Below are 57,522 nucleotides of genomic sequence, written 5' to 3'. Positions count from 1 at the left end.
GAACCGCGGCACCGGCGGGGTTTCGCAAGCTCCACCTCCTGCGCGATAGCGGCAACCTCCCATCCCCGGGAGACGTCCGCATACACATCCGAGCTCGGAGTGCTTGCAGGCTGCTTCCGTAGCAGGGCGCGATTGCCGCCGAGGTGGCCACACTCCATGATCATTACGAGCACTCCCGCTGATGCGAGTCAAGTAGCAGATTCATCCTGTGCTCCACGACCCATCGCCGTGCGCCGGGCCCCGGATGCGGAAGGCCCGGGGCCCTCCCGGCCCCATCCGCGCTCCCGGGGCCCGGTTTGCCCCCTGCCGCACCACCCGCTACTCTGTATTCCATCATGACCCGCATGCCCGACCCCGACGCCGCGATCCGCCTCACCTCCCTCCAGCGCGAGCTGGAGGAGCTCCGGGAGAACGTCCGCCACCTCACCGTCCTCAACGACGTGGCCCTGGCCCTGGGCACCGCCGAGGACTTGAATTCGGTCCTGGCCCGCCTCGTCCAGATGACCATCGCCGAGATGGACGCCGAGCAGGGCGCCATCTGGCTGATGCGCCAGGACGAGGCCGACCCGCTGCAGACCCTGGTGCGCAGGGCCGACGGCTACGGGGCCTTCCCGCTGCCGCTGCGGGTGAGCCTGGCCGGCTGGGTGAGCAAGAACCAGGCGACGCTGCGCGTGGAGAACCTGGGCACCGATCCGCGCTTCCCCGGCCTGGCCGGGCAGAGCCTGGGTATCCGATCGGTGCTGGCGGCTCCGCTGCGCAGCCAGGACCGCCTCATCGGCGTGCTGGCCCTGTTCAACCGCCGCAGCGGGCCCTTCGGGCGCTCCGAGGAGCGGCTGGCCGCGATCCTGGGGGCGCAGGCCGCGCAGATCATCGAGAACGTGCAGCACACCGAGCAGGAGCGGCTGCAGGAGGCGCTCAAGCGCGACCTGCAGCTGGCCAGCGCGGTGCAGCAGGAACTGCTCCCGCGCTCCGCCCCGCACTGGGAGGGCTACGAGGTTGCGGGCAGGAACATCCCTGCGCGCGAGGTGGGCGGGGACAGCTTTGAGTTCCTGGACCTGGGTGGCGGGCGCGTGGCGCTGGCCATCGCAGACGTCTCCGGGAAAGGAGTTTCCGCCGCGCTGCTCATGGCCAGCCTGCACGCCACGCTCCGCTGCCTCTCGGCGGCCTCGGAGAGCGTGGCCGACTGCGTCACGCGCGTGAACCGGATGCTCTCCGAGACCGCCGCCACGGGCCGCTTCGCCACCTTCTTCTACGCGGAGCTGGACCGCGCCACGAGCACGCTGCGCTACTGCAACGCCGGGCACAACTTTCCGGTGCTGTTGCGGGCCGGCGGCGCCATGGAGCGGCTCGAGACCGGCGGCCTGCCGCTGGCGGTGATGGCCGACTGGAAGTACGAGGAAGGCAGCGTGCGCCTGGAGAGCGGCGACGTCCTGCTGCTCTACTCCGACGGCGTGTCCGAGGCCGAGGACGCCAAGGGCCGCATGTTCGGCGAGGAGGCCGTGGAGTCCGCGCTGCGCCGCATGGCCGGCCTGCCCGCCTCCGAGATCGTCTCGCAGCTGCTGCGCTCGGTGCAGCGCTTCGCGGCCGGCGCCCCGCAGGCCGACGACCAGACCGTGGTCGTGCTGCGCGCGCTGTGAGGAGCCTCCCGTGACCCGCGCCCCGCTCACCGTCCTGGGCATCGAGACCTCCTGTGACGACACCGCCGCCGGCGTGACGCGCGGGCGCGCCGTGCTGGCCAACGTCACCTCCGCGCAGCCGGTGCACTGGGAGTACGGCGGCGTGGTGCCGGAGCTGGCCTCGCGCGCGCATCTCGAACTGCTCCTTCCGGCGATCGACGCCGCGCTGGCGCAGGCCGGCACCGGCTGGGACGGGCTCGACGGCATCGCCGTCACGCGCGGCCCGGGCCTGGTGGGCAGCCTGATCGTGGGGGTGAGCACCGTGCGCGCGCTGGCCCTGGCCCGGGGGCTGGAGTGGATCGGGGTCAATCACCTGGAAGGCCACGTGTGGTCGGTGTGGGGCACGGACCCGCAGTGGTCGGCGCCGTGCGTGTGCCTGGTCGCCTCCGGCGGGCACACCGAGCTGCTGCACGTCACCGGCTTCGGCCGCTACCGCCTGATGGGCTCCACGCGCGACGACGCCGCGGGGGAGGCCTTCGACAAGGCCGCCCAACTGCTGGACCTGCCGTATCCCGGCGGGCCCGAAGTGGACCGGCTGGCGCGGCGTGGCGACCCGGCGGCGGTGAGCCTGCCGCGGGCGCTGTTGCGCGAGCCCGGCTTCGAAATGAGCTTCAGCGGCCTGAAGACCGCGCTGCGCGTCTTCCTCGAGAAGAACCCCGGTCTCACGGAGCAGGGGAGAGCCGACCTGGCCGCGAGCTTCGAGGCCGCGGTGGTGGATGCCCTGGCGCACAAGACGCTGGCCGCGGCCGCCGCCGCGGGAACGAAGCGAGTGGCCGTCACCGGAGGCGTGTCGCTCAACACCGGCCTGCGGCAGCGCTTCGCGCGCGAGGCCAGCGTGCGCGGACTGGAGGTGGCGTTTCCCCCGCCCGCCCTGTGCGGGGATAACGGCGCGATGATCGCCCTGGTGGGCGCGGAGCGGCTGGCCTCGGGGGAGCGCTGCGGCGACGACACGCCGGTCACGCCTTCGCTGGACGAGATGGAGTTCTTCGAGACGGTGTAGCGCCGGCCCACGCGAGCCTGTCTGCGCCCCTGGAGACGGCGCGCTGGCCGGCCGCGCGGGGCTACTTGAGCCCCTCGAGGTACGTCACCAGCGCGCGCCGCTGCGTGGCGCTGAGCGGAAAGCGCGGCTCGAAGGTCCCCTTGCGCACCGCCTGCGGGTCGGCCAGCCAGCGGTCCAGCCACGCCGCGTCGCGCCGCCTGCCCACCCGGCCCAGGTCGGGGAACTGCGGCTTGCCACCCTTGCGGTTGAGCGCGTGGCACGCTCCGCACTTGAATCCCGCGAACAGCTTCTGGCCGTCCGCCGAGTCCGCCGCCGGGATCGGGACCCGCGACGACATCAGGTAGGCGATCACCGCTTGCATCTCCGCCGGGGACTTCCAGTCCAGCCTGGGCATGGGCGTGTCCTTCTTGATCTTCGGCGGATCGGTGAGCCACGCCACCAGCCAGGTGCTGTCACGGTGCCAGGTTACCTGGGTGAGCTCGGGCCCCAGACCGGCCGAGGGCGCGCCGACGTTGTGACAGGTGGCGCACGTCTTCTCGGTGAAGAGCTTCCGGCCCACGGCCGCCGCGTCGAGAGCGCGGGCGGTGCCGGCCTGCGTCATCATTGCCGCGGCGAGCGCCACGGACAGCAAGGGCGCCAGGCCCCCGCGCACGCGGGCCGCCGGGCCGCACTCCCGCGGCGCGGCGCCGGGTCGCCATCGCACCCGCATTCCCGGGCCCACGCTAGTTCCTCTTCGCGCCGGCACGGATCCAATCCTCGATGGCCTGGACTTCCTCCGCCGAAAGATAGGGTCCGCCGAGCGGCATGCGACCACCGACGATCCCCGCGTCACCGCGCACCTTGCTCAGCGTGTAGCTCGCGGCGGGGTCGCCCGGCACCACGCGCATCTTCGATGGCACCTCGCGCGAGGGCACGTTGACGGTGGTGGAGTACGACAGCGCGGGGGAGGACAGGTCCTCGTCCAGCACCGGCGCCGGCCCGGCGTGGCAGGACGGGACGGCGCAGCGCGCGGTGAAGATGGGCTGCACGTCGCCGGAGAGCGTGCGCTCGGCAGCCGGGGGCACCGGGTCCGGTGCGCTGGGAAGACTCACCTTGCGGGCGCAGCCGGCCGCCGGCGGGAGCGCCGCCAGCGCCGCGGCGAGGAGGATGCGGGCAATCGGCCTGCGCAATGTCACGGTCCCTCCCAGGGCTGCCGGTCAGAACGAGAAATGGGTGAGCAGCAGGAACTGGTGGATGTTCTCGATGTCCGGGCTCTGGTAGCGCTGGAAACGGTACGCACCCTTGAACTCCACGAAGGGGTAGGGCTGGTAGTCGGCCTCGATCCCGAAGCGCTCGGAGCGGAACTCGTCCTTGCGGTCGTGCAGCTCGCGAACGCGCCGGTCGTACAGCGCGGGGTCGGCCTTCTCGGCGTCCGAGATCGCGTGGTCGAACTTCGTGTTGGGGTCCAGGAAGTCGTACTTCAGCCTCACCAGCACCGCCCGGGAGACGCGCCGGTTGATCTCGCCGCTGTAGGCCAGCACGCCGGTGGTGGTGTCGGCGCGCGGGCCCACGTCGGGGCGATTCTGGCCCACCAGCAGCTCGCTCACGTACACCCATTCGCCCAGCCGGACCCCGCCGAAGAGCGCCCCGCGGATCCGGCGCACGGGATCCCCGTTGGGACTCGTGCCGCCGGGGTTGTACTGGCCCGAGACCCCCAGGTGCACCGGGGACTTGAAGTAGCCCACCTTCGCGGTCCACAGGTCGGCCTTGGCCGAGCCGCCGTTCTGCAGCGCCGCCTGCCAGTAGGTGCGCGAGCCCACGTGCGACACCTCCAGGCCCTGGTCCACCTCCTGGTAGTTGTAGCCCAGCGTCTCGATGCGCTTGGTGTAGTTGGTGTGGTCGTCGAACCGCAGCCCCAGGGGCACGCGGAATTGCCCGACCTTGAGCATCGCGCCGCCCGGGAGCACGCCCCGGAGCAGCCCGTAGGCCTCGCGGCTCTCTCTCAGGTCGCGGTTGTAGACCAGGTCGAGCTGGGGGATGGGCTGCGCGTGCAGGTACAGCGTGCCCTGCATGGGCACGAAGAAGTGGTCCAGGAATTCCTTGCGCTCCGCTCCGTACTCGTTGGCGAACAGCAGCCGGAAATCCGTGCCCCACCAGAAGCCGTCGGTCACTTTGCTGCTGAACGCGAGCTCGGTGTAGGCGGAATCGGGCGGGCTCAGGAGATGGCGGTTCTTGCCGTAGAGAAAACCGAAGTCGTTGCGCACGCCGCCGCCGTTGGGGTCCACGTGGCACTGCATGCACGGGTACCCTTCGCGGGTCGCGTAGACCGGCAGGGCGAACCCGGTGCGCAGCGCGAAGACGGCGAATCCGCCGATGATCGCGAGGAGCAGTGCCATACGTCTCATGGAGGCCTCCCTGTGCGGGGCGCTCCTCCGCGGCCCGGGGGGCGCGGGAGCGGTCGCGGCATGCAGTGAACCGGTCTTGCGGCCCGTGGATTCCAGCTGGATCCGGAAGTGCGAGTACCCTGGGACAGTACTTCACCGGCCACCGCCGGGGAAGGCGGGGTCTGGCCGTCCGGCGCGGCCCGCGGGCAACGGGTGCCCGAAGGGGGTACCTCCTTCGATGCGGACGGGGCCGCGCGGGTGTCCGGGGTGAGCCCGCCGCGGGGCACATTTTCGCGCCCGGCCGCTCAATCCGGGATGTGGCGCCGCAGGACCTTGGCATCCGGCCGCCCCCCGTCCGTCTCCGGGCGGTAAAGGTGGCGCCCCGTTCGCCCGATATTCCCTGTGATACACCCAAGCACGCGCCGTGCGGCTTTCCCGCCGCACCCACGGCCGCCCCGCGTTGTTTTCCCCCGGAGCCGGGTGGAGGGACAGGTTGCCTGAACATCGCAAGAACCGCATTCTGGTCGTCGAGGACGATGACACCCTGCGCAACCTCCTGAGGCTCAACCTTCAGAAGGAAGGCTACGAAGTCGTGGGCGCCCAGGACGGCGCGTCGGGCCTGGAGGAGGCGCGCAAGCACCTGCCGGACCTGGTCCTGCTGGACAAGATGATGCCCGGAATGGACGGACACGAGGTGCTGCGCCAGCTGCGCGCCTCGCGCCGCACGCGCTACATCCCGGTCATCCTGCTCACCGCACTCAACCGCACGCAGGACCGCCTCGACGGCCTGGACGCCGGCGCCAACGACTTCATCAGCAAGCCCTACAGCTCCGCCGAACTGCTCCAGCGCGTGAAGGTGCTGATGAACTGGACGCACGACGTGCGCGACATCAACCCGCTCACCGGGCTGCCGGGCAACGCCTCCATCGAGCGCGAGGTCACGAGCCGGCTGGAGGGCGGCGAGGCGTTCGGGTTCCTGTACATTGACGCCGACCAGTTCAAGGCGCTCAACGACTGCTACGGGTACGTCCGCGGCGACAACGCCATCCGCGAGATGGCCGAGGCCATCGGCGCCGCGCTGGAATCCTGCGGCCGCGGCTCCGACTTCCTGGGCCACGTGGGCGGGGACGACTTCGTGGTGATCACCCCGCCGGAGGACCTGGAGCGCGTGGGCGAGGCCGTGATTCGCGAGTTCGAGGCCCGCGTGCCGGGCCTGTACGACCCCGAGGACCGGGCCCGCGGCTACATCGAGGTGCCCAACCGCCGCGGGGACATCGAGAAGTTCCCCCCGCTCACGGTGACGGTCGCGGGCATTGACACCGCCCAGGCGCCGATCCACCACTTCGCGGAGCTCTCCGACCGCGCCGCCGAGTTGAAGCTGTTCGGGAAGTCCAAGATGCGCAGCGTGCTGGTGACCGAACGCCGGCGCGCCGAGGAACTGGCCGCCCGCCTGGCGGGGTAACCCATGATCGTGCTCGCCGTCCTTGCATTCCTGCTGCTGCTGGCGCTCACCGCCACCCAGCTCAAGCTGCGCGCCCTGGGCGAGGCCCACGGTGCGGAGCAGACCCGCGCCGACGCGCAGCGCGCCCAGTTCGAGCGCGACACCCAGGCGCTCAAGCGCGAGTGCGACTCGGCCAGCGCGGCCTCCGCCGCCGTGGCGGCCCGGTGGCGCGGCCTGTACTCCTCGGCCACCACGCTGGTGGGCGCCGAGACCGACGAGTCGTGGGCGCGGGTGGCGGAGCTGTTCGCCTCCGCCGGGCACTTCCGCGCCGTCTCGGTGAGGGTGCGCGACGGCGACCTGCACAGCTTCGTCCTGCGCCACGCCGTGGGCGTGGGCCCCGAGGCCCTGGCGCGACTGCGCGACAGCCGCGTGCCGGAGCCGGTGCTCAAGGAGTGGATGGACCCGCGCAACGCCTTCGGCTGCGGCTTCGTGCTGCGGGCCCGCCCGGCCAAGGACGCTCCCCTGGCCCAGCCCGGGGCCGCCCTGGGCCCCCAGGACGCCTGGTTCCTGCCCTTCGAGGGCCCCGACGGCCGCGTGAGCGTGTACCTCTCCCTGGGCCAGCCCGACCCCTGCCGGCTTCCGCTGGCCGAGGAACTGCCGATTTACGATGCGGCCGCGGCCATGGTGCGGGCGATTCTCGGCCGGCAGATCGCCGAGACCCAGGAGCTCCACGAGCTGGATGACCAGATGCGCCTGGTCCAGCTCCACGCCGCCGCGATTGACGCGCTGCGCACGGCCCTGGGCAAGGTCGCCGAGCGGCTGCGCACCGGCCTGGGCCACGTCGAGGGCTATGCCCAGAGCATCGCCGACTTCGGGGGCGACATGCCCCGCGAGGAGGAGCGGCGCCTGGCCGCGGTAATCGTTTCCCAGGCGCAGGATATGTGCGAGGAAGCGCTCATGGTACGGGACCTGGCGGAGCTCGCCGGGTTCGACCGGAACATCACCCACCCGCCGGCGGAATTCACGGGATTATATGCGGACTCGCTTCAGTTCCTTTCCCACCGCGCCGAAAATCGGGGTGTAGTGCTCAGTGGGCCGCCGCTGCAGGGTGGCATCTGCCTGAACCACCCGCCCGGCATGCTGAAGAGACTACTGGTCCTTGTTTCCAACGAACTCCTGGCCGGCTGCGAGCGTGGCCACGAAATCGCGGTCACCGCGTGGCTCGACCAGGAGCAGGTACATATCCACTGGCGCGCTTCCGGCGCCGGGCTCCCGGAGCCCGGACCCCGGGAGGACCGCCTCCCCGGCTGGATCGTGGCGCAGGCCATGGCCCAGGCGCTGGGCGGGACGCTCATGGAGAGCACGCCGGACACGGACAGCCGCGCAGTCAGCCTGGCCATACCGGTCGGTCGCCGGGACTCCACAAGCGAGTTGCGTGCGGCGTGAGGACCCCCAGGAGGTGAGCACATGAAGAAGGGTAAGATCCTGGTTGTGGACGATGAGGTGTACATCGTTCATATCCTGGACTTCAGCCTCGGCATGGAGGGCTACGAGGTGGTGACCGCCCTCAACGGCGAGGAGGCTCTCGCCAAGGCAGCGGAGCACAAGCCCGACCTCGTGGTGCTCGACATCATGATGCCGCGCATGGACGGCTACGAGACGTGCAAGCGTCTCAAGTCCGACGACTCCACGCGCAACATCCCGGTGATCCTGCTCTCCGCCAAGGGCCGCAACGTGGACCAGAAGATGGGCTTCGAGGTGGGCGCGGACGACTACATCACCAAGCCGTTCAGCCCGCGCAAGCTGGTGGAGCGCATCAACGCGATCCTGCACCAGCAGGGCGATCTCCCCAAGCAGGAAGCGGTGTAGGCCGGCTCCGCCAGCCGTCGGTCGCACGCCGCCGTCCGCGCCGCCCCGGGGCAACCCGGGGCGGCGTTCTTGTGTACAATGGCCCAATGCCGCTGATCCGCGCCGCCGTGCTCTCGCCCGTCGAGGGGCTCTTCACCTACCGCCTTCCCGACGAATTCGCCGCCTGCGCGCGCCCCGGCTCGCGCCTGCGCCTGCCCTTCGGGCGCGCCGCGCGCGAGGGCTTCCTGGTGGATTTCGAGGGGACCGAGAAGCCCGGCCTCAAGTCGGTGACCGAAGTGCTCCCCGAAGAGTTGTCCCTGCCACCCGACCTCCTGGAACTCACGCGCTGGTCCGCTGAGTACTACCTGGCCCCGTGGGGCGAGGTGCTGATGGCCGCGGTGCCGTCGGGGGTGGCGAAGAAGAGCCGCGCGAGGCGCACCGATGCGGGCGGGCCCGCGGGCGGGCCTCCGGGACTTGCATCGGCGGACGCGGGCGGGCCGGACGAGGCGAGCCCCGGCGCGCCGCGCGTCGTGTCCCCCGGGCCGGTCGCAGCGCCCACTCCCACCCCGGAGCAGGCCGCCGCCATCGTCGCGCTCGAGGCGGCGCTGGCGCGCGGAGGCTTCGCGCCGCACCTGCTGGAGGGCGTCACCGGCAGCGGCAAGACCGAGGTGTACCTGCGCGCCGCCGAGGCCGCGGTGCGCGCGGGCGGGCAGGTGCTGGTGCTGGTGCCGGAGATCGCGCTGTCGCCGCAGCTGCACGCGCGGTTCGAGGCGCGCTTCCCCGGGCGCACCACCGTGTTCCACAGCCGGCTCACCCCGCGCGAGCGACGCGAGGCGTGGCTGGCCGCGCGCCGCGGGGAGACCGCGGTGGTGCTGGGAGTGCGCTCGGCGGTGTTCGCGCCGCTGCCGGGCCTCAGGCTGGTGGTGGTGGACGAGGAGCACGAGCCCTCCTACAAGCAGATGGAAGGGCTGCGCTACCACGCCCGAGACGTGGCGGTGAAGCGCGCGCAGGCGTGCGGCGCCACGGTGCTGCTGGGCTCGGCCACGCCCAGCCTGGAGAGCCGCGCCAACGCGCTGCGCGGCCGCTACGTCCCGCTGGGGCTCACCCGGCGCGTGGACGGGCGGCCCATGCCCGAGGTGCGCGTGGTGGACATGCGCGACCGGGCCCAGCGCCGCCGGTCGCAGGTGCTCTCGGAGGCGCTGCTCGACGCGATGGGGGAGAAGCTCGGGCGCGACGAGCAGATCATTCTGTTCCTGAACCGCCGGGGCTTCGCGTCCACGCTGCAGTGCCGCTCCTGCGGCGAGGTGGCGCGCTGCCCGCGCTGCGACGTGTCCCTCACGCTCCACCGCCAGCCCCCCGGGCTGCGCTGCCACTACTGCGGTCGCCGCGAGCCCGCGCCGGAAGTGTGCCCCAAGTGCTCGGGACCCGACCTCAAGCTTGCGGGCGCCGGCACGCAGCGCGTGGAAACGGAGCTGGAGCGGCTCTTTCCCGGCGTGCCGCTGGTGCGGATGGATCTCGACACCACCCGCGGGCGCACCTCCCATCGCGACCTGCTGCAGGCCTTCGAGGAGCGGCGGGCCTCGATCCTGCTCGGCACACAGATGGTGGCCAAGGGGCACGATTTTCCCGGCGTGACGCTGGTGGGCGTGGTGTCCGCCGACGTGGGGCTGTACCTGCCCGACTTCCGCGCCTCGGAGCGCACCTTCCAGCTGCTCACCCAGGTGGCCGGCCGGGCCGGCCGCGGAGACCAACCCGGCACGGTGGTGGTGCAGACGTACTTTCCGGAGCACCCGGCGGTCACCGCGGCGGCGCGCCATGACTCGGTGGGCTTCGCCTCGGCCGAGCTGGAAGAGCGCCGCGAGTTCCACTACCCGCCCGCGGTGCGCATGGTGAGCCTGCGCCTGGGCGGCCCGGACGAGGCCGCGGTGCGCGCGGCGGCCGGGGATCTGGCGGCCCGGGCCGCGCGGCATCCCCACGCAGGGGCGGTGGAGCGGCTGGGCCCGGCCCCCGCGGCCATCCCGAGAATCCGGAATCGCTATCGCTACCAGTTGCTGCTGCGGTCCGCGGACCTGCGCGCCCTGAGGGCCATGACCCTGGACCTGGCCCCCGGTGTCGCGTCGCGCGGCCGGGCGGTGCGCCTCGAGGTGGACATTGATCCGGTGGAGACACTGTAGGTTAGCCGTGCGGGCAACGCCCCGCGCGGGCCCGGCGTCCCAAGCATTGGAAGCCGGGCACGCCCGGGACGCCCGGTCGGGGAGCCTCAGGCGCACCCCGGCCGGGCAGCCAGTTTGAAGCTCCACCCCGTCGCCAGCGAAGTGTGCCGCGTTGGGCCAGCAGGGCGGAGTCCATCCCAACCCCCGATCCCTGGGAGGGACTGCATATGAAGCGAATCGCCACCGTACTGTCCACGGCGCTGCTGGCCCTCACGGCGCTCTCGGCCGCCTTTGCGGCCGACGCGTCCGCCGCGGAAGCCCGGGCCAGGTCCGTGAAGGGCGACGCCGCCCGCACCGGAGGCCAGGGCTGGCTGGGGATCTACATCGAGGTCCCCGGGCCGCTCACCCGCTCCGCACTGGGGCTGGGCGAGGACGAAGGCCTGATGATCACCGGCACCGTCAAGGGCGGGGCCGCCGAGAAGGCGGGCCTCAAGCGCGGCGACGTGCTGCTCAAGGTGGACGGAGCCGGGGTGTCCAGCGACGCCGAGATCCGCGAGCAACTGCGCGGCAAGGCCGGACAGAACGTGAAGATCGACCTGCTGCGCGCCGGGAAGCCGCTCTCGATCAGCGCCACCCCGGGCGACCGCTCCGAGTACCGCACGCCCGACGCGGGCGAGGAGGGCGACGAGGAGGATCGGGGAGACATCAATATCCGTGTGCCCGACATCCACGTCGAAATCCCCGACGCCCCGGACGAGGGCGACGCGCCGGAGGCGCCCGACGCCCCGGACATGCGCGAGCTCACCGTCCTGGTGGGCGGTGGCGCGTACCTGGGAGTGGAGCCGCAGAACCTGGGACGGGAACTTGCCGATGCCTTCGGTGTGCCTGATGGAAAGGGCGTGCTGCTGGCGCGGGTGCTTCCGAACAGCCCCGCCAGCAAGTCGGGCCTCAAATCGGGCGATGTGCTGGTGAAGTTCGACGGCAAGCCGCTGGAAGCGGCGTCCGATCTGCGCCGCGAGCTGCGCGCCATCCGGGGATCCAGGACCGTCCAGTTGGACGCCGTGCGCAAGGGCGACGCGCTGAAGTTCAAGGTGGAGTTGTCCGGCGGCCACGGTCGCAATGCCTCGCGCATCCGCATCCCGGATCTCGGCCGCATGCGCTGGAACTTCGGCGAGGGCGACCGCGACCGCCTGCAGGCCGAGCTCAGGGACCTGAGGGAGGAACTGAAGGAGCTCCGCACCCAGATCCGCTCCCTCCTGGACAAGGAGCGGAAATAGCCGAAGGCCCCCGGCCCCGGGCCGGAGCCTTCGGAAACCCCCGGCGGGGCGCCCGCCTCGCCGGGGTCACAGGGAAAGCAGGCCGGTCCGGGTTCTGCAGCACCTCCGTCCGGACGGGTACGGGCCTTCCCGAGTGCGCGCAAGGCGGCCCGGTCAACCTCCCCAGGGGTGGGGAGCGGGCCGCCTGTGCGTGTTCACCGCCCGGACCCTCCCCAACGTGGGCCTTGACGCGCTGCCCCCGCCTTTCTAATTTAGGCCCAAGATGTTCCCACGACGGAGGATCGGCCCGCGGCGCCCCGCGCGGGGCCGGGTCCCGTGTCCGCGGGACGCAAGGTGCCGCCGGTACTGGTGGTGGGGATTTCCCGAGGGAGAGGACGTGCTGACCATGAAATCGATCCTGCGTTGGGCGCTGGTGCTGGTGGGCCTGATGGTCGTGTACTCGCTGGCCCTGGCCGGCGTTGGCTATACCAGCCTCAAGCTGTACGTGGGCCAGAAGAACTGGCCGCGGGCCCTGATGAACGGTCCGAAGGCGCTCGAGGAGGACCCGGAGAAGCCGGACGTCTACCGGCAGTACGGGATCGCCCTCGCGGAGAGCGACTCCCTGGCGCGCGCCGGGCAGGTGCTGGCGAAGGGCCTCGAGATCGCCAAGGCCCAGAACGACGCGGACCAGCTCAAGGAGCTGACCACCACGCGCGACTACTACTACATCAAGCGCTTCAATGCGGCGGCCGTCCAGCTCCAGAACGGCCTGGAGGTGGAGGACTCGCTGGGCAAGCAGCCGGACACCAGCAAGGTCGAGGTGCGGGCGGTGCTGGCCCAGACCACCCAGAAGTTCCGCCAGTGCCTGGAGATGGCCGACGAGGCGATCTTGCTCAAGGCGGACGACGAGAAGTGCTGGTCGCTGCGGGGCAACGCGCTGGGCAAGCTGGGACGGCACGCGGAGGCGGTGCAGGCCTACCGCAAGGCGCTGGAGGTCAAGCCCGACTACCAGCTCGCCAAGGACAACCTGTTCGCCAGCCTCACCAACTCGGTGGTCACCTACATGCGCGCCCAGGACTGGGAGTCCGCGGTGGTCACCGCCGAGCAACTGGTGGCCATGGGCGACACCAATTCGCTGGTCACCATCGGCGACTGCTACACCAACAAGGCCATCGGAACACCCAAAGGCGCGCAGCGTGATTCGATGTTCCTGAAGGCCGTGACCTATTACCAGAAGTACCTGGCCAACAACCCCAAGGACACCACGGTCATCGGGTACTGCATCTCCTCGATGACCCAGGGTCACGACTCCACCTCGGCCATCGCGATGGCCAAGGGCCTGGTCGCCGCGGAGCCCTACGAGCCGTTCGGCTACATGCGCCTGGCGGAGGCCGCGAGCGGAAACTCCTCGCTCGCCAACGGGGCTCTCAGCACCTTCGCGGTCCTGGTGAAGGGCCAGCAGGTCCTCAAGCCGGAACTCAAGCCGGCCCCGAAGAGCCAGGCGGCCGGGATCCTGGCCCGGCTGGGCCCGCCGGACCGGGTGTACACGCACAGCATCGACAAGTACAAGATCCTGTGCCTGTTCTACCCGAAGAAGGGCGAGATCCACGGATTCGTGCAGGACCAGGAGTTCTTCAAGATCCTCTTCACGCCGATCTAGGCGCCGATGATCCCGCGCTACGGGGTTTCCGAGGCGCCGCTGGAGCCGTTGCGCGGACTGCGCGTGACGGTGTTCGGCTACGGCAACCAGGGCCGCGCCCAGTCGCTGAACCTCAGGGACTCCGGCGTGGACGTGCGCGTGGCGCTGCGCGACGGCAGCGCGTCCGCGGACGCCGCGCGTGGCGAGGGGCTGACGGTGACCGGGCTGGAGGAGGGCGCGCGCGCCGCCCACCTGGCCGCGCTGCTGGTGCCCGACGAGGCCATGCCGGAGCTGGTCCGGGGCCTCGCGGGCGCGTGGGCGCCCGGGTGTGTGTTCGTGCTGGCCCACGCCTACAACCTGGTCTTCGCCGGGCTGGACCTGCCTCCGGGAGCGAAGACCGCCTGCGTGGCCCCCGCCGGCCCTGGCTCGCTGGTGCGGTCGCGCTTCACCGAGGGGCTGGGCGTCACCGCGTTCCTGGCGCTCTCCGATCCCGCCGACGCGGGGCTGCGCGCGCTGGGACTGGCCTACGCCGCCGCTATCGGCTGCGCCCGCGCGGGAGTGCTCGAGTGCACCGCGCGCCAGGAGGCCGAGGTGGACCTGTTCGGCGAGCAGGCGGTGCTGTGCGGCGGGCTCACGTCGCTGGTGGGCACCGCGTTCGACACCCTGCTGGACGCGGGCTACCCGCCCGAGATGGCCTACCTCGAGTGCGTGCACCAGGTGAATCTCACCGCGCAACTGATCCACGATGGCGGCGTGGAGGGCATGCGTGACCGCATCAGCCCCACGGCGCTCTTCGGCGACCTCACGCGCTCCCCGCGCATCGCCGCCGCGTTGCGCCCGGTGTTCGCCGCGCTCCTGGACGAAATCCGCGACGGCCGCTTCTCGCGCCACCGCGACGCCGTGGCCGCCGACGGGCCCGCGCGCATGAAGACCCTCCGTGCCGCAGCCCGCCACCGGGACATGGCGGCCACCCGGGAGAAGCTGGGGCTGTAGCCCGCGCCGCCGGCGCCTCATCCCCGGTCCGCCGCTTCATTCTGGTTCCGCCGCTTCATTCTGGTTCCGCCGCTTCATCCTGGTTCCGCCGCCTCATCCCAAGTCTGCCGCCGCGGGGTCCCCCGCCCGCACCGTTCACCGACGAAACTCCTCCGTTCGCCGAAATCCGTGAGATTCCGCGTGCCGCGGGCCGTAGTCTCCTCCGTGGAGGTCGTGAGACGGTCCCGCGGCCCCGAAACGGAGAGAGAGGAGGCTCGAAGTGCGCGACACCCGATCCATCGTGTGGGGGCTGGCGCTGGTTCTCCTGGGCGCCACGCTCCTGCTGGCACGGCTCGGCGCCGTGGAGGTGTCCGTGGAGACCCTGTGGCCGGCAATCCCGGTTCTGTTCGGCGTGGCGTACCTGGCGGAGCAGAAGCTGGGTTCGGCCGTGACCTTCCTGCTGCTGGGGGCGGTGTGCTTCGGGTGCAACGAAGGCTGGCGGGGCATGTCGTTCGAGCAGTCCTGGCCGCTGCTCATCGTGGCGGTGGGCGCGGGCATCGTGGTGGGCGCATTCGAGGAGCGCGAGGCGGCGCCGCGGCGCCGGCACGCGCAAGAGAGCGCGCAGGAGGCGGACCGGGCCGCGCACGCCGGGGCAGGACCCGCGACGGCACACCCGCACGCGGCCCCCGTGCCGCCGCCGTCCCACCACCGCGCGCACCGCGCTTCCAATTCCCCCGGGCACGCCGCGTGGTTCGCCCTGGCCGCGGTGCTGGGCACCACCTTCGCCTGGTTCGCGGTTCTGGCCGTGCTTCCCCGGCTGCACCTGCACGCCGCGGCCGCGCACCCGCTGGGCTGCCTCGTGGCGCTGGGGCACGCGGCGATCGCCGTCGTGGTGCACCTGTGGCCGGCCTTGCCGCTGCTGGTGCTGGCTGGCATGATGCTGGCGATCGCTGTGGGCAGGGCCACGAATCCGCGAAACGAGGTTCGGCATGACGGTTGACACCGATCGCGTCACGGGACGGGTGATCCTCGGCGTGCTCGTCATCACGCTCGGCGTGCTCTTCACCCTGGACAACCTGGGGCTGGCCACGGCCGGCAGCGTGTTGCGGTGGTGGCCCGCGCTGCTGCTGATCTACGGGGTGGCGCGGCTCACCGGGGTGCTGTGCCGGCCGTCCGCGTTCGTCGGCGTGGTATGCGCCGCCATCGGTTTCTGGATGCTGCTCCGGGAGGCGGGCGTGGTGCACGGCAGCATCTGGGCGCTCACGCCGCTGCTGCTCATCTGGTGGGGGATCGCGCTGATGCGGGGCCGCTCCGCGCGCTGGGGGTTCTGGGTGCACCGCAACGGCCGCTGGGAGCGCCGCAGCTGGAGCGAGCGAGGTGACGTGCGGGGGGCAGGCCGCGTGATCATCGGGGGCCTGTGGGGCGAGCCCTCGGGCACGCACACTACGGGCGCGACGGGCCCGACTTCCGGGCCGCCGCCGCAGGGCGAAGCCGGTTCGATGCCGGAATCCTCGGGTGGGTCGGGACCGATTCCGGGATCCTCGGGCGGGCCGGGACCGATGCCGGGCTTCGCGGGTGAACAAGGCCCGGTTCCCGGTTCCGCGGGCGAATCCGGCCCGGGGCCAGGTTCCGCATTCGGACAGGATGCGCAGGACTCCGGTCTGGGTCAGGGCGCCCGCGCGCACGGGGACGCCGACTTCACCGTGGACGCCCTGCTCTCGAGTGTCTCCCGCAAGGTGAGCATGCAGGACTTCCGTCGTGGCGTGGTGCTCGCCGGCATGGGCGGAGCGGACATTGACATGCGCTCCGCGCGCATGGCCGACAGCAGGGCCTACCTGGAAACCAACCTGGTCATGGGCGGGGTGAACCTGTTCGTGCCCGATGACTGGGCGGTGGAGTTCCAGGGCACCACCATCATGGGCACCGTGGAGGACCACTCGCGGCGCCCGCCCCCCGGGCCTTCCCGGCGCCTGCTCATCACCGGCGTGGTGCTGATGGGCAGCCTGGTGATCAAGAACTGACCCATGCATCCGCTGCTGGCGAGCCGGGTCCGGCAGGCGCTCTACCTCGCGGCGTGGGCCGGAATCGGCGCGCTGCTCGCGGTGATGCTGGGCACCGTCCGCCCCCGTCCCACCCCGGAGATGGTGGCCTTCCTGGCCCCGCTCACATTGTTCTACGCGTTCGCCTGCCTCTCGGCGTGGTGGGTGTGCCGCGCCAATCCCCTGGCGACGACTCCCCCCGAGCGCTTGCTGGCGGTGGTGGCCGTCGCCTCCGGCCTGGCCAGCGCGGTGTGGGTGGCGCTGGGGGCGGCGTGGGCGGCGGCGCTGGCGCGCATCACGCAGCGGCCGATCGAGAGCGCGTGGCTGGTGCGCGACGCGACCGCGCTGGGCGCAGCCGGCGTGGTGCTGTACGCGCAGTCCATGGCATTTCATTACTTCCTGCTGATCGTGGAGACGGCCCGGATGGCCGAGCGGCGCCTGCTCGAGACGCAGGTGACCGCGCGCGAAGCGGAACTGCGCGCGCTTCGCTCGCAGCTCCACCCGCACTTCCTGTTCAACAGCCTCAACTCGATCAGCGCGCTGGCCGGCGGGCAGCCGGAGGCGGCGCGCCGCATGTGCCAGTTGCTGGGCGAGTTCCTGCGCGTGAGCCTGGGCCTCGGGGCGCGCCCCAGGGTGAGCCTGGCGGAGGAGCTGGCGCTGGCGGAGCTGTACCTGGGCATCGAGCAGGTGCGATTCGGCGAGCGGCTGGCGGTCGGGAAGCAGGTCAGCCCGGAGGCGTGCGCGTGCGCGGTTCCGCCGCTGCTGATCCAGCCGCTGGTGGAGAACGCGGTCAAGCACGGCGTGGCCGACCGGGTGGAGGGCGGCACGGTGCGCATCGAGGCCTGCGTGCGGGGTGCGTCGCTGGAGATCGAGGTGGCCAACCCGCGCGACCCGGAGGCGCCGCCGCGCCGCGGACAGGGCATGGGCCTGGAGAACGTCCGCCGCCGGCTCGAAGCGCTGGATCCCGCGGCCACGCGGGTGGAGGTGTTCCGCGAGCCGGACTCGTTCCGCGTGCGCCTGAGGCTGCCGGCGGTCGCGTACGAAGCAGGAGGCCCCGGTGGCTGCTGAATCGCGTCGCATCCGCGCGCTGATCGTGGACGACGAAGCGCCCGCCCGGGCGCTGCTCCGCGAGTACCTGGCCGCCGAGCCGGACGTGGATCTGGCGGGCGAGTGCGCCAACGGGTTCGAGGCGCTCAAGAGCATCGCCGAGCGCGCCCCGGGCCTGGTGCTGCTGGACGTGCAGATGCCCAAGCTGGACGGCTTCGAGGTGCTGGAGCTCCTGGAGCACCCGCCCGCCGTGGTGTTCGTGACCGCCTACGACGAGTACGCCCTGCGCGCCTTCGAGGTGCACGCGGTGGACTACGTGATGAAGCCCGTGGGGCGCGAGCGGCTGGCGGCAGCCATCGCGCGGGTGCGCGAGCGGCTCGCGGCGGGGGCGCCGGCGTCGCCCGCCCCGCCCGCCGCCGCGCTGGCGGCGGCCGCCCGCCCGCCCGGCCGGCACGCGGAGCGGGTGCTGGTCAAGGACGGCGCGCGGGTCCACGTGATTCCCGCGGACAAGCTGGACTGGATCGAGGCGAAAGACGACTACGTGGAGATCCACAGCGAGGGCCGCGCCTTCCTGAAAGCGCAGCCCATCTCCGAGCTTGCCGCGGGGCTGGATCCGGACCGGTTCGTGCGCATCCACCGCTCCTGGGTGCTGAACGTGGAGCGGCTCGAGCGGCTGGAGCTCTACGCGCGCGACAGCCGGGTGGCGATCCTCAAGGACGGCAAGGAACTGCCCGTGAGCCGCGCGGGCTACGCGAGGCTGCGCGAGCTGCTGTGACGGCCGCACGGGCCGCACGCGGCTGCACGAGCCGGTGTGGCGCGACGGCCGCGCGGCGCTCGACTTCGCACGCCCGGAGTGGGCCCGGCGCTCGCGGCCGGGCCGAAATAGCACGGGCGGCTCCGTGGGGAGCCGCCCGTTCCTGCTTCGCGGCGCCGGGCGCCGCTCACGCGGGTGCTACTGCTTGGTGACCGCGAGCTCCACGCGGCGGTTCTTGGCGCGGTTCTCGGGGCTGTCCTTGCCGTCCACCATGTTCGGGGCGACCGGCTTGGACTCGCCAAAGCTCTTGGTGCTCAGGCGCGAGGCGTCCACGCCGTGCTCGGTGAGGTACTTCTTGACCGCGTCGGCGCGGCGCTGGCCGAGCTTCATGTTGTACGCGGCGCTGCCCTTGCCGTCGGTGTGCCCGTCCAGCTCCAGCTCGGCGTTGGGGCACTCCTTGACCAGCTTGTCGGCGAGGTCATTGAGCGTCGGGTTGAACTCCGGCTTCACGACCGACTTGTCGAAGTCGAAGTACACGCCTTCCAGCGCGCCTTCCTTGATGCACGGGCCCGCCGGAGCAGGCTCTTCCTTCACCGGCTCGGGCGCGGGCGGCGGCGGCGGCGGAGCCGGAGCGGGAGTCGGCTCGGGAGCCGGCGGCGGCGGCGGCGGCGGTGGCGGGGCGGCCTTCTTCGAGTACCAGTTCATGCCCAGCGTGAGCATCCACAGCTTGTTGTTGTTGTCGTGGAGGCCGACGTTGGTCAGTTCGTTGTGGAACGTGCCGTAGGTGAAGCGGGCGTCCAGCGACTTGTGGCGCTCGGCCTCGGTGTCGCCACCCAGGAAGTACTCGAGGCCAAGCCCCAGGTTCCACAGGGGGTCGGTGTTCTCGAGCTTGCGGCCCAACGAGCTGCCCACCACGCCGGTGGCGGTGGTGCGCTGGTCCAGGCTGTCCTTCTGGGTGTTGGTCCAGAACAGCACGCCGCCCCCCGCCACGAGGTAGGGGGTGAGTTGGCTGCCGGGCGAGATCGGGAAGAGCAGGTTGGCGGTCAGCGGGCGGACGGTGGTGCGGAAGTTGTCTTCGCCCTCCAGCTTGCTCTTGTTGAAACCGTAGTGGAAGCGGGCGAATTCCAGCGTGGTGTAGCGCCAGATGCCCCACTTCAGGCTGACGGGCATGACCTGCAGGCCCATCTTCGCGTTGGAGGCTTCCGGCACCCCGTTCTGCACGGAGTCGCGGCCGCCCGTCAACCCGTAGATTCCCCCGCCGAGACCGAGCCCGATTCGCCCGGTCAGGTCGTCCGCGTACGCCGCGGTCGCCCCGATGGCGAGGAGGGCCAGCACGGCCAACATCCAGGTCTTCCTCATTCCTCGACTCCTTTCGTGAGTGCCCAAATTGCGAGTCTCCCTTCTATGTTCAAAACCCATGAGATGCTGAAGACCCCATAATAAGACCCATTACGGCTACCATGCCGGCCGAGGTGGACACCGCGCGGGCAGCGGGATAGTCTGTGGCCGCGACCCGGTTCATGCGGGTCACCGTAAGCCTTTGCCATGCAACGAGCCCGAGGGAGTGAGACCATGCTCCGCAAGTTTACCCATGAACTGGGCCGCCTGGGCCTCTTGGCCCTGCTGGCCTGCTCCGTCCCGGTCCCCGCCGCGCCCGCGGAGACCCCCGGTCCACAGGACACCCCGGCCGGCCCGCCGCCCGCCACCCTGGCTCTCGAGGACACCCTTCCGACGCCCCGCATCACCCTGCGCGAGGTGGAGGTGAAGGCCCGCCGGATGAGTCTCGACGATATCCTGGACCGCATCGCGGCCGGGGAGGCCCGGCGCGACTCCCTGCTGCAGGACCAGGTCTATGACCTCTACGCCCGCGTGGTCGCCCGGCACCCCGGGCGGCAGGATTCGGTGCTCACCATCATGGAGCAGGTCTCGCGCATCTACCAGGAGCGCCCCGACCGGATGCGCGAAGTGGTCCTGCGCCGCAGCGGGAGCAACAACGTCCAGGTACGCGCCGACCGCAGCATGAGCGAGCAGATCATCCAGTTCGCCTTCGACCCCCGGCTGCGACGGATGTACCGGTTCGAGATCCTGGGGCGCGACATCGTGGGCGGGCACGTGATCTATCGCATCTCCTTCGAACCCCGCTCCGCCCTCTACCCGCTGCCCAGCGGCCGGATGTGGGTGAACACCAACGAGTTCGTGATCGTGCGCGAGGAGTTCTGGTACCGCGGCACATCGCCCGCGCCGCTGTTCTTCAAGTCCCTGGACAACTGCGTGGTGGAGCGAGTCCGCGTGGACGGGCAATACTGGGTGATCGGCCGCATCCTGGCGCGGGCGTCGTTCACGCTTCCGATCGCCGGCATACCTCCCCAGGGGGACCTGGTCATGACGCTGAGCAACTACCGGATCAACCGCGGCATCGAGCCGTCGGTGTTCGCCGGGGAGAAGGGGGGAACGCGTTGAACTCCCGGCATTGGGTGCCTACGATCTGCGCGGCGCGCTGCGCACGCACGGGCTCCCCGGCGCACCGGGCCCCCGCGATCTCCGCACCGCGCATGCTTCCCGCCTGGTTCGCGTGCTATGCCCTGCTGGCGACGGCCGGCTTCGCGCCGCCATGCCACGCGGAAGGCCCCGGCACCGCTGCGGCCGTTCCCGCCGCGCCCGCGCGGCCCGACTCCGCCCTGGATGGCTACCTGGCCGGACTGGCCGATTCCACCCATGCGTTCTTCAAGGGCGATACCCTGGCCTTCGACAGCACCGGCGTGGACTCGCTGGACCGCCTGTACCGCGCGCACCCCGAGCTGGCGCCGGAGGTGCCGCGGGGCGAGTACGACGACCGTCGCCACGGCAGCGAGAACTCGCCGCTGCTGCGCGTGAACCGCCTCGACGGGCTGGTCACGGCCGCGCGGGTGCAGCTGGGCGGAACGCAGAAGGGCCCCGGCGCGCTGACCGTCATGGCGGGCCGCAGCTTCGGGCTGCACGAGGGCCGCTACGCCCTGGGCTGGACCCGTGCCTTCGGCGACGACAAGCGGGCGCTGGCGCTGCACCTCTCCACGTATCGCAGCACCGACTACCTGGATGCGCTGCAGGTGGAGCCCGACCCGCTGATGGCCGGCCCGCGGCTGCGCGCTCGCGGCGACGAGCTGCGCTTCCGCCGAGAGGGCTGGCGCGCCCGGGTGCTGCTGCGCACCGGCTGGCTGGCCGCAGAGGCCGGCTACCGCGACGAGCAGGCCCATACGCTGCCCTACCACGACCAGTTCCACGACTACTGTGTCACCGGCGTGCCCGCCGACCGCGCGGCGGACCCGCGCACCGTGCGCGCCCTGGGCGGAGCGCTGGCCGTGGGGGGCGACCCGGTGGTGGGGATGCTCAAGGCGGGCTACGAGCACGCGGGCTTCGGCGGCGCGTTCACCTTCAACCGCGTGCGCGTGGATGCCGCGCGCGTGCTGCGGCTGGGACGGTTCGGGCTGCTGGCGCTGCAGGCCGAATGGTCCGCGGCCGACAGCGGCGCCCCCGCGCAGGAGCGCTCGTACGCGGGCGGCTCCAATGCGCTGCAGGGCTACCCGGCCGCGGCACTCGGCGGGCGCCAGATGTACCTCGGCCGCGCCACGCTGCTGATCGGCCCCGACGTGCTGGCCACCGCGCACATCCCGCACCCCGCGTGGCTGCCGCTTTCGCTGGCGCTGTTTGCCGAGACCGGAGCGGTGCCCGAACTGGCGCCCGGCGACGGGCTCTCTCCCCGCAAGCCGCGCGGCGACGCGTGGGCCAGCGACGTGGGCGTGGGCCTGTGGTGGCGTCCGGGCCTGCCGGACCCCGCCGCGTACCTGAAGTTCTCCGCCGCGCTCCCGGTGGGCCCGCGCGCCGACCACAAGGTGCGCTGGACGCTGTCGTGGAACCGGCTGCTGGATTGGTTCTAGCTCCAGGCCGCCGGCCGCGGGCCGCGGCAGCGCGTGGGGGAAGGGGATGACACGCTTCGAGGGCACGGCAGCGGAAGTGTGGCGCGTGGTGCGCGCCCTCAACGACTCCTGGACCAAGTCCGACGGCTCCGGCCTCACGCGGTACTTCCACCCGCGCATGACCGCGATCGCGCTCGGCGTGCGCGGTCGCTACGTGGGGCAGGAGGACTGCGTGGCGGCATGGAAGGCGTTCGCCGGCTACGTCACGGTGCACAGCTGGGAGGAGATGGACCCGCGGGTCGAGGTGTTCGGGGACACCGCGGTGGTGACGTACGAGTATGAGATGTCCGTGACGCGGCGGGGGCAGCAGGAGACGCTGCGTGGTCGCGACATGATGACGCTGGTGCGCGAGGATGGGCGCTGGTGGGTGGTGGGGGATCATTTTTCGGGGTTGCCGGGAGGGTAGGGTGGGCGCGAGGGCGCGAATCGCCCTGCAGCACCGGCAGGCGGAATCCTCCCGGCCCGCTCTCCGGGATCTCCGGCTAGCTCCGCACCACCTGCCCGAACCTCTTCCCCCTCACATCCTCCGCCCCCGCCAGGTACCGCGCCAGACTGTCCGCGTAGAAGTTCCAGCCCTCGAGGTGGTTCCCGCGCAGTTCGTCCCAGCCCTCGGGCCAGCGGTCGTGCACCAGCAGGAAGTGGGTGCGGCTTCCGGGGAGTTCGTCCAGGGTGATGCTGACGCGCGTGGCGGGAATACACTCCAGCTGCGGGCCCTGCCATTCAAAGGCCAGCCGGTGCGGCGGTTCGAAATCGAGATACGCGCCGTATCGGGAGTGATTTCGCGCGGCGTCCCCGGCGCTATGCCACTCGATGCGATAGCGCCCGCCCGGCCCGGGCCACACTTCGTGCACGGTGAAGAACCAGCGGTCCAGCCGCGCGGGCTCGGTGAGCGCGGCGAACACCGCTCCCGGCGGAGCTTCCAGGTCCCGCTCCACCACGACCGGCGGCGGTGGGATCATTTCGTGTCCACCGGAATCACCGCGCCACCTCCTTGATCGCACCACCACGGCGTGAAATCACTTCGCCGCCTCCCGCCGTTTCCCCAGCAGCCACGTCCACAGGTCTTCCTCACCGAACGCCCGGTCCCAGCAGTCGTGGCCCGCGGCGGCATACTCCGTGTACTTCACGTCCGCGGCCCGGGCCTGGAGTGCCGCCACGATGCGGCGCGACTCGCCCACGGGGATGATCGGGTCCCGCGCCCCGTGGAACAGCCATGCCGGCAGCGCGGCGACGCGCGCGGCCACGGCCGCGTAGGGATCGTCGGCGGCCATCAGTTCCGGCGCCAGGCGCACCGAGTGCTTGTCGTCGGGAGGCACCAGGCCGCCGCACACACTCACCACGGCCGCCCACCGGGTGGTGTCCTCCCAGGCGAGGTGCCAGCACCCGTAGCCGCCCATGGAGAGCCCGGTGAGGTACACGCGCGCGGGATCGCCTGAGAACTCCGCCATCGCGCTGTCGAGTGCCGCCAGGGCCGCGCGGCCCGGCTCGCCCAGCCACGAACTGTCGTCAGGGGCCTGCGGGAATACCGCGAGGAGCGGAAAGCGCCCCGGGTTTCTCCGGATCGCCGGCCCCAGCCCGATCTTCACCTGCCGTTCACCGTCGCTGCCGCGCTCGCCGGAGCCGTGCAGGAACAGTACCACCGGCCAGCGTTTCGCGGCGTCGAATCCCGGCGGCACGTACACGCGGTAGGGGTAGGCCTGGGCTCCGATCCGGGCCGCGCGAGCCACGAAGACAGTGTCCGGCGGCGCGGCCAGCGCGCGCGAGGGCAGCAGCAGGCACACCAGCAACAACAGGGGGCAGACATCCAGGGTCCTCACGTGATCTCCTCCGCGTGGCCTCCGCCGGCGCAGGCGGGGTTCTGCGATCCGCTACTCCAGCCCCAGTTCCTCCAGGCGGTCCTCGTCGAGCCCGAACAGGTGCGCCACCTCGTGCGCCACGGTCACCTGGATCTCGTGGATCAGCTCGCGGCGGTCGGGGAAGTCCAGTTCCAGCGGCCGCTGGAAGATGGTGATGCGGTCCGGCAGCGTGCCGCTCTCCATCACCGAGCGGTCGATGAGCGGCGTGCCCTCGTACAGACCGTACAGTCCCATGGGATCGTCGATGCCCTGCTCCTCGAGTTGCTCGCGGCTGGGGCGGTCCTCCACCACCACGACGACTTCGCCCAGGTACTCGGAAATCTCCTCGGGCATGGAATCCAGCGCCTCGCGCACCACCTGCTCGAATGCGCGCCGGTTCATCTCGCGGCCTCCGCCGCGCGCGGATGAAGCGTCATCTCAGTCGATCTCCTCCTTCAGCGGGCCCTGCAGCGCCCACGCCCCGTCGCGCGCGACGATTCTCCCGAATGTCGCCGTGCCGGGGTGGTGCGCGAAACAAACCCACCAGCCTTCGGCGCACGCGCGCGCGAGGAAGCGCCGCTTGGTCTCGAGCACGGTGAGCGGGTGATGATCCAGCGCCGCGATCCACGGCAGGCGCACGTGCGGCGTCAGCGGCAGCAGGTCCACCGGGTAGAACACCGCCCGGCCCCCGGAGCGCAGCAGGATGCCGCGGTGGTGCGCGGTGTGCCCGGGCGCGCGGACGAAGTGCACGCCCGGCAGCGGCTCGGCGTCCTCGTCCGGGCCCACCCACTCGGCCGCGGCCTCGAGGCATTCCAGGTCCTCGCCCCGGTACCCGCCGCGGGTGAACTCCACCGGGTGGTGCGCGTCGTGCCATTCGCCGCGGTCCATCACCACGCGGGCGTTGGGGAACGCCGGCAGCGGCCCCGCCCCGTCGCGCCGCGTGGCGCCCCCGGCGTGGTCGAAGTGCAGGTGCGAGAGAACCACCAGGCCGATGTCCCCGGGCTCCACACCGAACGCGCGGATCAGGCCGCGCACCGGGGCGTCGTCCTCGATGGCGTAGATGTCCCGGAACCTGGCGTCGGTGCGCTCCCCGATCCCGGTGTCCACCAGCGCCCAGGTGGGGCCGCTGCGCACCAGCAGCGGGTGCACGCCCAGGCGCACCCGGTGGCGCTCGTCGGGCGGCGCCAGGGGCTCCCAGAAGGCGCGCGGCACCACGCCGAACGCCTGGCCGCCGTCCAGCCGGAATGAGCTTTCGTGGAGCACGTGAACTTCCAGGCTGCCCAGTCGCAAGCGGTGCGTCCTCCCGGTGCGCGCCCCGGAGCATACCGCCGAACGGCCCGACCCTCAATTGACAGGCGCGGCCCGGGACGATACCTTTGCGGACACCTTCATTCATAGAGAGGCCCATGCCGAAAGCCAAGACCAGACGGCGCGCCGCGCCGGCCCCGGCCCTCACCCCGGCGCTCATCAAGAAGCTCCCGAAGACCGATCTCCACGTCCACCTCGACGGCTGTGTCCGCATCCCCACGATGCTCGACCTCGCGAAGGAGCGGCGCGTCCGGCTCCCCAGCCAGAACCCGGTGAAGTTGCGCAACTTCATGCGCGCCGACCGGGGGGTCAAGGACCTCACCGAGTACATCCGCAAGTTTGACGTGACGCTGAGCGTGATGCAGGACCGCCCCGCCATCACGCGCATCGCCTACGAGCTGGCGGAGGACGCCGCGCGGGAGAACGTGCGCTACATGGAGGTGCGCTACTCGCCCATCCTGCACGTGAAGCGCGGCATGAAGCTGCCCGAGATCGTGGACGCGGTGATTGACGGGCTGCGGCGCGCGGAGCGCGACTTCGGGATCCGCACCGGGCTGATCATCTGCGGCATCCGCCACATCCTGCCCAAGTGGTCGCTGGAGCTGGCGGAGCTCACGGTGGCCTACAAGAACCGCGGCGTGGTGGCCTTCGACCTGGCGGGCGCGGAGAAGGACTTCCCGGCCAAGGCGCACAAGGCGGCGTTCCAGAAGATCCTCAAGCACAACATCAACAGCACCGTGCACGCGGGGGAGGCCTTCGGGCCGGCCAGCATCGCCCAGGCCATCCACCATTGCGGCGCGCACCGGATCGGGCACGGCACGATGCTCAAGGAGGACCTGGACCTCCTCAACTACGTGAACGACCACCGGATCCCGCTGGAGATCTGCCTGAGCAGCAACGTCCAGACGCACGCCGTGGCGGACATGCGGCACCACCCGTTCAAGTTCTACTACGACTACGGCCTGCGCGTGACGCTCAACACCGACAACCGGCTGATGTCGAACACCACCGTGACCCGCGAGCTCTCGCTTGCGGTGAAGACCTTCCACCTGGGCCCCGCCGACCTGCGCAACATCATCATCAATGGCTTCAAGTGCGCGTTCCTGCCGCTCCACGAAAAGGTGGAGATGCTCCGCCAGGCGATCATCGACATGGACGAGATCCTGGCGGAAGGCACCGACTTCATCCCGGGCAAGGAGTACCTGTGATGGCCGACGGGCCGGGGTTCGACAAGAAGGGCATCCTCATCGGCATCGCCGGCGGATCGGGGTCGGGCAAGACCCTGGTGGCGCAGACCATCTTCGAGGAACTGGGCTCCGACCAGGTGGTGATCCTCAAGCAGGACTTCTACTACAAGGACCTCTCCGAGATCCCGATGAGCGAGCGCGACGTCCGCAACTTCGACCACCCCGACGCGTTCGACATGGACCTGCTGCGCAGCCAGGTGAAGTCCCTGCTCAAGGGCGGCTCCGCGGACGTTCCGGTGTACGACTACAAGACGCACCTGCGCACCACCGACGTGCGCCGGGCCGGCCCGCACGCCATCGTGGTGCTGGAGGGCATCCTGGTGCTGCTCGATCCCGAGCTGCGCTCGTGGATGGACATCCGCTGCTTCATCGACACCGACGCCGACGTGCGGCTGCTTCGCCGGCTCAAGCGCGACATCGTGGAGCGCGGGCGCGACGTGGAGTCCGTGCTGCGCCAGTACGAGCTCACCGTGCGGCCCAGTCACCTGCAGTTCGTGGAGCCCAGCAAGCGCTACGCCGACGTGATCATCCCCGAAGGCGGCTTCAACCTGGTGGCCATCGACCTTCTCAAGACCAAGATCCGCTCCATCCTGGCGGGTCACCGCCACCCGCAGGAGGCGTGACGTGGACGGCTGGACCCCCAAGGCGGGCGGCTGGATCGAGGTGGTCTGCGGCAGCATGTTCAGCGGCAAGACCGAGGAGCTGATCCGGCGCCTGCGCCGCGCGCAGATCGCGCGGCAGAAGGTGGAGATCTTCAAGCCCGCGCTGGACGACCGTTTCGCCGCCGACCAGCTGGTCTCCCACGGGGAGCAGCGCATCCCCTCGCGCGTGGTGCGCAACGCGCGCGAAATCCTCGAGTACTCCGGCGAGGCCCAGGTGATCGGCATTGACGAGGTGCAGTTCCTGGGAATGGACGTGGTGCCCGTGGTGCAGCAGCTCGCGGCGCAGGGCAAGCGCGTCATCTGTGCCGGCCTGGACCAGGACTACCGCGGCCGGCCCTTCGAGCCGGTGCCCCAGCTCCTGGCGATCGCCGAGTACATCACCAAGACGCTGGCGATCTGCGTGGTGTGCGGCGGCCCCGCCAACCGCACCCAGCGCGTGAGCGGCGGCAAGGAGCGCATCCAGGTCGGCGCCGGTGGCATGTACGAGGCCCGCTGCCGCAACTGCTACGAGCCCCCGGCCGAACCGTAGGGCAGGCACTCGTGCCTGCCGAGGCAATGCTGCCACGCAGTCGGGCATGAACGCCCGGCCTGCGTGCATAGGAGATCTCCCCGTGAAACTGGCCCGCGCCGCCCGCTGGTTCCTGCCGTTGCTCGTGCTGCTCCCGCTCGCCTGCTCGCCGAGGAAGACCGCGGACCAGGGCGCCGCCCCGCCCGGCGGCCCCCGCGTGGGCCTGGTGTTCGACGTCGGCGGCCGCGGCGACCAGTCCTTCAACGACTCCGCCTACCGCGGCCTGCAGCGCGCCGCGAAGGAACTGGATGCCGACATCTCCAACCTCATCGAGCCCAGCGAGGGCAGCGACCGCGAGTCGGCCCTGCGCACGCTGGCAGCCAAGAACCTGGACATCATCTTCGGCATCGGCTTCATCTTCACCGACGACCTCAACCGCCTGGCCGCCGACTACCCGAAGCAGAAGTTCGCGTGCGTGGACTACGCGCTGAAGGAGGGCGGGCAGGTGCCGGCCAACGTCCAGGCGCTCAAGTTCCGCGAGGAGGAGGGCTCGTTCCTGGTGGGCGCGCTGGCGGCGCTGCTCTCCAAGCCCCACAAACTGGGGTTCGTGGGCGGCATGGACATCGCCCTGATCCACAAGTTCGCCGCCGGGTTCCGGGCGGGTGCTGCGTACGCCGACCCGAGCGTGAAGGTGTCGGTGAAGTACGCCGGCGTGACCGGGGACGCCTTCAAGAACCCCACCAAGGGCAAGGAGCTGGCGCTGGGCATGTACGCCGAAGGCGCCGACATCATTTTCCACGCCTCCGGATCCACGGGGCAGGGCGTGTTCGAGGCGGCCAAGGAGCAGAAGAAGCTCGCCATCGGCGTCGACTCCGACCAGTGGCGCCCCGAGTACGACGGCGTGGTGCTGACCTCGATGATCAAGAACGTGGACGAGTCGGTGTTCCAATCGGTGAAGACCGCCCACGACGGGACGTGGAAGGGCGGGGTCGTGGAACTGGGCCTCAAGGAGGGCGGGGTGAACTACGTCTACGACGCCCACAACCGCGCCCTGATCCCGGACCCGGTGCGCGACCAGGTGGAGCGCATCCGGCAGAAGATCGTGGCGGGCGAGATCCGGGTTCCGAAGCAGTAGGCGGCATTCAATCCGGTGCCGCCGGACCGCCGGGCAGCAACCGGCCGGGCAACTGCCCGGCCCTTGCGTGCATCCAAAGGGTGGAGTAGCCTTGTACAGAGGCCGATACTCCCCCTGGGCGCCCAATCCAAGGACATGCGGATGCGGATTCGAACCGGCACGATTAAGCCCATCCTGACCGGCCTGCTCCTCGCAGGCTGGCTCGTGGCGCTGGTGGTGCCGGCGTGGGCGTGCGTTGCCTGCTGCTGCTGCGGCGACGAGCCGGCCCCGGTCCAGGGCCCGGTGTTTTCGGGCTGCGGCTGTGACATGACGCCGTCTGCGCCCTCCCAGGCCGCGGCCGAGCAGATCGTAAACCCCTATGCCCAGGTTTCCCTCGTTGCATCCCAGGCCGCCCCGGCGGTCCGGCTCGCGGTTCCGGCCGGGCGCTTCGCGGCCGCCCGCGCGCTGCCCTGGAACTCCCCGTCACCACCTCGAGCTTTCAGCACCATCCTCCAGATCTGATCCGCTCCTCTCGCACCGTCCGTAGATTCCGGAAATAGGCGCGACATTTCCCATTCCTGCCATGCAGGGAGGAGCCAATCCATGTTCCGTTCCAGCACCCTGGGCGCCGCGGCGCTCGTTGCGGCGGCATTCCTGGCCGTCGGTTGCACCAGGAGCAGCCAGCCAGCCGCCCCCAAGCCCGTCGCCCAGACCCCGCCTGCGGCCGCGACCGACCTTCGCGGGCGTGAGGATGCCCACCACCAGTACGCGATGAATGCCACGGACCCGCACAGCCTGCACGCCGAGACGACGCGCTATGCCACCGACATGCACGCCATGATGGACACCTTGATGGCCACGTGCCGCGGGATGCAGATGTCCGGCGGGGGAATGATGGGCGGCCACTCCGAGGCCGACATGGCGGCGATGACGAAGCGCATGTCGGATCTCGTGGACATGCACGGTTCGCGCATGGCCGGAACCCACGACATTGGCGAGATGCGCGCGGAGTGCGATGCGCACCACAACGGCATGGAGGTAATGCTCGCAGAGATGGACGTCATGATGCCGTCGGGCGACCACCACGGGCACGGGATGAGCGGCAGGAAGTAGCAGGCCCTCCGGCCCGGTTCACGGGCGCAGGTGCCACAACACCAACCGCCTCTTGGATGGAGGATTCAACATATGCCGTCGAACAGGCTTACGTGGGCGCTGCTGGTCTTGCTGGCGATCCTGCCCGGCGCCGCTCTCAGCCAATGCGCCGGGATGGGCGCGGGCGGGCACCGGCACGATGCCGACGCCGCAAGCAAGGCGGATGAGAAGGACCAGCGGATGATCCGCGACATCCTCCGCGACGAGGGCCGGCGGGATTTGCTGCTGGAAGCGGTGTTCGAGGATGCGGATTTCATGCAACGGGTCATCGACCGGGTCGCGCAGACTTCGAAGTTGCGCCAGATGGTCCTGGAGAGTCTCGGGGTGTCGGGCGAGGGAGAGCAGGCGGCGCACTCGGACACCAACCGGAGCCGCCAGCCGCGGATGAAATCGGGGCAAGAGACGTTCGCGTACGGCTGCCCCATGCACCCCGAAGTGAAGTCGAACAAGCCGGGCAAGTGCCCGAAATGCGGGATGTTCCTCGAGCGGGCGAAGCCTGCCGGGCGAGGCCCGGGCGACTCCACATCGAAAGGAGACCAGGGGTCGTGAGGAAGCCCTGGAACTGCCGGCGCCGCGACGTCCGGACGGCGGCGGCTTTCTGCCGGTTGCGCCTCCCACAGCTTGGGAGGAGACTGCGGGCGCATATGCCGATCCAGACTCACCCCGAACGGAGGCTGTTCCCATGAGATACCGGCGATTCCCGTGGCGCTCCGGGGGTGATCGGGGCGCATCCGCTCTCGCGGTGCGCCGCGCCGCCGCCGGTTTCCTGCTGCTGTGCGCCGTGCTGCCGCCGACCGCCGCCCGGGCGCTCGACCTCCCCGGCCTGCTGGCCGAGGTCCAGTCGCAGAACCCCATGTTGGTCGCGCGCCGGGCCATGGCCCAGGCTGCCGGCGAGCGCGTGTCGCGCGCCGGCGCCTGGGACAACCCCATGCTGGAGTTCGGCGCGGTGAATGTTCCGAGCAACGGCCGCTTCGACATGGAGCCGATGACCATGACCATGGTGGGGCTGGCGCAGAAGTTCCCGCTCTTCGGCAGCCGGGGCCTCGCCCGGCAGGCGGCGCGGGACGCCGCGAGCGCGGCGGTCTCCGCCGCGGAGTTCTCGCGCTTCGAGGCGCTGGGCATGGCCTGGGAGAGCTACGCGGACGCCTTCTACGCCGGCGAGCTGGCCCGCACCGCCGGGCACCACCGCGGGGCGATGAACCAGTTGCTCGAGTCGGCCCGCGCGCGCGTGGCTTCCGGCACCGGGCGGCTGGACGATGCGTTGCGGGCCGAGGCGGAGGGGGCTCGCGTGCTGGTCAACCTGAGCGATTTCGAGGCCGAACGGCACTCGGCCTGGGCGCGCCTGCAGGCGTTGCGCGGCGTCGGCCCGGAGGGCGAGGTGGACACCCTGGTGCCCTTCGCCGAGGCGGCCGTGCCGACAGACCCCTCGGTGTGGCTCGCTGCGGTTTCGCCGGGCCACCCGCGCCTGCGGGAGCTGGACGCCACCGTGTCGCGCTACCGCAACGAGGCCCGCTCGGCGAGGCGGATGGTCTGGCCGGACATCGAGCTGCGAGGCAGCTACAGCTGGCGTCGGACCCTGGAGGACGGCACGCGGCAGGACAACATGTTCAGCGCCACCGCGGCGATCATGCTGCCGCTGTTCGCCTCGAGGCGGGAGCTCGCGGAGGCGAGGGAGATGGACGCCATGGCCCGCGCCGGCAGCGCCGAGCGCCTGGGGTCGGAACTGGAGCTTCGGCAGCAGGTTTCGGTCGCCTGCTCCGAGGCTCGCGCCGCCCGGCGCAATGTGCGGCTGCTCGCCGACACCGTACTGGTGGTCCAGCGTCGGGCGCTGGAGGCGTCCTGGGCCTCCTATCGGGCGGGTGCGACGGACCTGTGGCGGGTGTTCGAGGCCAGTCACGAGCTGTACAACGAGGAGATCGCCCTGATCCGGGCCCGGCAGGCGCTCGCGCGCGCCGAGGCGCGCCTGGTGGCGCTGACCGGAAGAGTGGACTTGTTCGGGGTGGTCCTGCCGCCCGTGAAGGAGTGAGCATGACTTCGGACGAAGGCAAGAGCCCCCAGGAGGGCGGCGCCCCGCGGACTTCCATTCACCAGCCGCCGCCCGGGGCCCATCTCATGAACATCATCCGGTGGATGCTGTTCGTGGGCCTGTCCATCCTGGCCCTGGTCAGCATCGCCAGCTACATCGCGTACAGGATGGAGTTGAAGGCTCCGTCCGGGAAGGTGGGCAAGGCGGCCAGGGTGATCTACCGCTGCCCCATGCACCCCGCGTACACCTCGGACAAGCCCGGGGACTGCCCGATCTGCGGCATGAGCCTGGAGAAGGTCACCGACACCGACGAGCACGCGGCGCACGCCGGGATGGGGCACGAGGGCGACGTGCCCGGGCTCACGCCGGTGCACATGACCCCCGAGCGGGTGCAGTTGATCGGGGTCCGATTCGCGCGGGTGGAGCGGAGGACTTTCGGCGGGACGCTGGACCTGGTGGGCTTCGTGACGCCCGACGAGGGCCGCATCCGCAGGGTCCAGATCCGGGTCTCCGGCTGGGTCCAGCAGTTGTTCGTGAACCGGACGGGTGAGAAGGTGCGCGTCGGGGAGCCGCTGCTGTCCATCTACAGCCCCGAGTTGTACCAGAGCGAGCGCGAGTATCTGATCGCCCACGAGGCCGGCGGCATGGGCGAGCACGGCGCGGGCGGCGCCACCGGGGGCGGCGAACCGGGCGGCGCCACCGCGGAAGCCACCGGGGAACGGCTCAGGCTCCTCGGAGTTCCGGGGGAGGAGCTCCTCCGGCTGGAGCGCGAGCGCACCCCGGTCATGAACCTCACGCTGCGCTCCCCGGTGAGCGGGACGGTGCTGGAGCGCGGAGTGCTGCAGGGCCAGTACGTGGGAGCGGACACGCCCCTGCTGACGGTGGCGGACCTCTCGCGCGTGTGGGTCCTGGCGGACCTGTACGAGATGGACTTCGAGCGGGTCCACACCGGTGACCGGGCGGTGTTCACCGCGGACGGCATGCCCGGCCGCACCTTCGAGGGCCGCGTGGAACTGGTGAACCCGACGGTCTCGAGCGAAACGCGCACGCTCAAGCTGCGCATCGGGCTGGACGATCCGACGGGCGTGCTGCGCCCCGGGATGTACGGGCATGTCGCCGTGCGGGGCGCGGCCGAGACGGCGCTGGTGGTCCCGGGCGAGGCCGTGGTGAACGCGGGCGAGCACAGCTACGTGTTCCTGGCCCGGGGCGGGGGGCATTTCGAGCCCCGCATGGTGTGGGTGGGGCTGCGGGACGCCGACCAGGTCCAGATCGTCCGCGGACTCGCGGCCGGCGACACGGTGGTCTCGAGCGCCTCGTTCCTGATCGACTCCGAGAGCCGCCTCAAGGCCGCCATGGAAGGCATGGGCGGCAAGCCGGCGCCTGCCCACAATCACGGAGGCATGTGATGATCGGGCGCATCATCGAGTACTGCGCCACCCACCGCATGCTGGTGTTCATCGTCACCGCGTTCGTGGTGGCGGGCTCCTACTTCGCCGTCAGGAGCGTGCCGCTGGACGCCATCCCGGATCTCTCGGATCCCCAGGTGATCGTCTGGACCGAGTGGATGGGCCGCAGTCCGGACCTGGTGGAGGACCAGGTGACGTATCCCATCGTCTCCGCCCTGCTGGGCGCGCCGAAGGTCGAGGCGGTGCGCGGACAGTCCATGTTCGGGATGAGCTTCATCTACGTCATCTTCAAGGAGGGGACCGACCTCTACTGGGCGCGGAGCCGCGTGATGGAGTACATGGGCAGCATTCGATCCCGGCTCCCCCAGGGAGTGAACCCGGTGCTGGGGCCGGACGCCACCTCCGTGGGGTGGGTGTTCCAGTACGCCCTGGTGGACAAGAGCGGCAGGCACGACCTCGCGGAGCTGCGCACGTTCCAGGACTTCAACCTGCGCTATGCGCTGGCCAGCGTGCCCGGGGTGGCGGAAGTCGCATCCGTGGGCGGGTACGAGCGCCAGTACCAGGTGGAAGTGGAACCAAACAAGCTGCACGCCTACGGCCTTTCGCTGGGAGACCTCACCGGGGCCATCCGCAGGAGCAACTCGGATGTGGGCGGGCGGATCATCGAGATGTCCGGACGCGAGTACTTCGTGCGCGGGCGCGGCTACATCAAGAACCTGGACGACATCCGCCAGATCGCCCTGGGCGCAGACCGCGGCACCGGTACGCCCATCCGCATCGGCGACGTGGCCAGCGTGTCGTTCGGCCCGGACATCCGGCGCGGCGTGGCCGAGCTGGACGGCGAGGGCGAGGTCGTCGGCGGCACGGTGGTGATGCGCTACGGCGAGAACGCGCTGCGGGTGATCGAACGGGTGAAGAAGAAGCTGGGTGAGGTCAAGGGCTCCATGCCCGAAGGGGTGGAGGTCAAGATCGTCTACGACCGCTCCGGGCTGATTGACCGGGCCATTGACACCCTCCGGCACACGCTGCTCGAGGAAGCCATCGTGGTCAGCCTGATCATCTTCGTATTCCTGCTGCACTTTCGGAGCACGCTGGTCCCGGTCCTGTCCCTGCCGGTGGCCGTGGGGCTGGCGTTCGTACCCATGTACTTCCTGGGCATCAACTCCAACATCATGAGCCTCGGAGGGATCGCGATCGCCATCGGAGCCATGGTGGACGCGGCCATCGTGCTGGTGGAGAACGCGCACAAGCACCTGGAGACGGCCCCGCCGGGGGCCGACCGCCAGAAGGTGTTGATCGAGGCAGCCAAGGAGGTGGGCCCGCCGATCTTCTTTTCGCTGCTGATCATCACCGTGGCGTTCCTGCCCATCTTCGGGCTCAACGGCCAGGCCGGGCGGCTGTTCAAGCCGCTGGCCTTCACCAAGACCTTCGCGATGGCGTTCGCGGCGCTGGTCTCCATCACGTTGTCCCCGGCGCTCATGGGACTGCTGATCCGCGGCAAGATCAAGCACGAGAAGGACCATCCCGTCTCGCGCTTCATGATCGCCATCTACCGGCCCTTCGCCTGGGTGGCGCTGAAGAACCCGAAGACCACCATTGCGATCGGCCTGGCGGCGCTGCTCTCGGCCGTGCCGATGACGATGCGCCTGGGCCACGAATTCATGCCGCCGCTCAACGAGGGCGACATGCTCTACATGCCCACCACGTTCCCCAACATCTCCATCGAGGAGGCCAAGAAGTATCTCCAGGTGCAGGACCGGTTGATTCGCGGCTTCCCCGAAGTGGAGACCGTGTTCGGCAAGTCGGGCCGCTCCGAGACGCCCACGGATCCGGCGCCGCTGTCCATGGTCGAGACCGTGGTGAAGCTCAAGCCCCGCGAGCAGTGGCGCATGGTGGAGGTGCCGCGCTGGTACTCGAAGTGGGCGCCCGCGTGGACCCGGCCCGCGCTGCACGTGCTGTGGCCGGAGAAACGGCGCATCCGCTGGGAGGAACTGACCGAGGAGCTGAATCGCAGGCTGCAGATGCCGGGCTGGACCAACGCCTGGACCATGCCCATCAAGACCCGCATTGACATGCTCTCGACCGGCATCCGCACGCCCATCGGGGTGAAGATCTTCGGGCCCGACCTGGCCACCATCGAGCGCATCGGCATGGACCTGGAGCGGACGGTGTCGAAGGTGCCGCACACGCGCAGCGTGTACTCGGACCGCAACACCGGGGGGTTCTACCTGGATATCATCCCCGACCGCAAGGCGCTGGCGCGCTACGGCCTGACCGTGGGGGAGGTCCAGGACGTGATCGAGGCCGCGGTGGGCGGAGAGCCGATCGAGGTCACAGTGGAGGGGCGCAACCGGTTCACCATCAACGTCCGCTATCCGAGCGAGCTGCGGCAGGATGTCGAGCGCCTGCGCCACGTGCTGGTGCCGCTGCGCATGCCCGCCTCGCGGGGGACCTCGGCGCCCATGGGCGCGGGCCCGTCCGCCATGCCGGGGACCGCGCCGCCCACGCTGTTCGCGGCCAGCGGGATCCCGGACGTGGGCCTGGAGCTCTACACGCAGGCCATGAGCGGGCCGGGGCCCGACCCGAAACCGGGTGGCGGCATGGGCTCGCCGGGCGGCGGCATGGGGGCAGCCTCCTCCGGCGCCATGGGCGGGCAGGCGGCGGGAAACCCGCTGCCTCCCGCCGGCCCTGCCGCCGTTCCCGGCGGCGGGGTGCCGGACGCCGCCGCCGGCCAGCACGTGCCGCTGGGCCAGGTGGCGGACATCCGCATCGTCACCGGCCCGCCGATGATCCGCGACGAGGCCGGCATGCTGGCCGGCTACGTCTACGTGGACATGGACGCCGCGAAGCGCGACATCGGCGGCTACGTGGAGGACGCCAAGAAGGCCGTGGCCCGGGAGGTGAAGCTGCCGGTGGGATACACCCTCAAGTGGACCGGCCAGTACGAGCTGCTGCAACAGATGCAGGCGCGCATGAAGTTCCTGGTGCCGCTGACGCTGGTGATCATCACACTGCTGTTGTTCATGAACTTCGGCAACCTCGCCGAGGCCCTGATCGTGCTGTGCTCGGTCCCCTTCGCGCTGATCGGCAGCGTGTGGCTGATGACCTTCCTGCACTACAACCTGTCCACCGCCGTGTGGGTGGGGATCATCGCGCTGGTGGGCCTCGCGGCGCAGACGGGCGTGGTGATGGTGGTGTACTGCGACAGTTCCTATCACAAGTACAAGCGCGAGGGCCGCATCCGCGACCTGGACGACATCGTGGAGGCCACGCTGGAAGGTTCGGTGCAGCGCGTGCGGCCCAAGCTCATGACCGTGGCGACGATGATGATCGGCCTGGTGCCGCTGCTGTGGTCGCAGGGCGCGGGCGCGGACGTGATGAAGCGGGTGGCTGCTCCCATGGTGGGCGGGCTTTTCACCTCGGCGTTCCTCACCCTGGAGATCATCCCGGTGGTGTACACGTACTGGCGCTACGCGCAGCTCAAGCGGGAACAGCGGAACGGGAGGGCGGCAGTGTAGCGCGCGGCGCGGCGGTCCGGTCGGAGTGCACTGAGCGGTGTCCCGGCCGGTCGCCGCCGCGCCATCACGCGGGTCGTGATTCGGAGGCCGCAATGTTCACTCAACCTCTGGCCGAACAGAAAGGAACTTTCATGCTACGCACTTTCCTCTTCACCCTCGCGGCCGCTGCCGTGCTGGCCGCCGGGGCGCCGGCGCGCGCGGACCAGATGAGCAAGCACGCCCCCACGACGATCACCGGGGAGGTCGTGGACATGGGTTGCTGGCTCGGGCACTCCGCACGCGGCGCCAAACACGTGGAATGCGCGACGAAGTGCATCCAGGGTGGCATGCCCATGGGCCTGCTGACGGACAAGGGGGTCCTCTACCTTCTTACCCTTAGCCACGATGACGCCGATCCCTACAACAAGATCAAGGACATGGCGGGCAAGACCGTCTCCGTCACCGGTTCCGTGATGACCCGCTCGGGAGTCAAGGGGATCGACGTGACGGCGTTCAAGCCGGCCGAAGCGGTCGGGGGCAAGTAATCCGACGAGAGCGCGGGCGGCCGCCCCGCGCTTCGGGAGGGCTCCATGAAGAGGCGCACGCTCCCGGTCCTGTTGGCGGTCCTGGTGGCTGCCGGCCTTGCGGCCGGCGCCACCGGGCTCTTCCTGCTCCGGCCCCGCCTTCCCGCCGCTGAACGCGGTCGCCGACTCGCCGAGCGCACCGGCTGCTTCGCGTGTCACGGTCCGGAGGGCTCCCGGGGCGCGGCGAACCCGGGACGCACCGACCGCACCGTGCCCACCTTTGGCGGGGACCTGATGATGTACGCGGAATCGCCCGCCGACGTGCGGGAGTGGATTCTGAACGGCGTCACGTCCCGTCGCGCGCGCAGCCGGAGCTGGCAGGCGCAGCGGGACCGTGGGGCCCTCAGGATGCCGGCCTTCAAGGGCCGGCTCTCCGCGCGGGAGTTGGACGACCTGGTGGCGTTCGTGCTGTCCGTCTCCGGGGAACCCGAGCCGGAGGATTCCAGCGCCGCGCTGGGCCTCAGGAGGGCCCAGGAGCTGGGCTGCGTCGGATGCCACGGTCCCGGTGGCAGACTCGCCCGCCCCAATCCGGGCTCCCTCAAGGGTTATGTCCCGTCGTGGGACGGCTCCGACTTCCCGGAGCTGGTGGCCGGGCGCGCCGAGTTCGACCAGTGGGTCCGGGAGGGAGTCCCCGACCGATTTCGCGACAACGCGCTGGCGCGCTGGTTCCTGGCCAGGGCCGCGCTGAAGATGCCTGCGTATCGGCACCACCTCCAGGCCGGGGATCTCGACGCGCTGTGGACCTACGTCCAGTGGCTCCGCTCGCAGCCGCGGCCGTGATATCCTCCCCCCCATGCCTGCGGCGGTCGAACTCCTCGACATCCACAAGTCCTTCTCTCGCGTGAAGGCCAACGACGGCGTGCGTCTCTCCGTGGAGCGCGGCGAGGTGCACGCCATCGTGGGGGAGAACGGCGCGGGCAAATCCACCCTGATGAAGATCCTCTACGGCCTGTATGCGCCCGATCGCGGGGAGATCCGCGTGGGTGGGCGACCCGTGCGATTTCGCGGGCCCGCCGACGCGCGCTCGCACGGGCTGGGCATGGTGCACCAGCACTTCATGCTGGTCCGGAACATGGACGTGGCGGACAACGTGCTGCTGGGCCGCGAGGGCACCTGGGCGCTGGGCGGCCTGCGCCGCGGCCGGGCCTCGCGCGAGCTGCACGAGCTCTCCCAGCGCTACGGCCTGCAGGTGGACCCCTCCGCGCGCGTGGAGGACCTCCCGGTCGGCGTGCAGCAGCGGGTGGAGATCCTGCGCGTCCTCGCCCACGGCGCCGAAATCCTGATCTTCGACGAGCCCACCGCGGTGCTCACCCCCCTCGAGGTGGCGGAGTTCTTCCGCGTGCTGCGTCGCCTGCGCGAGCAGGGCAAGACCTCGCTGCTGATCACGCACAAGCTGGACGAGGTGATGGCGGTGAGCGACCGCGTCACGGTGATGCGAAGCGGCCGCGTGGTGGGCTCGCGCGCCACCGCTACCACCTCGCCGACCGAGCTGGCCAACCTGATGGTCGGCCGGGACGTGCTGCTGGGAGTGGAGCGCCGTCCCGGCGCACCCGAGGGCGCGGTGCTGGAAGTGCGCGACCTGGAGGTGCGGGATGCCCGCCGCCTGCCCGCGGTGCGCGGCGTGAGCTTCACGGTGCGCGCCGGTGAAATCGTGGGGTTCGCGGGCGTGGAAGGCAACGGCCAGACCGAGCTGATCGAGGCGATCACCGGCCTGCGCGCCCCGGATTCCGGCTCCGTCCGCCTCGCGGGGACGGACATCACGCGCGCCCCGGTGCGGCGGCGCTATGCCGCCGGCCTGGCCCATGTGCCCGAGGACCGGCACAAGCACGGGCTGGTGCTGGAGATGTCGGTGGCCGAGAACCTGCTCCTGGGGCGCCAGTGGGAGCCCGAGTTCTCCTCCCGTGGCCTGCTGCGGCGCGCGGGGATCGCGAGCATGGCCCGCGCGCGGGTGCGCGATTTCGACGTGCGTCCGCCGGACCCGGAAATCCCCGCGCGCGACCTCTCCGGCGGCAACCAGCAGAAGGTGGTGCTGGCGCGCGAGCTGACCCGCGCGGCTCGGCTGGTGCTGGCGGCGCAGCCGACCCGCGGCGTGGACATCGGGGCCACCGAGTTCATCCACGCGCAGCTGCTCGCGGCGCGCGACGAGGGCCGCGCGGTCCTGCTCATCTCGGCCGACCTGCAGGAGGTGATGCGCCTGGCCGACCGCATCCTGGTGCTCTACCGGGGCCGGGTGGCGGGCGAGGCGCGCGCGGAAGAGGCGACCGAGGAGCAGCTGGGACTGTGGATGCTGGGAGGCGCCGGAACGGGCGTCGAGACGGAGGGCGGGCCTGCCCCCCTGCCGCCACCTGACGACGCGGGGGTGGCGCCATGAACCGCGGGGCCTCCTTCGCCGTCCCGCTGGTGGCCCTGGCATTCTCCTTCGCGCTGGGCGCGGTGCTGATCGCGGCCATCGGGCGCGACCCCCTGCTGGTCTACGGCACGCTGGTGCGGGACACCCTGGGCAATCCCTACGGCATCGGCCAGGTGCTGTTCAAGGCCACGCCGCTGGTCTTCACCGGGCTGGCGTGCGCCCTGGGCTTCCGTGCCGGGCTGTTCAACATCGGTGCCGAGGGGCAGTTGTACGCCGGGGCGTTTGCGGCGGCGTGGACGGGGTTCACGTTCCCGGGGCTGCCGTCGGTGGTGCTGGTGCCGCTGTGCTTCGCGGCCGCCGCGCTCGCAGGTGCGGCGTGGGGCGCGGTGCCGGGCTACCTGAAGGCCCGCTTCGGCGCGCACGAGGTCATCAACACCATCATGCTGAACTTCGTGGCCGTGGCGCTGACCGGCTACTTCGTGGCGCACGTCTACGTGGTGGCGGAGTCCATGCACACGCCCGAGATCGCGCCCGCGGCGCGGGTGTGGCGGCTGGAGCGGCTGCTGCCGGCGCTGGCCGGCTCGCCGGTGAACGTCACGTTCTTTGCGGCACTCGCGGCGGCGCTGGCGGTGGGGTTCTTCCTGTGGCGCACCCGGGCCGGCTACGAGCTGCGGGTGGGTGGCTGGAGCGCGTCCGCCGCGGAGTACGCGGGCGTGAGGGGAGGCGCCGCCACCGTCGGCGCGATGGCGCTTTCCGGCGCGCTGGCGGGCCTGGCGGGCACCAACTTCGTGCTCGGCTACAAGCACTACTTCGAGACCAACTTCTCCAACGGGCTGGGCTTCATGGGGCTGGCGGTGGCGCTGCTGGGGCGCAATCATCCCGCCGGGGTGGTTGCTGCCGCGCTGCTCTTCGGCGCCTTGTCCCACGGCGCGCTGGTGATCAACACCCTGGTGCCCAAGGAGCTGCTGGAGATCCTGCAGGCGGTGGTGATCCTCTCGGTGGTGGTGACCAGCAACGTGTTCGAGGACCTGGTTCGGCGAAGGAGGAAAGCGCGTGTCGGGGCTGCTTGACGCCGCCGTGGTGGGCGCGCTGCTGGCGCAGACCCTGCGCATCTCGGTGCCCTATGCGTTCGCCTCCCTGGGCGGCACGTTCTCGGAGCGCGGCGGCACGGTGAACATCGCGCTCGAGGGCATCCTGCTCAACTCGGCGTTCGCCACCGCGGTGGGCACCCTGTTCCTGCACTCCCCGTGGCTCGGGGTGCTGGCGGGCATGACCGCGGGGATCCTCACCTCGCTGCTGCACGCCGTGGCGTGCGTGGTGTTCCGCGCGGACCAGATCGTGAGCGGCGTGGCGATCAACCTGCTGTCGGCGGGGCTGACGAAATTCCTGCTCAAGGTGATCTTCGACAGCACCAGCAACTCCCCGCGCTTCGAGGGTCTGCCGGAATGGAGCCTGCCATGGCTGGCGGACGTGCCGCCGCTGCGCACGCTGCTGGGCACGCCGCTGATCCTGCTCGCGGCGGTGTGCGTGGTCGTTGGTTCGCGGGTGCTGTTCCGAACCCCGTTCGGGCTGCGGCTGCGCGCGTGCGGGGAGCATCCCGAGGCGGCCGATTCCATGGGCGTGAACGTGGCCGGCACCCGTATCGCCGGGGTGCTGATTTCCGGGGCGCTGGGCGGGCTGGGCGGCGCGTGGCTGGCGCTGGACCAGCACAGCTTCACCGACGGCATGTCCGGCGGCCGCGGCTACATCGCGCTGGCGGCGATGATCGTGGGCAAGTGGAACCCCCTGGGCGGGGCCGGTGCGTGCCTGCTGTTCGGGCTGGCGGAGACCATGCAGTTGCGGCTGCAGGGAGGGAGCATCCCCACGCAGTTCATCCAGATGATTCCCTACGTGCTGACCATCGTGGTGCTGGCGGGCTTCATCGGGCGCGCCCTGCCGCCGCGGGCGGTGGGCGTGCCGTACCGGAAGGAACAGTGAGCGGCGACCCGGGGCGGAAGCGCGAGGAATGCCTGGGCCGCCTCGAGGCGGCCGCCCGCGTGGTCCTCGAGCGCCTGGGCCCGCTGCCGGCGAACGCGGTGGTGCTGGGCTCGGGCCTGGGACCGCTGGCAGACGGAATGTCGGAACGGGTGGCCCTGCCCGTCTCCGGGATTCCCGGCCACCCGCGCCCCGGGGTTCAGGGTCACGCCGGACTGTGGGTGAAGGGGCGCCTCGAAGACGTACCGGTGCTGGCGCTGCAGGGCCGCGCGCACTTCTACGAGGGCCACACGATGGAGGAGGTCACCTTCGCCACCATGCTGCTGAAGCGCCTCGGCGTGGAGCGACTTCTGGTGACCAACGCGGCGGGCGCGGTGTCGCCGCGCTTCAAGCCCGGCGACCTGGTGCTCCTGGACGGGGCGATCAACCTGATGCTGCACCAGCCGCGTTGGGATCACCGGAGCCCCCGGTCCATGCCGCTGGACCCGGGTCTGATGCGGATCGCGGAGCGGGTGGCGGGGAGGAAGGGCATCGCGCTGCGGCGGGGGGCGCTGGCGGCGTTCACCGGGCCGTCCTACGAGACGCCGGCGGAGGTGCGAATGGCCTGCGCCCTGGGCGGCGACGCCGGTGGGATGAGCACCGTGCCCGAGATCTACGCCGCGGGGCAGGCGGGACTGCGGGTCCTGGGCATCACCTGCATCACCAACTTTGGTTCCGGCATATCCGCGAGTCCGCTCGACCACCGCGAGGTCATGGAGACCGCGGACCGCGTGGCGTCCCGCTTCCGCGACCTGGTGGGCGGGATCCTGGCCGCATTCGACCGGGAGCAGCCGTGACGCGGCCCGATCTCGGTTGGGGCGTGATCTTCGACATGGACGACACGCTGCTGCTCACCAGTCCGACGTTCGAGGCGGCGATCCTGAAGCTGGCCTTGCGCCTGGGTGAGCTGGGCATTCCCATGGACGTGACCCGCGAGCGGCTCAACGACGTGGACCTGGCTCGCATCGAGCAGGTGGGCTACGGGCGGCACCGCTGGCCGGAGTCCATGGGGCTCACCTACCGCGCGTTCGTGGACGAGGGGCGCCTGCCGTACGACGCCGGCGTGGAGCGCGAGTGCGTGGCGATCGGCTGGGCCACCTACGAGGCCTATCCGCCGGTGCGCCAAGGCGCGCGGGAGGTGCTGGAGACCCTGCGGCCGTACGTGAAGCTCACGCTGGCCACCATGGGCGACGCGGACCTGCAGCGCCCGCGCCTGGAGCACTCCGGGCTGGAGCACCACTTCGACCGCGTGTTCGTGCTGCCGCGCAAGACCCCGGGCGAGTTCCGGCACGTCCTGGACGAGTGCGGCTTCGTCCCCGAGCGCGCCTTCATGGTGGGCGACGGCATGCGCTCCGACATCAATCCGACGCTGTCGCTGGGAATGCACGCGATCCACGTGCGCGGGCAGTCGTGGGCCTATCAGAACGTGCCGCCGCTGCACGGGGACTTCTTCGCCGTGGATTCCCTGGAGGAGATCCCGCCGATCATCTTCGGGAGGATGGGGATCGCAGGCGCCTGAGCCGGGGCAAACGTGGGTGCGCCCGCGTGAGCCGCAACGGGAGCCGGCCGTTCGCGCGCGGGTGCAGCGCGGATCCCTACAACCGGACCAGTTTCCTGGAGACGGTCCCCGCGCCCGATCCTGCACGCACCCGCACGAAGTACACCCCCGCCGCGCACGCGCCACCCGAGTCTCCGCGTCCGTTCCACGTCACCGAGTGCGCCGCCCCGTCGGAGGGGCCGCGCCACAACCGCGCGACCCGGCGCCCGGCGGCGTCGAAGACCGCCACGTCGGCGTCTGCCGCTCCCGCGGTCAGCGCGAAGTCCACGCGCACGTCGCCGCGCGAGGGGTTGGGGAGGGGCGGGCGCAGCCGCAGGATCGTCGCCGGCTGCGGTGCGGGCGCATCCACGGCGCCGGCCAGCAGTTCCAGCAGCCACAGGTCGTTGAGCGGCCCGCTGGGCACCAGGCCCCCGAAGACGCGCATGCGGCGGTTCACGGGATTCCACGTCGCAGCGTGGCGCCAGCGCGCCGGCGCGGGCGGCGAGGTGAGCGGTACCGGGTTCCAGACTCTCCAGTGGGGATCGTACATCCAGGTGTCCTGGATCGGGGCCGCGCTGGGGGAGGGCGCGCCGCCGTGGACCACCATCTGGTTCTCAAGGTCCATCACGGCCGAGTGGCCTTCCCGGGACGCCGGCCACCAGGTTCCCACCTGCAGTTGCCGGCGCCATGTCAGCGAGTCCACCGAGAAAGCCCACAGATCTCCGAGCGCCGTGGTGTCGTTTGACCCGCCGAACACCAGCAGTTCGCGCCGGATCGGGTCATAGGTCAGGGAGGTGAGATAGCGCGCTCCCGGCCCCTCGGGAGCCGGGATGGAGTCCCATTTCGCGCTGTCCGGGCTGAAGCACCACAGGTCGCCCAGCGGGCCGGCCGTGCCATACCCCCCGAACATCCACATCTTGCGGTCCTCGAAGTCGGCGACCATGGCGGCGAACTTCCGGCGCGGCGGGAAGCGGTTCACGTTCACCGGGTTCCACGTGAGTGAGTCGAAACTGTAGGACCAGGTGTCGCGCCGGAGGGAGGTGCCGGCGTCGCCGCCGAACAGGTAGGCGTGGCGGCCGATCGAATCCACGGAGACACAAGATCCGGAGCGCGCGGACGGGGCCGTCGGGGTGTCAATGCGGAGCCAGGAGTCGGTGGCACCGTTGAGCCGCCACAGGTCCCCCGCCGGCGAGCCGGCGTGCACTCCGCCAAACACGTGGAACAGCTCCCCCACGGGGTCGCGGAACGCCACGTGGTCGTAGCGCTCTGAGGGCACGGTGTCCACCTGCGACCAGTCGAAGGTGAACAGGTTGAGCCGGTGAAAATCGTTGCTTTCGCCCGGCGCGAAGCGGGAGCGGCCGCCGAACTCGACCAGGAGGTTCTTGAGCATCGTGCCGCACGCGCCCTCGTCCGCCCATGGGGGCTCGCCCAGCGTGCCCAGGGACTCCCACTGCGCGGACATGAAATTGTAGCTGTACGTGTCCTTCCACGCCGAGCGCAACCCGTGCCCGCCGGTGACGAACATACGCTCGTCGGACGGTCGCACCGCGGCGATGTGCCCGGCCCGGCCCTCCGCGGGCGCGCCGGACGAGGTGATGCGCGACCACGTCATGGTGGCCAGGTCCAGCTGCCACAGGTCGTTGAAGTAGGTGGAGACGCCGTCGAAACCCCCGTAGAGCGCGGCGCGACTCTGCACGATGTGCTCGCGCAGGAACGAGTGGAAGGATCGCGCGGCCGGGAAGGTGCTGTCCTCGGGCACCCGCGTCCAGTCCAGCGTGGCGAAGTCGAGGTAGTAGAGGCGCTGCAAGTAGTTGCCGCCGAAGACCACCAGGCGGTCCAGGTCCCGGTCGAACATCATTCCGTGGCCGGTCGTGGGCGGGGGCACGTCCCCGTGGGTGACGATGGTGCTCCACTCCAGGGTGGCGAGATCGAGGGCGCGCACGGCGCTGGTGGTCCCGCCGAAGACCACCATGCGGCGGCGAGCGCCGTCGTAGACGGCCTGGTGCAGCCACGTGGGGGGCGGGACGGCCCCGGACACCGCGGGCTGGCTCCACTCGCGCTTCAGCGGGTCGTACATCCAGAGGTCATTGAGGCCGGTGGGATCGGTCTGCGAGCGGAAGCCGCCGAACAGGAACACGCTGCCCGAGACGGAGTCCACCACCATCGAGGCGAAGGAGCGGGAGGGCGGCGCGTTGTGCTTGCTCGAGGCCCAGCGGTCGGCGCGGGAAACGCCGGCCAGCGCCGCGAGGCACATCGCGGCGACCAGGAAAACGGACACGAAGCGGGCACGGGTCAAGCAGGCCCCCCGGCTTGGAAGCGGAGCGAGATGTGAGGGAGTGAAGTCAGGCCACGATTATACCACTATTTCCTTTCCTCCAACTCCATCTTGCACTTGGGGCAGCGACCGGGCTTGTCCGAGGTCACCTCGGGGTGCATGGGGCAGACGTAGGCCATGGCCGAGGAATCGGCCTGGGCCGCCGCCGTGGCGGCCTCGCCGGCCACCGACCTGGCGCTGTCGATCGTCGCCGCTCCACCCGGGGCCACCGTCTCCGCCCCCTGGTCCACCGCCTTCTTGCCGCACCCTGCCGCCCCCAGGGCCGCCAGGACCGCCATTGTTGCGACCAACTTTCGCATCCAGATTCTCCTTGGATCGGGTGATTGCGCCTCAGGACGCAGGGGAAGATAGCAGATCGGGCCCGGGCGTGTCCCGGGGCGGGGATCATCACGCCGGGCGCTCGCACCCGCCCGGGAGATCCCTGTGTTGACGCGGTGTCACCCCCGGTGGGCGCCGGAACTGCCCGGAATCTACATTCCCGCAACGGCTTGCCACCACCTTTGAAACAACCTCGTTGTATACCTGTTTCAACGGCGTAAATCCAACAGGCAGTTCATTTTGGCGTTGACAGGGGACCCCTGAGCGATTATTATCATCACTGAGTGAATTCTACTGGTATCGCTGGTTCCCGGACCGGCGAGGCCTACCCGCCTCGAGAGCGGAGCCACCAGTCGTTGTCACCGTGGACCGCTTCCAAACGAAGCCCGTCTCACACCGTTTCAAAAGGAGAGCCCATGAAGACCCTCGGTACTATTCTCGCCGCCGTGGCGCTGCTCGTCGCCTGCGCTGGGTCCGCGCAGGCCCTCAATCTCATGAGCGAGCTGTTCAGCTACGGGAACGGCAACCTGACTCCGAACGGCGGCTGGGCCGTGCACAGCGGTACGATCACCGGCACCGGCACGGGCATTGACGTCCAGGTCGTCAGCAGCGCCGCCGTCGGCGACATGACCAAGGCCCCGGACGTCAACCGCTCCTTCGCCGCGCAGGACTCATTCGGCACCGTGTACGCCTGCTACCAGGTTACCATCCCGCAGCCGACCGTCACGCCGGTGGTGGGCAACTACTTCGCCCACTTCAAGGACGGCACCACTTCAAACTTCTGGGCGCGCCTGTTCGTGCTCCCGGTTGCTGGCGACGCCACCAAGTTCACGTTCGGCGTCTCCGCCTACAGCGTCAACAACATCGCGCAAATCGGCGTGTGGGGCACCCCGCTTACGTTCGGCACCACCTACTGGATCGTCACCTCGTGGGACGGCACCGCCAAGGTCGCGACGATGTGGGTGAACCCGACCAGCCCGTCGAGCCCGAGCGTCTCGTCTTCGACCTCCAGCGTGATCATCCCCCGGCTGTCGATTTCTTCGTTCGGCCTGCGCCAGAGCAGCTCCGGCTCTCCGGTCTCTGGTTCGGTCAACTGGACCTACAAGGTTGACAACCTGGGCGTCGGCACCACGTTCTATGACGCGTGCGCCTACACCGGCATCACCCCGGTCCAGAACTCGACCTGGGGCCAGATCCGCAAGGTCTACCGCTAGACTCCAACGAAGCTCGCTGTACCTGGCGGCCACTTCCCGCGCGGGAGTGGCCGCCTTGCCTTGTCGCGCCGCCTCAAGGGCACGGTCCACCGTGGATAACGGAATAGCACCATCACGGTCATTCCACGGAAGTGGAGTCCCGGGCACGATTTAGGGGCTTGACGCGGCCGGGCTTTCTTGCTACTGTTTTCACAATCACTGTTCGGGTGTCCGCGGAGTGGTTTCCGGTTTGCGCGGCACCGGACGTAAGATAGATACCCAATTATCCCTTACTGTCCACGCAGCACACATACCTGGTACCTGGCTTGAGTGAAAGGGCGTCCAACCGGGCGCCCTCTTCGCATATTGCGCGTTGACAGGCCTCTCGGCCCATCTGGGATACTTGGGTCGGATGAGCTTTCCGGCGCCAAGACCCCGGGAGGGCCCGGCCCGCACCCATCGCGGGCGGGGTGGCATCCAATGGTTCTGGGTAGACCCCGTGGCCGGCGGCCAGCCGGCCCTTTACGAAAAGGAGTGGGAATGTCCCAGGTTGGTGAGGCGATCGTCACCGTGAGCGAGCGGGCCGCCCAGGAGATCAAGGCGGTCATGGAGAAGCAGGGCAAGGCGGATGCCAGCCTGCGCATATACGTCGCGGGCGGCGGCTGCTCCGGCCTGCAATACGGCATGCAGCTGACCACCGAGACCGAAGACGGCGACGTGACGTACGAGACCCAGGGCGTGCGCGTGGTGGTGGACTCCGCCAGCGCGGAGTACTTGCGCGGCGCGTCCGTGGACTGGGAAGGCTCCCTGGTCGGGGGGGGGTTCCGCATCGAGAACCCCAACGCCGTGAAGAGCTGCGGCTGCGGCCAGAGTTTCACGCCGCAGGGCCAGGAAGGCGGCGAGAGCGCCGGGGGTTGCGGGGGCTGTTCGGGCGGCCACTAGGCGCGGCCGCCGACGCCCCGCGCCAGGGCCTGTGCCACAAGGAGGACTGGAACGGGGATCCACCTGAGTGCGTCCTCGTTCGTCGTCCCAGGGAGGCGGGCCGGCCCGCCTCCGGGGGGAGCTCCCTAGATCTTCGCCTTCATCCAGCTCCCGCGCCGGAACCAAAGCACGAACCCCGCCAGCTCCATCGAGTACGCCGCCAGGATGGCGCCCCACACCACCATCGGTGAATGGAACCCCAGCGCCTCGGCCGCCAGGACCAGCGCCACCGTGCCCCCGGCCCCGAACGTCACGCCCAGGACCATGGTCGAGAGCGTGTTGCCCGAGCCCCAGAACGCCGCCGCCAGCGGCAGCTGGATCGCCAGGAGCAACTGCAGCGGGGCCATGATCCGCACCGCCACCTTGCCGATCTCGTGCGCGTGCCCGCCGGAATCGAACAGCCGTACCAACGGGCCCGCCGCGAGCAGCTCCGCGATCACCACCGGTGCCACGATGCCGGCGCTGATCGCGGTCGCGACCAGCACCGCGCGCCGGGCCCGTTCCGGCTTTCCCGCGCCCAGGCACTGGCCCACGATGGGAATCGTCCCGAGCGTGAAGCCGACACCCACCACGGTGCCCATGTCCACCAGCCGCTGCGCGATGCCGGTGGCCGCCACGGCGGCCGAGCCGTAAAGCGCCACGCGCGAGACACACCAGGTGAGCGAGAACGAGCGCGACATGGACTCCACGGTGGCGGGAAAGCCGATGCGCACGATGGAACCCACCACGTCCCAGCGGATCCACGGCCGCGGGGGCGGCACCGGCAGCCGGAAGCCCGCGCGGCCCGACTGCAGGTACGCCACGCCGGCCAGCAGGAAGATGAGGTTGGTGATGCCGTTGGCGATCGCCGCGCCGCGCACTCCCAGGCCCAGGACCAGCATGAACAGCGGGTCCAGCACCATGTTGAGCCCCACCGATCCGAGCATGAACATCATGGCGGTGGACGCGCGACCCGCCGATCGCAGCACCGTCCAGATGCTCACCATGCAGTAGAGCAGCGGCAGCGTCAGCGAGGCCAGCCGGCCGTAGGCGATCGCCTGCGCGGCCACATCGCCGCGCGCGTTCATCATGTGCACCAGCGGCCCCGTGAGCGCGCAGGCGGCAATCCCCACCACCGTCGCCATGGCAAACTTGAAGAACAGCGTCTGGTAGATCGCCACCGAGGCTTCCGCGAAGTCGTGCTCGCCCAGGCGCCGCGAGATGATGGGCACGCTGCCCGCGCCGATCATTTCATTGAATGACCACAGCACGTACAGCAGCGCCGAGAACACCGTGACGCCGGCGATGGCGTCGGTGCCCAGCCGGCCGACCCAGAAGAGATTCACCAGCGTGAATGCGATCTGCGCGGAGAATCCGATCGCCGACGGCACGCCCATGCTGATCACGGTGCGCACCAGCGGCCCCTGCGTGAGGTCGCGGGGACGGTTCTCCGCCGCGGCGTCCTGCGCCGGCGGGCTGTCGGTGACTTCGGGTTCGTGCATAGGGGGCCGAGGCTACCCGAGGCGGGGGGGGAATGCCAGCGCCTCGCGGCGTCCTGTCGCCCTCAGCGATCATGACCGCCCGAATCCACGGTGAACATGTCCCTCCTGGTCCCGCATCGGCGGCGCCCGGGTTGACGCCGCGCGCGGGCCGCTGCACCATTCCCCCCGGAACTTCCCCGGGCCGCGCCGCGGCCCTTTCACCCCATCAAGGGAGCCGTCATGTCCGCTTTCGCTTCCCTTCGCGCGCGCCGTCCGGCCGCGTTCTTCACCCTCGGCACCGTCCTCGCGCTGCTGGCCGGGCTGGCATGGCCCCACGCCGCGGCGCGGGCCGCCGACGGCCTGGCCGGGCGCTGGGAAGGAGGCCTGCAGGGGCCGGGCGTGAACCTCGCGCTCAGCGCGGAGTTCACCGCGAAGGACGGCGGCCTCGCCGGCACGTTGGATATCCCCGCGCAGGGCGCGACGGGGCTGGTGCTGGTGGACATCGTCTCGGGCGCCGACGGCAAGGTGAGCTTCTCGGTCCAGACGGGCGGCGCGCCGGGCGCGTTCGTGGGTGCGTTCTCGGGCGACAGTCTGTCGGGCGACTACACCCAGGGCCCGTTCAAGGGCACCTTCTCTCTGCACCGTGCCGCGGCGAAACCCGTCGTGCCCGCCGAACCTGTTCCGTACCGCGAGGAGGAGGTCAGCTTCGCGAACGGGGAGGTGAAGCTGGCCGGCACCTTGACCGTGCCGCCGGGCAAGGGGCCGTTTCCCGCGGTGATCCTGGTGACGGGCAGCGGGCCGCAGAACCGGGACGAGGAGATCTTCTCGTTCAAGCCATTTCGCCTGATCGCCGACCACCTGTCGCGTCACGGTGTCGCGGTGCTGCGCTATGACGATCGCGGCATCGCGAAGTCCACCGGCGACTTCGCCGCCTCCACCACCGCCGACTTCGCCGGAGACGCCCACGCAGCGGTGGAGTATCTCCGTTCCCCGGACTTCCACCGGGCGCACCCGGAGGTGAACGCGAAGCGCGTGGGCATCTGCGGGCACAGCGAGGGCGGGCTGATCGGTCCGATGGTGGCCAACCGCAACCCCGGGGTGGCGTTCGTGGTGCTGATGGCGGGTCCGGGAGTGACCGGCGAGAAGATCCTGCTGGAGCAGGGCCAGGAGATCTCACGCGCCGGCCGGGCCACCCCCGAGGAACTGGCGCAGCAGGCCGCGCTGCAGCGGCGCATCTTCAAGGCAGTGCGCGGCGTGATCCCCTGGGACACGGTGCGCGCCAGCATGATGGAGATGGGCCGCCGGCAGATCGCGGCGCTGCCGGAGGCCCAGCGTCAGGCGGTGGGAGATCCGGAGAAGTACCTTGCCGGCGTGGTGGACCAGCAGTTGCAGGGATCGAAGAGCCCGTGGATGCGCTACTTCCTGGACCACGACCCGGCCCCGGAGCTCCAGAAGTTGCGCGTGCCGGTGCTGGCGCTGTTCGGCGAGAAGGACCTCCAGGTGCCCACGGCCCAGAACCGGCCCGCGGTGGAGGGCGCGCTCCGGAAGGGTGGCAACAAGGCCTTCCGGGCGCACGTGTTCCCGAAGGCCAACCACCTGTTCCTGACCTCGGAGACCGGCAGCCCGGCGGAGTACCCGTCCATGAAGAAGGAGTTCGTGCCGGGATTCCTGGACACGCTGTCCGCCTGGATTTCGAGGACACCGCCTCGGAAGAAGTGACCCGCCCGCGGGTGAGCGCGGGAATTCGCTGGGATTCAACAGGTTCGGCGCGGTTCGGGGCATCGCGAAGGCGGGTCCGCACCGCGCCGCTTCCGTTTTGAAACGATGCAACCTTTGTCCCGTGTTCCTCGTCTGATTCTATGAAGGCCGAAGGACGCGGAATCGGGCGGCAGCCCCAGGACCCCTCGGGCACCCCCGCTCCGCACCCAGGCCGGCTCCAAGGCTCTGGATTCACTGACAAGACAGGCCGGACGAGCTGCCGGGGCGATGCCGATCTCCGTCGGGCAGCCCCAAAGTTGCGATCCTGTTCCCCGCGGGTGCGATTCCGTGCAGACGGTGACGCATCCACGAAGAAGCCGCCGGGCGGGCACACCCGGCGGCTTCTGCTTGTGGGGCGGTCGGTGTCGAGCCGCGGCCGTGCTAGACTTGTGGCGGACTTCCGGCCCCCCCTGACAAGGACACACACATGCCACGCATCCGGATCGCCGCCGAGGCATTCCGACGGGCTTCTTCCCGCTCTTCCGCCGGGATTTCCTCCCGGCTCGTGTCCCGGTACGGCGACCTGCGCCCACTCGCGCTCGCCCTCGCCCTGCTGGCTTGCCCGTGGGCCACCGCGGCACTGGCCCACGCCCCCATCCAGGACCACCTCCGCGCCCTCGACCTCGCGATTCGGCGGGAGCCCTCAAGGGCGGAGCTCTACCTGCAGCGGGCGCAGCTTCGGCGCAGCAACCACGAATGGGCCGCGGCCGGCGCCGACCTGGACCGCGCCGCCCGCCTGGGACCGGACCTGCCCGGGCTGCCGCTCGAGGGGGCTTCGCTGCTGCTCGATTCCGGTCACCCCGCGCAGGCGCGGATCGTCCTGAACGCGCTGCTGGCCGGTGCGCCGCACGACTTGCCCGCGCGGGTGCTGCGCGCCCGGGTGCGCTCGGCCGCGGGAGACCACGCCGGCGCCGCGGAGGACCTGGAATTCGCCGTGGCGTCCGCCGCCGCGCCGGATCCCGATTGGTACCTGCGCCTGGCGGACGAGCGTGCGGCGGGCCCCGGAGGGGCCGCGGCCGCGCTGGCCGCCCTCGAGGCGGGAATCTCACGCCTGGGGCCGGCCCCGGCGCTCGAAGGCGCCGCGGCCAGCCTGGAAGCGAGATTGGGACGACGCGGTGCCGCGCTGCGCAGGCAGTCGGACGCGACCGCGCGCTGGGATTCGGGGAATGACGCGGGCGCCGCGCCCGCCCCCGGAGCGACGCCGGTGGGTGTCGTCGCGCCGAGGGGCGGCGTCGCTCCGGCTTCCGCCCCTGTTCGGGAGTTCCGTCTCGAGCCCGCCTCCGGCGCGGTCCCGGATGCCCGCCTTGCGCCGGTCGCAGCGCTGGTCACGCGTGGCCCGTATCTCCAACTCGCCACCCCCGCGGGCATCACGGTGCGCTGGCGCACCGACGTGGCCACCGACAGCCGGGTCACGTGGGGGCCGTCGCCCGCGAGCCAGCCGGGCTCGCTCTCCGACGCCGCGCTGACCACCGAGCACGAACTGGCCCTGACCGGTCTTTCACCCGACACGCGCTACTACTACTCGGTGGGCACCTCCGCCGGCCCGCTTGCGGGCGGCGACACCACCTGCACGTTCGTCACCCATCCGGTGGCCGGGACCCCGCGGCGCACCCGGGCGTGGATCCTGGGCGACTCGGGCCTGGGCAACGCGGGAGCGCGGGCGGTGCGCGACGCGTTCCGCAATCACCCGGGCTCCTTCGCCACCGACCTGTGGCTGATGCTCGGCGACAACGCCTACAGCAGCGGCACCGACGCGCAATACCAGGCCGGGGTGTTCGACATGTATCCCGACATGTTGCGGCGCGCCGTGCTGTGGCCCACCCGGGGCAACCACGACGTTCTGTACGCGGGACCCAACAACGACTACTACGACGTGTTCACCATGCCTGCCGCCGCCCAGGCCGGGGGAGTGCCCTCCGGGACCGAGGCGTACTACTCGTTCGACCACGGGCAGGTCCACTTCATATGCCTGGACTCGGAGGGCAGCAGTCGTGCGGTGGGCGGGGCGATGCTGCAGTGGCTGCGCTCCGACCTGGCGAGCACGCCGCGTCCGTGGGTGATCGCCTTCTGGCATCACCCTCCGTACACCAAGGGCTCGCACGACTCGGACAACGACCTGGACAGCGGCGGACGCATGCGCGACATGCGCCAGAACGTGCTGCCCATCCTCGACTCCCTGGGCGTGGACCTGGTCCTGACCGGGCACAGCCACTCCTACGAGCGCTCCTTCCTGCTGAAGAGCCACTACGGCAAGTCGAACACGCTGACTTCCGCGATGAAGGTGGACTCCGGCGACGGCCGGGAGGCCGGGACCGGCGCCTACCACAAGCCCACGCTGGGGAATGCCCCCGGGGAGGGCTCGGTGTACGCGGTGGCGGGAAGTTCGTGCCAGGCGAGCGGGGGAACGCTGGATCACCCGGTCATGGTGGTCTCGCTCAACGTGATGGGCTCGATGCTCCTGGACTTCGACGGGGCGCGCCTGGACGCGCGCTTCCTGGACGACCTCGGCGTGGTGAGGGACAGCTTCACGGTGCTCAAGGGGACCGCCATAGGGATCCCGGGAGCGGCCGCCGCGCGGGCGGCGCTGCGGCTCTCCGCCGTCTCGCCGAATCCTTCGCGCGGCGCGTCCCACGTGAGCTACGAGCTGCCCGCGTCCGGCCGCGCGCGGATCACGGTATTCGACGCGGCGGGGCGCCGCGTCACGACGCTGGTGGACGAGGCGCAGGCGGCGGGCCCGCACCAGGCCCGCTGGGACGGCCGCGACGCGCGAGGCCGCCGCGCGCCCGCCGGCGCCTACTGGTGCGCGCTGGAATTCCGCGGCGAGCGGCGGGCGAGGGCGCTGATCCGGGTGGAGTAGGGCCGGTCACTCGGCCGCTTCGCCGGCGTCCGTTTCCCGCCGGGGACTCCGGGGAGACGCATCGGAGCGCAGCCGGCCTTCCTCCGCGAGGATCCTGCGAAGCACGAACTCCACCTGGGCGTTCAGGCTCCGCAGGTCCGCGGCGGCCCAGCGCTGCATGGCTTCCAGCACCGCCGGGTCGATCCTGAGCAGGAAGGACTTGCGCTCCGCCACGTCGGGCCGCCTTCTACTGGTACAGCGTGCCGGTGTTGACCACCGGCTGCGCGTGCCGGTCGCTGCACAGCACCACCAGCAGGTTGCTCACCATCGCGGCCTTGCGGTCCTCGTCGAGCGTGACGGTCTTCTTCTCGGCCAGCTTCTCGAGCGCCATTTCCACCATGCTCACCGCGCCCTCCACGATACGGGTGCGCGCGGCGATGATCGCGCCGGCCTGCTGGCGCTGCAGCATGGCGCTGGCGATCTCGGGCGCGTACGCCAGGTGGCTGATGCGCGACTCGATCACCTGCACGCCGGCCTTGGACAGACGGTCCTGGATCTCCTTCTTCAGCTGCTCGGCGATCTCGGCGGTGTTCCCGCGCAGGCTCGTCTCGCCATCCACGTGCGTGTCGTAGGGGTGCGTCGTGGACAGGTTGCGCAGCGCCGCCTCGCTCTGGACCGTGACGAAGTTCTCGTAGTTGTCCACCTCGAAGGCCGCCTCGGCGCTCTCCACCACCTTCCACACCACCACCGCGGCGATCTCGATGGGGTTGCCGTCATGGTCGTTCACCTTGAGCTTGGCGCTCTCGAAGTTCCGGATACGGAGCGAGATGCGCTTGCGGGTGGTGAACGGGTTCACCCACCAGAAGCCCTGCTGCTTGACGCTGCCCACGTAGGTGCCGAAGAGCTGCACCACGCAGGCGTCGTTCGGGTTCACCACGGTCAGCCCGCCGAGGAACAGGATGCTCACCAGCAGGGTCACGGCCATGCTGATGACCCCGGGCGCGAACTGGTGGACGGCGAAGATGATCAACCATGTGAGCGACCCCGCGAGGACGAGCAAGAGCAGGAGCATCGTCGGGATTCCGGGGAGCGCGTGAGCAGGTTTCTCCTGGATCATGGGACCCTCCTTTGATGTCAGGATGATATCATTTTGATTGCGTGCGAGTCAAGGGGATTCTGAAGTAGTGGGTCGGTTTTCCGGAACGTCCAGTAGGACAGTAATTTACCCAGCTGTCCACGGGTGGTTAGTGGCCCGGGATGACGTAACTACATGACCAGGAGCGCCTGAGAAAGCGGCTGTGACTCGGCCAGGTGGCATCGCCCAGCATTCTCGAGTCCACACCCTGCCCGGACTGCCAGGGTGGTATCCGACAAGAAAGGCGTTTACAAACAGACTCCTGAACCTATATTATATGTCGTGGAGGTGTTTTTCAAATGACTAACCGACGGATCTTCGAAGCTCCCGCGCTGGACGACCTCGAGATGGGGGTAATCGCGCGGATCTCCGCAATGAAAGACAGCCTCAGTTACGTACTCCAAGATCCCGTGAGATGGACAGGCCTGCTTGCCAGGAATGCTCTCGCAAAGGCGATCCGCGGGTCAAACAGCATTGAGGGGTACAACGTCACCCAGGACGAGGCGATTGCGGCGATCGAGGGTGAGGAGCCGATGGACGAGCGAACTGAAGCATGGATCGCGGTAGATGGATATCGCCAAGCCATGACGTACGTTCTGCAGCTCGGCAAAGACCCACATTTCACCTACTCAAACGAACTCCTGAAATCGCTTCATTTCATGATGCTCAGCCATGACCTCTCCAAGTGGCCCGGTCGCTGGCGCGCCGGGTCAATCAGCGTGATCGACGAAGAGAGCAAGAAGGTGGTCTACACAGGGCCGGATGAATCCCTGGTCGACGGACTGATGCAGGAACTTATGGAGTCCATTCGGCGAGATGCCCACGAGGGAGAGGCTCCCCACATCGTGAGCGCCGCCATGGCGCACCTGAATCTGGTGATGATCCATCCGTTTCGGGATGGTAACGGGCGCATGGGGAGGTGCCTGCAGACTCTGATCCTGGTCCGATCTGGAGTGCAAGCACCACAGTTCTGCAGTATCGAGGAGTACCTGGGCAGGAACAGGCGAGAGTACTATGATGTGTTGGCGCACGTGGGTCAGGGACACTGGAACCCAGACGAAGACTGCAGGATTTGGGTGCGCTTCTGCCTGACAGCCCATTTTCGACAGATGCTGACAATCCTCCGAAGAACGAAGGAACTCCAGAAGCTCTGGGACGAGCTTGAAGCCATCGCTGCGGACTTTGGCCTGCCCGGCCGAATGCTATTCGCCCTGGCGGATGCAAGTTGGTCTCTCCGGGTACGCAATCCCATGTACAGGAAGAACGCGGAGGTCACCCCCGCTGTTGCCTCAAGGGACCTGAGCAAGCTGGCCGAACTCGGGCTTCTGATTCCAAAGGGAGAGAAGCGCGGTCGGTACTACGTGGCGGGTGAGAAGCTCCAGGAAGTCCGGCGGCGCACCCGCGAACCAAACAGAACTGATGAGGATCCATTTGCCCCGGATTCGCAAATGCGGAAACCGGGGATTTAAAGCTAGCCGTGTCCAGACTGGACCTGGGCGGAAAGTGGTGAACGTGAGATGAGCAGGGTAGCACGATGGAGCGTACTTGCGACGGTGGTGGCGCACATGCTGTTAGGCTGGTCGGATCTTGTCGCTGCGAGGCCTCAGTTGAGGGGGACACCTCCCTTCGGCGCTGGAATCGCAGTGGGTGCGGGCGTAGTGAAGGTCGGGGCGACGCTTCAAATCCGCCCATCTGTCGAAGTCGATGGGAGGCACGGGAAGTGGTGTCGGATAAGTGTGGCGCTTCCGGGATTCCTGAGAGTGCTATCAGGGGATACGGTCGTGACCGCCCTCGGAGGGGGTAGCTTCACTACGTGGTTGATCGAGGCCACCCCAATAAGGAGTGGAGAGGGGGAAATGGTCGTCAGGATGGTCGTTGAGGCGGACTCGGCAAACAGGTTCTATGTATGTGAGGCGGCGGCACCGATTCGTGTGCAAGGGGACACCGGAGGCGTGGGAGACTCGAGGTCCATCCGGGCGGAGTACTGGAAGCAAGCCCATTCTTAGTTGGAATTCTCCACGGCTCCATCGTGTGATCACGCGGCCTCTTCCAGCCGCTTGGACTGCTGCTTGATGTTCAGGGCGCGGGCGAGTGCGCTGACCAACTGCGGGAGATGCCGATGGCCC

At 70.2% G+C, this 57,522-nt stretch carries 52 protein-coding genes (1 of these 52 only partly in view); 38 read left to right on the top strand and 14 right to left on the bottom strand.

All coding sequences use genetic code 11. From position 1 onward, the window contains the following. Positions 1 to 28, bottom strand: the start of a protein-coding gene (locus HZB25_13425) for a DUF11 domain-containing protein (GenBank protein MBI5838234.1). It extends 563 nt beyond the left edge of the window; only the first 28 of its 591 coding nucleotides appear in the window; its start codon is at positions 26 to 28; its stop codon lies beyond the left edge, outside the window. Positions 29 to 335: 307 nt separating this feature from the next. Between HZB25_13425 and HZB25_13420 the strand changes: the two genes are divergently transcribed. Continuing rightward, a complete protein-coding gene (locus tag HZB25_13420; protein MBI5838233.1) occupies positions 336 to 1,637 on the top strand; it encodes a SpoIIE family protein phosphatase in 1,302 nt (433 codons plus the stop codon). Positions 1,638 to 1,647: 10 nt separating this feature from the next. Then, positions 1,648 to 2,676 (top strand): tRNA (adenosine(37)-N6)-threonylcarbamoyltransferase complex transferase subunit TsaD, encoded by a 1,029-nt coding sequence (tsaD, locus tag HZB25_13415; protein MBI5838232.1) that lies wholly within the window; start codon positions 1,648 to 1,650, stop codon positions 2,674 to 2,676. Between the two features lie 61 nt (positions 2,677 to 2,737). Here tsaD and HZB25_13410 read toward each other — a convergent pair whose 3' ends face one another. Genes HZB25_13410 through HZB25_13400 form a run of 3 tightly spaced genes read right to left on the bottom strand, consistent with a single transcriptional unit; the run spans position 2,738 to position 5,060 of the window. Continuing rightward, the gene (locus HZB25_13410; GenBank protein ID MBI5838231.1) at positions 2,738 to 3,379 is read right to left on the bottom strand and encodes a cytochrome c; all 642 of its coding nucleotides are present in this window, start codon (positions 3,377 to 3,379) and stop codon (positions 2,738 to 2,740) included. Positions 3,380 to 3,398: 19 nt separating this feature from the next. After that, entirely contained in the window at positions 3,399 to 3,851 is a 453-nt protein-coding gene (locus HZB25_13405; protein MBI5838230.1) for a hypothetical protein, read from the bottom strand. 21 nt (positions 3,852 to 3,872) lie between these two features. Further along, entirely contained in the window at positions 3,873 to 5,060 is a 1,188-nt protein-coding gene (locus HZB25_13400) for a hypothetical protein (GenBank protein ID MBI5838229.1), read from the bottom strand. A 472-nt stretch (positions 5,061 to 5,532) separates the two neighbouring features. Between HZB25_13400 and HZB25_13395 the strand changes: the two genes are divergently transcribed. From HZB25_13395 to HZB25_13345, 11 genes are all read left to right on the top strand, one after another. After that, complete coding sequence (locus HZB25_13395; GenBank protein ID MBI5838228.1) at positions 5,533 to 6,501, top strand: response regulator; 969 nt, start codon at positions 5,533 to 5,535, stop codon at positions 6,499 to 6,501. A gap of 3 nt (positions 6,502 to 6,504) precedes the next feature. Further along, the gene (locus HZB25_13390; protein ID MBI5838227.1) at positions 6,505 to 7,926 is read left to right on the top strand and encodes a HAMP domain-containing histidine kinase; all 1,422 of its coding nucleotides are present in this window, start codon (positions 6,505 to 6,507) and stop codon (positions 7,924 to 7,926) included. A 21-nt stretch (positions 7,927 to 7,947) separates the two neighbouring features. After that, complete coding sequence (locus tag HZB25_13385; protein ID MBI5838226.1) at positions 7,948 to 8,349, top strand: response regulator; 402 nt, start codon at positions 7,948 to 7,950, stop codon at positions 8,347 to 8,349. 86 nt (positions 8,350 to 8,435) lie between these two features. After that, a complete protein-coding gene (gene priA, locus HZB25_13380; protein ID MBI5838225.1) occupies positions 8,436 to 10,502 on the top strand; it encodes a primosomal protein N' in 2,067 nt (688 codons plus the stop codon). 206 nt (positions 10,503 to 10,708) lie between these two features. Continuing rightward, the gene (locus tag HZB25_13375; GenBank protein MBI5838224.1) at positions 10,709 to 11,758 is read left to right on the top strand and encodes a PDZ domain-containing protein; all 1,050 of its coding nucleotides are present in this window, start codon (positions 10,709 to 10,711) and stop codon (positions 11,756 to 11,758) included. Between the two features lie 376 nt (positions 11,759 to 12,134). Beyond that, a complete protein-coding gene (locus HZB25_13370; protein MBI5838223.1) occupies positions 12,135 to 13,397 on the top strand; it encodes a tetratricopeptide repeat protein in 1,263 nt (420 codons plus the stop codon). Between the two features lie 6 nt (positions 13,398 to 13,403). Then, positions 13,404 to 14,369, top strand: coding sequence for a ketol-acid reductoisomerase (gene ilvC, locus HZB25_13365; protein MBI5838222.1), 966 nt, complete (start codon positions 13,404 to 13,406; stop codon positions 14,367 to 14,369). Positions 14,370 to 14,628: 259 nt separating this feature from the next. Continuing rightward, positions 14,629 to 15,348, top strand: a complete 720-nt coding sequence (locus tag HZB25_13360) for a hypothetical protein (GenBank protein MBI5838221.1) — start codon at positions 14,629 to 14,631, stop codon at positions 15,346 to 15,348. Beyond that, positions 15,338 to 16,369: a hypothetical protein gene (locus tag HZB25_13355; protein MBI5838220.1), complete on the top strand. Its 1,032-nt coding sequence runs from the start codon at positions 15,338 to 15,340 to the stop codon at positions 16,367 to 16,369. Before HZB25_13360 ends, HZB25_13355 begins: the two co-directional genes overlap by 11 nt. Positions 16,370 to 16,372: 3 nt before the next feature. Next, entirely contained in the window at positions 16,373 to 17,455 is a 1,083-nt protein-coding gene (locus HZB25_13350; protein MBI5838219.1) for a histidine kinase, read from the top strand. Between the two features lie 10 nt (positions 17,456 to 17,465). Continuing rightward, positions 17,466 to 18,209 (top strand): response regulator transcription factor, encoded by a 744-nt coding sequence (locus tag HZB25_13345; GenBank protein ID MBI5838218.1) that lies wholly within the window; start codon positions 17,466 to 17,468, stop codon positions 18,207 to 18,209. Positions 18,210 to 18,386: 177 nt separating this feature from the next. Here HZB25_13345 and HZB25_13340 read toward each other — a convergent pair whose 3' ends face one another. Next, positions 18,387 to 19,547, bottom strand: a complete 1,161-nt coding sequence (locus HZB25_13340; protein ID MBI5838217.1) for an OmpA family protein — start codon at positions 19,545 to 19,547, stop codon at positions 18,387 to 18,389. Positions 19,548 to 19,760: 213 nt separating this feature from the next. Here HZB25_13340 and HZB25_13335 point away from each other — a divergent pair, with 213 nt between their 5' ends. From HZB25_13335 to HZB25_13325, 3 genes are all read left to right on the top strand, one after another. Further along, a complete protein-coding gene (locus HZB25_13335; protein ID MBI5838216.1) occupies positions 19,761 to 20,648 on the top strand; it encodes a hypothetical protein in 888 nt (295 codons plus the stop codon). Positions 20,649 to 20,740: 92 nt separating this feature from the next. Continuing rightward, positions 20,741 to 22,102, top strand: coding sequence for a BamA/TamA family outer membrane protein (locus HZB25_13330; GenBank protein ID MBI5838215.1), 1,362 nt, complete (start codon positions 20,741 to 20,743; stop codon positions 22,100 to 22,102). 46 nt (positions 22,103 to 22,148) lie between these two features. Continuing rightward, the gene (locus HZB25_13325) at positions 22,149 to 22,547 is read left to right on the top strand and encodes a nuclear transport factor 2 family protein (GenBank protein MBI5838214.1); all 399 of its coding nucleotides are present in this window, start codon (positions 22,149 to 22,151) and stop codon (positions 22,545 to 22,547) included. 76 nt (positions 22,548 to 22,623) lie between these two features. Here HZB25_13325 and HZB25_13320 read toward each other — a convergent pair whose 3' ends face one another. From HZB25_13320 to HZB25_13305, 4 genes are read right to left on the bottom strand one after another with little or no spacing between them, the layout of a single operon-like run. Beyond that, on the bottom strand, positions 22,624 to 23,100 hold the full coding sequence (locus tag HZB25_13320; protein MBI5838213.1) for an SRPBCC domain-containing protein: 477 nt from the start codon (positions 23,098 to 23,100) through the stop codon (positions 22,624 to 22,626). A gap of 57 nt (positions 23,101 to 23,157) precedes the next feature. Next, on the bottom strand, positions 23,158 to 23,958 hold the full coding sequence (locus tag HZB25_13315; GenBank protein ID MBI5838212.1) for a prolyl oligopeptidase family serine peptidase: 801 nt from the start codon (positions 23,956 to 23,958) through the stop codon (positions 23,158 to 23,160). A gap of 51 nt (positions 23,959 to 24,009) precedes the next feature. After that, positions 24,010 to 24,378 (bottom strand): metallopeptidase family protein, encoded by a 369-nt coding sequence (locus HZB25_13310; protein MBI5838211.1) that lies wholly within the window; start codon positions 24,376 to 24,378, stop codon positions 24,010 to 24,012. Positions 24,379 to 24,414: 36 nt separating this feature from the next. Continuing rightward, the gene (locus HZB25_13305) at positions 24,415 to 25,266 is read right to left on the bottom strand and encodes an MBL fold metallo-hydrolase (GenBank protein ID MBI5838210.1); all 852 of its coding nucleotides are present in this window, start codon (positions 25,264 to 25,266) and stop codon (positions 24,415 to 24,417) included. A 116-nt stretch (positions 25,267 to 25,382) separates the two neighbouring features. Between HZB25_13305 and add the strand changes: the two genes are divergently transcribed. The 17 genes from add (at position 25,383) to HZB25_13220 (ending at position 43,362) form a co-directional block, all read left to right on the top strand. Beyond that, positions 25,383 to 26,492, top strand: a complete 1,110-nt coding sequence (gene add / locus HZB25_13300) for an adenosine deaminase (protein ID MBI5838209.1) — start codon at positions 25,383 to 25,385, stop codon at positions 26,490 to 26,492. Next, complete coding sequence (gene udk, locus HZB25_13295) at positions 26,492 to 27,154, top strand: uridine kinase (protein MBI5838208.1); 663 nt, start codon at positions 26,492 to 26,494, stop codon at positions 27,152 to 27,154. Before add ends, udk begins: the two co-directional genes overlap by 1 nt. Positions 27,155 to 27,209: 55 nt before the next feature. Next, positions 27,210 to 27,722, top strand: coding sequence for a thymidine kinase (locus tag HZB25_13290; GenBank protein MBI5838207.1), 513 nt, complete (start codon positions 27,210 to 27,212; stop codon positions 27,720 to 27,722). A gap of 46 nt (positions 27,723 to 27,768) precedes the next feature. Then, positions 27,769 to 28,836 (top strand): BMP family ABC transporter substrate-binding protein, encoded by a 1,068-nt coding sequence (locus HZB25_13285; protein MBI5838206.1) that lies wholly within the window; start codon positions 27,769 to 27,771, stop codon positions 28,834 to 28,836. 141 nt (positions 28,837 to 28,977) lie between these two features. Next, positions 28,978 to 29,337, top strand: coding sequence for a hypothetical protein (locus HZB25_13280; protein MBI5838205.1), 360 nt, complete (start codon positions 28,978 to 28,980; stop codon positions 29,335 to 29,337). Positions 29,338 to 29,418: 81 nt separating this feature from the next. After that, complete coding sequence (locus HZB25_13275; GenBank protein ID MBI5838204.1) at positions 29,419 to 29,928, top strand: hypothetical protein; 510 nt, start codon at positions 29,419 to 29,421, stop codon at positions 29,926 to 29,928. A 72-nt stretch (positions 29,929 to 30,000) separates the two neighbouring features. Then, a complete protein-coding gene (locus tag HZB25_13270) occupies positions 30,001 to 30,516 on the top strand; it encodes a hypothetical protein (protein ID MBI5838203.1) in 516 nt (171 codons plus the stop codon). Positions 30,517 to 30,649: 133 nt separating this feature from the next. Then, complete coding sequence (locus HZB25_13265; GenBank protein MBI5838202.1) at positions 30,650 to 31,993, top strand: TolC family protein; 1,344 nt, start codon at positions 30,650 to 30,652, stop codon at positions 31,991 to 31,993. 2 nt (positions 31,994 to 31,995) lie between these two features. After that, positions 31,996 to 33,399 carry an efflux RND transporter periplasmic adaptor subunit gene (locus HZB25_13260; protein MBI5838201.1) on the top strand — a complete coding sequence of 468 codons (1,404 nt, stop codon included), beginning with the start codon at positions 31,996 to 31,998 and terminating at the stop codon, positions 33,397 to 33,399. Next, entirely contained in the window at positions 33,399 to 36,917 is a 3,519-nt protein-coding gene (locus HZB25_13255; GenBank protein ID MBI5838200.1) for an efflux RND transporter permease subunit, read from the top strand. The genes HZB25_13260 and HZB25_13255 overlap by 1 nt, the downstream gene beginning before the upstream one ends. A gap of 131 nt (positions 36,918 to 37,048) precedes the next feature. Further along, complete coding sequence (locus HZB25_13250; protein ID MBI5838199.1) at positions 37,049 to 37,441, top strand: hypothetical protein; 393 nt, start codon at positions 37,049 to 37,051, stop codon at positions 37,439 to 37,441. 45 nt (positions 37,442 to 37,486) lie between these two features. Further along, positions 37,487 to 38,260, top strand: a complete 774-nt coding sequence (locus tag HZB25_13245) for a c-type cytochrome (GenBank protein MBI5838198.1) — start codon at positions 37,487 to 37,489, stop codon at positions 38,258 to 38,260. Positions 38,261 to 38,273: 13 nt separating this feature from the next. Further along, positions 38,274 to 39,851, top strand: a complete 1,578-nt coding sequence (locus HZB25_13240) for an ABC transporter ATP-binding protein (GenBank protein MBI5838197.1) — start codon at positions 38,274 to 38,276, stop codon at positions 39,849 to 39,851. Then, entirely contained in the window at positions 39,848 to 40,900 is a 1,053-nt protein-coding gene (locus HZB25_13235; GenBank protein MBI5838196.1) for an ABC transporter permease, read from the top strand. The genes HZB25_13240 and HZB25_13235 overlap by 4 nt, the downstream gene beginning before the upstream one ends. Positions 40,901 to 40,907: 7 nt before the next feature. Then, the gene (locus HZB25_13230) at positions 40,908 to 41,807 is read left to right on the top strand and encodes an ABC transporter permease (GenBank protein ID MBI5838195.1); all 900 of its coding nucleotides are present in this window, start codon (positions 40,908 to 40,910) and stop codon (positions 41,805 to 41,807) included. Beyond that, a complete protein-coding gene (locus HZB25_13225; GenBank protein ID MBI5838194.1) occupies positions 41,804 to 42,640 on the top strand; it encodes a purine-nucleoside phosphorylase in 837 nt (278 codons plus the stop codon). Before HZB25_13230 ends, HZB25_13225 begins: the two co-directional genes overlap by 4 nt. Continuing rightward, complete coding sequence (locus HZB25_13220) at positions 42,637 to 43,362, top strand: HAD family hydrolase (GenBank protein MBI5838193.1); 726 nt, start codon at positions 42,637 to 42,639, stop codon at positions 43,360 to 43,362. Before HZB25_13225 ends, HZB25_13220 begins: the two co-directional genes overlap by 4 nt. 76 nt (positions 43,363 to 43,438) lie before the next feature. Here the strand turns inward: HZB25_13220 and HZB25_13215 are convergent, their stop codons facing one another. Together HZB25_13215 and HZB25_13210 are read right to left on the bottom strand one after the other, a co-directional pair. Beyond that, positions 43,439 to 45,676 (bottom strand): T9SS type A sorting domain-containing protein, encoded by a 2,238-nt coding sequence (locus tag HZB25_13215; GenBank protein MBI5838192.1) that lies wholly within the window; start codon positions 45,674 to 45,676, stop codon positions 43,439 to 43,441. Positions 45,677 to 45,741: 65 nt separating this feature from the next. Next, complete coding sequence (locus HZB25_13210; GenBank protein MBI5838191.1) at positions 45,742 to 46,014, bottom strand: hypothetical protein; 273 nt, start codon at positions 46,012 to 46,014, stop codon at positions 45,742 to 45,744. Between the two features lie 435 nt (positions 46,015 to 46,449). On the opposite strand from HZB25_13210, the gene HZB25_13205 reads away from it, so the two are divergent. Together HZB25_13205 and HZB25_13200 are read left to right on the top strand one after the other, a co-directional pair. Beyond that, complete coding sequence (locus tag HZB25_13205; GenBank protein ID MBI5838190.1) at positions 46,450 to 47,247, top strand: hypothetical protein; 798 nt, start codon at positions 46,450 to 46,452, stop codon at positions 47,245 to 47,247. 519 nt (positions 47,248 to 47,766) lie between these two features. Then, positions 47,767 to 48,168, top strand: coding sequence for an iron-sulfur cluster assembly accessory protein (locus HZB25_13200; protein MBI5838189.1), 402 nt, complete (start codon positions 47,767 to 47,769; stop codon positions 48,166 to 48,168). Positions 48,169 to 48,293: 125 nt separating this feature from the next. Here HZB25_13200 and HZB25_13195 read toward each other — a convergent pair whose 3' ends face one another. After that, positions 48,294 to 49,688, bottom strand: coding sequence for an MATE family efflux transporter (locus tag HZB25_13195; protein MBI5838188.1), 1,395 nt, complete (start codon positions 49,686 to 49,688; stop codon positions 48,294 to 48,296). Between the two features lie 219 nt (positions 49,689 to 49,907). Between HZB25_13195 and HZB25_13190 the strand changes: the two genes are divergently transcribed. Continuing rightward, positions 49,908 to 51,386, top strand: coding sequence for an alpha/beta hydrolase (locus tag HZB25_13190; protein MBI5838187.1), 1,479 nt, complete (start codon positions 49,908 to 49,910; stop codon positions 51,384 to 51,386). Between the two features lie 466 nt (positions 51,387 to 51,852). Next, the gene (locus HZB25_13185; GenBank protein MBI5838186.1) at positions 51,853 to 54,282 is read left to right on the top strand and encodes a metallophosphoesterase; all 2,430 of its coding nucleotides are present in this window, start codon (positions 51,853 to 51,855) and stop codon (positions 54,280 to 54,282) included. Between the two features lie 6 nt (positions 54,283 to 54,288). On the opposite strand, the gene HZB25_13180 is transcribed toward HZB25_13185, so the two are convergent. After that, complete coding sequence (locus HZB25_13180; GenBank protein ID MBI5838185.1) at positions 54,289 to 54,495, bottom strand: hypothetical protein; 207 nt, start codon at positions 54,493 to 54,495, stop codon at positions 54,289 to 54,291. 13 nt (positions 54,496 to 54,508) lie between these two features. Beyond that, the gene (locus HZB25_13175; protein ID MBI5838184.1) at positions 54,509 to 55,375 is read right to left on the bottom strand and encodes an SPFH domain-containing protein; all 867 of its coding nucleotides are present in this window, start codon (positions 55,373 to 55,375) and stop codon (positions 54,509 to 54,511) included. Between the two features lie 320 nt (positions 55,376 to 55,695). Here HZB25_13175 and HZB25_13170 point away from each other — a divergent pair, with 320 nt between their 5' ends. After that, positions 55,696 to 56,865, top strand: coding sequence for a Fic family protein (locus HZB25_13170; protein MBI5838183.1), 1,170 nt, complete (start codon positions 55,696 to 55,698; stop codon positions 56,863 to 56,865). The last annotated feature ends 657 nt before the right edge of the window (positions 56,866 to 57,522 follow it).

The sequence above is a fragment of the Candidatus Eisenbacteria bacterium genome (genome assembly GCA_016235265.1).
Lineage (GTDB): Bacteria > Eisenbacteria > RBG-16-71-46 > RBG-16-71-46 > JACRLI01 > JACRLI01.
Note: the sequence above shows the minus strand (reverse complement) of the source record. Positions and strands in the feature narration are given on the sequence as shown.

What these genes read in the sequence shown, in the direction of transcription:
- HZB25_13420 (MBI5838233.1), top strand. Translation starts at nt 336, where the DNA reads ATGACCCGCATGCCCGACCCCGACGCCGCGATCCGCCTCACCTCCCTC.
- HZB25_13400 (MBI5838229.1), bottom strand. Translation starts at nt 5,060, where the DNA reads ATGAGACGTATGGCACTGCTCCTCGCGATCATCGGCGGATTCGCCGTC.
- HZB25_13390 (MBI5838227.1), top strand. Translation starts at nt 6,505, where the DNA reads ATGATCGTGCTCGCCGTCCTTGCATTCCTGCTGCTGCTGGCGCTCACC.
- HZB25_13385 (MBI5838226.1), top strand. Translation starts at nt 7,948, where the DNA reads ATGAAGAAGGGTAAGATCCTGGTTGTGGACGATGAGGTGTACATCGTT.
- priA (MBI5838225.1), top strand. Translation starts at nt 8,436, where the DNA reads ATGCCGCTGATCCGCGCCGCCGTGCTCTCGCCCGTCGAGGGGCTCTTC.
- HZB25_13375 (MBI5838224.1), top strand. Translation starts at nt 10,709, where the DNA reads ATGAAGCGAATCGCCACCGTACTGTCCACGGCGCTGCTGGCCCTCACG.
- ilvC (MBI5838222.1), top strand. Translation starts at nt 13,404, where the DNA reads ATGATCCCGCGCTACGGGGTTTCCGAGGCGCCGCTGGAGCCGTTGCGC.
- HZB25_13355 (MBI5838220.1), top strand. Translation starts at nt 15,338, where the DNA reads ATGACGGTTGACACCGATCGCGTCACGGGACGGGTGATCCTCGGCGTG.
- HZB25_13350 (MBI5838219.1), top strand. Translation starts at nt 16,373, where the DNA reads ATGCATCCGCTGCTGGCGAGCCGGGTCCGGCAGGCGCTCTACCTCGCG.
- HZB25_13340 (MBI5838217.1), bottom strand. Translation starts at nt 19,547, where the DNA reads ATGAGGAAGACCTGGATGTTGGCCGTGCTGGCCCTCCTCGCCATCGGG.
- HZB25_13335 (MBI5838216.1), top strand. Translation starts at nt 19,761, where the DNA reads ATGCTCCGCAAGTTTACCCATGAACTGGGCCGCCTGGGCCTCTTGGCC.
- HZB25_13330 (MBI5838215.1), top strand. Translation starts at nt 20,741, where the DNA reads ATGCTTCCCGCCTGGTTCGCGTGCTATGCCCTGCTGGCGACGGCCGGC.
- HZB25_13325 (MBI5838214.1), top strand. Translation starts at nt 22,149, where the DNA reads ATGACACGCTTCGAGGGCACGGCAGCGGAAGTGTGGCGCGTGGTGCGC.
- HZB25_13320 (MBI5838213.1), bottom strand. Translation starts at nt 23,100, where the DNA reads ATGATCCCACCGCCGCCGGTCGTGGTGGAGCGGGACCTGGAAGCTCCG.
- HZB25_13310 (MBI5838211.1), bottom strand. Translation starts at nt 24,378, where the DNA reads ATGAACCGGCGCGCATTCGAGCAGGTGGTGCGCGAGGCGCTGGATTCC.
- add (MBI5838209.1), top strand. Translation starts at nt 25,383, where the DNA reads ATGCCGAAAGCCAAGACCAGACGGCGCGCCGCGCCGGCCCCGGCCCTC.
- udk (MBI5838208.1), top strand. Translation starts at nt 26,492, where the DNA reads ATGGCCGACGGGCCGGGGTTCGACAAGAAGGGCATCCTCATCGGCATC.
- HZB25_13290 (MBI5838207.1), top strand. Translation starts at nt 27,210, where the DNA reads ATGTTCAGCGGCAAGACCGAGGAGCTGATCCGGCGCCTGCGCCGCGCG.
- HZB25_13285 (MBI5838206.1), top strand. Translation starts at nt 27,769, where the DNA reads ATGAACGCCCGGCCTGCGTGCATAGGAGATCTCCCCGTGAAACTGGCC.
- HZB25_13280 (MBI5838205.1), top strand. Translation starts at nt 28,978, where the DNA reads ATGCGGATTCGAACCGGCACGATTAAGCCCATCCTGACCGGCCTGCTC.
- HZB25_13275 (MBI5838204.1), top strand. Translation starts at nt 29,419, where the DNA reads ATGTTCCGTTCCAGCACCCTGGGCGCCGCGGCGCTCGTTGCGGCGGCA.
- HZB25_13270 (MBI5838203.1), top strand. Translation starts at nt 30,001, where the DNA reads ATGCCGTCGAACAGGCTTACGTGGGCGCTGCTGGTCTTGCTGGCGATC.
- HZB25_13265 (MBI5838202.1), top strand. Translation starts at nt 30,650, where the DNA reads ATGAGATACCGGCGATTCCCGTGGCGCTCCGGGGGTGATCGGGGCGCA.
- HZB25_13260 (MBI5838201.1), top strand. Translation starts at nt 31,996, where the DNA reads ATGACTTCGGACGAAGGCAAGAGCCCCCAGGAGGGCGGCGCCCCGCGG.
- HZB25_13255 (MBI5838200.1), top strand. Translation starts at nt 33,399, where the DNA reads ATGATCGGGCGCATCATCGAGTACTGCGCCACCCACCGCATGCTGGTG.
- HZB25_13250 (MBI5838199.1), top strand. Translation starts at nt 37,049, where the DNA reads ATGCTACGCACTTTCCTCTTCACCCTCGCGGCCGCTGCCGTGCTGGCC.
- HZB25_13245 (MBI5838198.1), top strand. Translation starts at nt 37,487, where the DNA reads ATGAAGAGGCGCACGCTCCCGGTCCTGTTGGCGGTCCTGGTGGCTGCC.
- HZB25_13240 (MBI5838197.1), top strand. Translation starts at nt 38,274, where the DNA reads ATGCCTGCGGCGGTCGAACTCCTCGACATCCACAAGTCCTTCTCTCGC.
- HZB25_13235 (MBI5838196.1), top strand. Translation starts at nt 39,848, where the DNA reads ATGAACCGCGGGGCCTCCTTCGCCGTCCCGCTGGTGGCCCTGGCATTC.
- HZB25_13210 (MBI5838191.1), bottom strand. Translation starts at nt 46,014, where the DNA reads ATGCGAAAGTTGGTCGCAACAATGGCGGTCCTGGCGGCCCTGGGGGCG.
- HZB25_13205 (MBI5838190.1), top strand. Translation starts at nt 46,450, where the DNA reads ATGAAGACCCTCGGTACTATTCTCGCCGCCGTGGCGCTGCTCGTCGCC.
- HZB25_13200 (MBI5838189.1), top strand. Translation starts at nt 47,767, where the DNA reads ATGTCCCAGGTTGGTGAGGCGATCGTCACCGTGAGCGAGCGGGCCGCC.
- HZB25_13195 (MBI5838188.1), bottom strand. Translation starts at nt 49,688, where the DNA reads ATGCACGAACCCGAAGTCACCGACAGCCCGCCGGCGCAGGACGCCGCG.
- HZB25_13190 (MBI5838187.1), top strand. Translation starts at nt 49,908, where the DNA reads ATGTCCGCTTTCGCTTCCCTTCGCGCGCGCCGTCCGGCCGCGTTCTTC.
- HZB25_13185 (MBI5838186.1), top strand. Translation starts at nt 51,853, where the DNA reads ATGCCACGCATCCGGATCGCCGCCGAGGCATTCCGACGGGCTTCTTCC.
- HZB25_13170 (MBI5838183.1), top strand. Translation starts at nt 55,696, where the DNA reads ATGACTAACCGACGGATCTTCGAAGCTCCCGCGCTGGACGACCTCGAG.